Consider the following 57,098-nt stretch of genomic DNA (forward strand, 5'->3'; position numbering starts at 1 on the left):
ACGCGTCCTGCTGTGTTGCGTGGCTTGTGTTTTTTCTCAGGCAGAAGACGGCATACGATAGCCTCCGGAGTCTCGTGGGCTCGTAGATGGGTATAGGGGCCAGGGTGAGGCCTCCGGCGACCGCGACCGCCTGGATGCCGTCCGGCCCGGTCGAGGCGGACGCGCAGGCGTCGGCCGCCGCCGTGTTCACCGGTACGCCCACGGCCAGCCATGTCAGTGTCAAGAGCAACAACACCCGTATGGTCGGGGCGTATTGAGTCGATTCGGGTCGCTGCACGACGGAGATCATGAACCCAGAACGCGCTCTCCCGCTCCCGGGTACCGATGGATTGCCCCGAACGAGTGAGCGGCCCGTGTCACAGGCTCCCAAAAGAAAAATGTGCCCCTGTTGAACACAACAGCCACTTCCGTCCGTACCCATGGCCGTGCGGCGACGCAATACGGCGTTGCAACACCGGTACGAATTTGGGGAGTTGACGATGAAGACCTCCTGGCGGAGTGCATCGCTCGTGGCGAGCGCTGCGGCGGTGCTGGCGCTGACGACGGCGTGCGGCCAGGAAGCAGCCCCATCCGCGAGCAGCCAGAACGTGGGCGCGACGGCCGCGGCCGGTGGCTACGGCAGTGCGGGCACCGGTATCGGCTCCGGCCTGGGCAACGGGGCCGCGAGCCCCTCGGCTTCCGCTTCCGCAGGGGCCCAGGCCGCTTCCGCGGGCAAGCTGGCCGTCGTCACCAACCCCGAGCTCGGCAAGGTGCTGACGGACAGCGGCGGGCTGACCCTCTACCGCTTCGACACGGACACCGCCGAACCGCCGAAGTCCAGCTGCGACGGCGACTGCGCGACGACCTGGCCGCCCGTGCCCGCGGACGACGCCACGGCCGGCGAGGGCATCGACAAGTCGCTGCTCGGCGAGGTCACCCGCTCCGACGGCAGCAAGCAGCTGACGGTCGCCGGCTGGCCCGCGTACCGCTATGTGAAGGACGTCAACGCCGGGGACGTCAACGGCCAGGGTGTGGGCGGCAAGTGGTACGCGCTGGCCGCCGACGGCAAGAAGGCCGGTGGCGGCGGCGGAGGCGGCACCGAGGCGGCCGACCTGCCCGGGCTGTCCACGCGCAACGACCCGGAGTTCGGCGAGATCGTCGTCGACAAGAACGGTATGACGGTCTACCGCTTCATCAAGGACGTGGCCTGGCCCGACCCGATCTCGAAGTGCACCGGAGCCTGCCTGGAGAAGTGGCCGGCCGTGGCGCCCGTGGAGGCGAACGACACCAAGGGCATCGAGAAGAAGGGCCTGATGAGCTTCACCCGGCCCGACGGGGTCAAGCAGCAGACCATCGACTGCTGGCCCATCTACACCTTCGCCCAGGACAAGGAGCCCGGCGACACCAACGGCCAGGGCGTCGGCGGCACGTGGTACGTCGTGGCCCCCGACGGCAAGCCGATCAAGAAGTAGGTCATCTCCCCGGGCCGACCGAGCCACCCGTCAGAACCGAACCGCGGAAGGGAGGTCCGAGGCGACAGCGGAGTCCTGGACCGCACGCACCGCGTGCGGTCCACCGGCCCGCCCCCCGCGCACCGCACGCGGGGGGCGGGCCGTTTTGCCTTGTTTCAGCGGGACTTGGGCATGGTCAACCAGGCACGTGCCGCAGGCAGTGACCGGGAACGGACGGTCAATTTCCGGTTCGGCTCGCTCCTTTGGCAGGCGATCAGTAGCCTCAGCTCGAACACCGGATCGCCTACGCCTTGGAGAGATAGATGGAGCGTCCCGCCTGGGCCCCACGGAGCATCGACATCTCGGTGCCTAGCGTCTCGCGGATCTACGACTTCTACCTGGGCGGTTCGCACAACTTCGAGGTCGACCGCGAGGCGGCCCGCAAGGCGATGGAGTTCATGCCGGGACTCCCCAAGATCATGCAGGCGAACCGGGCGTTCATGCGCCGCGCCGTGCGCTTCGCGGCGGACCGGGGCATCACCCAGTTCCTGGACGTCGGTTCGGGCATCCCCACCTTCGGCAACGTCCACGAGGTGGCCCAGTCCGCCAGCCCCGGCGCCCGGGTCGTCTACGTCGACCACGACCCGGTGGCGGTCGCCCACAGCGAGGCCGTCCTGCGGGACAACGCGGACGCGGGCGTCGTCGCCGCGGACCTCCGCAAGCCCCAGGAGATCCTCGCGAGCCCCGAAGTACGGCAACTGATCGACCTGAACCGGCCGGTGGCCCTGCTTCTCGTTGCCATACTGCACTTCGTGGAAGACGAGGACGACCCGTACGGTGCGGTGGCCGAGCTGCGTGACGCGCTCGCGCCCGGCAGTCTGCTGGTGCTCACGCATGCCTCCTACGAGGGAATCCCGCTGCCACCCGAGCGGGCCGCCGGCACGGTCGACGTGTACAAGGACATCCGCAACCCGCTGATCATGCGCTCGCGCGACGACATCGCGCGGTTCTTCGAGGGGTACGACATGGTGGAACCGGGACTGGTGCCGATGCCGAGCTGGCGGCCGGAGTCGGAGACCTGGGACCCGGAGGACGAGGATCCCTGGGCGTTCTCCGGTTTCGCCGGCGTGGGGCGTACCGCGTGATCGCCGAGCCGGACGGGCCGGAGGGCAGACTGCGCCGGTTCGCGACGATCTGGAGCCGGGCCGTCTTCCCGGTGACCACGACGTCCTCGACCCGGCCCGAGTTCGAGGAACAACTCCTGCCGCTGGCACGTCGGTTGAGCGAGGCGCTGCGGGCGAGGACCTTCGACGCGGACGAGGGCCGGGCGCTCGGCGCCGCGCTCGTCACCGTGCACTGCACCGACCCGGAGGCGCTCAGCCGGACCCTGGACTGCGTCGACGCCTACCTCGTGCTCTACTGCGGCGGCGACGGCGACCAGGAGGACCTGCGGGTGCGCGCCTCCCGGTTGCAGCACGCCATGGCCGCCGGGTTCGCCGGGGCGCTGCGCGAGCGGACCCTGGCCGAGCAGGAGGCCATCTCGGCCGCCGCGCTGAAGGCGCAGGGCGTGGTGGCGCAGGCGCTGCACGCGAGCGAGGCCCGCTTCCGCGCGGTCTTCGAGGGCGCCGCCATAGGGATCGGCATGGCCGACCTCGACGGCAACATCCTCCAGGTCAACGAGGCGCTGCTGCGGATGTTCGGCATCTCCGAGCACATGATGCGCGGCCGCAACGTCATGGAGTGGACCCACCCCGAGGACGCCCCGCAGACATGGACCCTCTACGACGAACTCGTCCGCGGCGAGCGTGAGCACTACCACCTGGAGAAGGCGTTCTCCCGCCCTGACGGAACGGTCCTGTGGACCAATCTGACGGTCTCCCTGCTCCGTGACGCGGACGGCAACCCGCAGTACCAGCTCGCGCTGATGGAGGACACCACCGAGCGCCGGCTCCTCAACCTGCGGCTGCGCTACGAGGCCACGCACGACGCCCTCACCGGCCTGCCGAACCGCACGTTCTTCTTCGAACGGCTGGAGAAGGCGCTGGGCGCCGGCGCGGGCCAGCGCTTCGGTCTGTGCTACCTCGACCTCGACGGCTTCAAGACCATCAACGACAGCCTCGGCCACGCGGCCGGCGACCGGCTGCTCGTCGAGGTCGCCGACCGGCTCCAGTCCTGCACGACCGCGCCCGGCGAGATGGTCGCCCGTCTGGGCGGTGACGAGTTCGTCGCGCTGACGACGGGGACCGACACCGAGCGCGAGGTCGACGAGCTCGCCTCGCGGATCATGCACGCGCTGCTCGCCCCGATCAGCGTCGACGGCCGTGAGCTGACCGTGCGCGGCAGCATCGGCATCGTCGAGGGCCCGGCGGGGGAGCGCAGCGCGGCGGAGGTGCTGCGCAGCGCGGACATCACGATGTACCGGGCCAAGGCCTCGGGCGGCAACCGCTTCGAGCTCGCCGACGCGGAGGCGGACGCCCGCGCGATCACCCGCCACGGTCTGACCACCGCTCTGCCGGCGGCCCTGGAGCGCGGCGAGTTCTTCATCGAGTACCAGCCGCTGGTGCACCTCGGCGACGGCAGCGTGCGGGGCGCGGAGGCGTTGGTCCGCTGGCTGCATCCCCAGCACGGCGTCCTGGGCCCGGACCGCTTCATCCCGCTCGCCGAACACACGGGCCTGATCGTCCCGTTGGGCCGCTGGGTCCTGGAGCAGTCGGTCCGCCAGGCCCGCGAATGGAGGGAACGTCACGAGGAAGCGGGCCCGCTCCGCATCAACGTCAATCTCTCGCCGTGCCAGCTCACCCACCCCGGTCTGGTGCAGGACACGGTGGACATCCTGGAGCGCGCGGGCGTGGAGCCGGACGCGCTGTGCCTGGAGGTCACCGAGTCGGCGCTGATCGGTGCGGACGACGATCTGCTGAAACCGCTGCGCCGGCTCGCCGAGATGGGCGTCGACATCGCCCTGGACGACTTCGGCACCGGCTACTCCAACCTCGCCAACCTGCGCCGTCTCCCGGTGAGCATCCTCAAACTGGACCGCTCCTTCACCCAGAGCATGCAGCAGTTCCCGGCGGACCCCGTCGACCTCAAGATCGTCGAGGGGATCGTCTCCCTCGCCCACAGTCTGGACCTCGCGGTCACGGTCGAGGGCGTGGAGACCGGGGCCCAGGCCGAACAGCTGCGGATACTGGGCTGCGACACGGCCCAGGGCTGGTACTACGCCCGCCCGGGCCCGCCGGACCGGCTGCACGAACTGGCGCTGGTGGACGCGACGGGCTGACACACGGCACGGACACGGCTGCTGGACGGGCACCGCCCCGGCCGTCCAGCAGCCGTCCCGGGCTCGGCGTCGGCCGCACGACGGTGCGCATCGGCCGGAACCCGTGACCTACCGCTCCAGCAGCATCCGCTGCAACTCCCGTGCCGCCCGGGGCGGGGCCACGTCGCTGCGGTGGGCCAGCGCGATGGTCCGGTGCAGCCCCGGCCGGGCCAGCGGGGTGACCCGTAGCCCCCGCCCCGACCGGGCCGCCACCATGCGCGGTACGACGGCCACACCCAGCCCCGCCCGCACGAAGCCCAGGACCGCGTCCATCTCGCCGCCCTCCACCGCGAAGTCCGGCTCGAAGCCCTCGGCGCGGCACGCGGCGACCGTCAGTTCGCGCAGGTCGTAGCCGTGCCGGAACATCACCAGACGCTCGCCCTCCAGGTCGGCGACGCGTACCGTGCGCCGGCCGTCGCCCGGCTTGGGCGCCTCAGGGGACGACACCACGACCAGGTCCTCCCGCAGCAGCTCCACCGTCGTCAGGGCCGGTGAGGGGGTCGGCAGCGGGAGGACGATCAGCGCGAGGTCGAGGGCGCCGCGCGCCAGTTCCCTCACGAGGTCGTGCGAGCCGCCCTCCTCGATCATCAGCCGGATGCCGGGATAGCGGTCGTGGAAGGCGCGCAGCACGTCCGGCAGCAGACCCGTGCACAGGCTCGGTGTCGCGCCGAGGCGCACCCGCCCGCTGCGCAGCTGCACCAGCTCCTGCACCTCGTGCCGGGCCGTGTCCGCGTCGGCGAGGATCCGCCGGGCCAGCGGCAGCAGGGCCTCGCCCGCGTCGGTGAGCGTGATGTTGCCCCGGGCCCGCAGGAACAGGTCCGCCCCGAGCTCCCGCTCCAGCGCCTTGATCTGCTGGGACAGGGACGGCTGCGCGACATGGACGAGGTCGGCGGCCCGGGTGAAGTGCCGGGTCTCGGCGACCGCCACGAAGTACTGGAGCTGCTGGAACTGCATCCTCGTACGATAGCCCTTGACTATCGAATCAAGCCGGACCATGTCTTGGACCGATCGGGCCCCGGGGCCCTAGCGTCTTGAGTCATGGCTCTGGCAACGCGGACGAACCGACGACCGTCCATGGCACGCACGGTGTGGGACAGCTCCGTCGGCAAGAAGACCGTCATGGCGGTCAGCGGGCTGATCATGCTGATGTACCTGGTCGTCCATATGATCGGCAACCTGAAGATCTTCTTCGGGGCGGGCGAGTTCAACCACTACGCCCACTGGCTGCGCACGGTCGGCGAGCCCTTCATGCACTACGAGTGGACGCTGTGGCTGATCCGCGTGGTGCTGGTCGTCGCGGTCGTCGCCCACGCGGTCTCCGCGTACCAGCTCAGCCGCCGCGACATCAGGGCGCGCCCGACGAAGTACGTCCACAAGAAGCGCCGCGCCAGCTACGCGACCCGGACCATGCGCTGGGGCGGGATCATTCTCGGCCTGTTCATCGTCTGGCACCTGCTGGACCTGACGACCGGCACCGTCCACTCGGGCGGCTTCCAGGAGGGCCACCCCTACCAGAACGTCGTGGACACCTTCTCCACCTGGTACGGCAACGTCATCTACATCGTCGCGATGCTCGCCCTTGGTCTGCATATCCGGCACGGCTTCTGGAGCGCCGCCCAGACCCTGGGCGCGAGCAGCCGCACCCGCGACCGCGCCCTGAAGACCACGGCGAACGTCCTCGCACTGCTGCTCACGGCCGGCTTCCTCGCCGTACCCGTGGGCGTCATGACCGGAGTGGTGAGCTGACCATGACCTACACCGAATACGTCACCGGCGAACCCGTCGTCGACACCAAGGCGCCTTCCGGGCCCGTCGCCGAACGCTGGGACACCCGCCGCTTCGAGGCCAAGCTCGTCAACCCGGCCAACCGGCGCAAGCACACCGTCATCGTCGTCGGCACCGGTCTCGCGGGCGGCTCCGCCGGGGCCACGCTTGCCGAACAGGGTTACCACGTCGTGCAGTTCTGTTATCAGGATTCCCCGAGGCGGGCGCATTCGATTGCGGCGCAGGGTGGGATCAATGCGGCGAAGAATTACCGCAATGACGGTGACTCGGTGCATCGGTTGTTCTACGACACGGTCAAGGGCGGTGACTTCCGGGCCCGTGAGTCGAATGTGCATCGCCTGGCGCAGATCTCGGTGGAGATCATCGACCAGTGTGTGGCGCAGGGTGTGCCGTTCGCGCGGGAGTACGGCGGGCTGCTCGACACCCGGTCGTTCGGTGGTGTGCAGGTGTCGCGGACGTTCTACGCCCGTGGTCAGACGGGCCAGCAGTTGCTGTTGGGTGCCTATCAGGCGCTGAGTCGGCAGATCGCCGCCGGGAACGTCGAGATGCACCCCCGCACCGAGATGCTGGATCTGATCGTGATCGACGGGAAGGCGCGCGGGATCGTCGCGCGGGATCTGGTCACGGGGAAGATCGACACCTACTTCGCGGACGCTGTCGTATTGGCTTCCGGTGGTTACGGCAATGTCTTCTATCTGTCGACGAATGCGATGAATTCCAATGCCACGGCGGTGTGGCGGGCGCACCGGCGTGGCGCGTATTTCGCCAATCCGTGTTTCACGCAGATCCATCCGACGTGCATTCCGCGCACGGGTGATCATCAGTCGAAGCTGACGCTGATGAGTGAGTCGTTGCGCAATGACGGCCGGATCTGGGTCCCGAAAGCGCAGGGCGACGACCGTCCGGCGAACAAGATTCCCGAGGGTGAGCGGGACTACTACTTGGAGCGGATCTACCCGTCGTTCGGCAATCTCGTGCCGCGTGACATCGCTTCCCGGGCCGCGAAGAACGTCTGTGACGAGGGGCGGGGGGTCGGCCCCGGCGGGCAGGGCGTCTATCTCGACTTCGCGGACGCCATCGCACGGATGGGACGCAAGGCGGTGGAGGCGAAGTACGGCAACCTCTTCGACATGTACCAGCGGATCACCGACGAGGATCCTTACGAGGTCCCGATGCGGATCTATCCGGCTGTGCATTACACGATGGGCGGTTTGTGGGTGGACTACGACCTCCAGACCACTGTGCCCGGCCTGTTCGCGGTCGGTGAGGCCAACTTCTCCGACCACGGGGCGAACCGGCTGGGCGCCTCGGCGCTGATGCAGGGCCTGGCGGACGGCTATTTCGTCCTGCCGGCCACGATCAACGACTACCTGGCCCGCAACCCCCACCAGGACACTGTCGGCGACGAACACCCGGTCGTGCAGGAGGTGCTGGCCGAGACCGAGGACCGTCTCAACCTGCTCCTGTCCGTCGACGGCGACCGCACCCCCGACTCTTTCCACCGTGAGGTCGGGGAGCTGATGTGGGAGTTCTGCGGGATGGCCCGTACGGATGCGGGTCTGCGCAAGGCGTTGGAGCGGATCCCGCAGATCCGTGAGGAGTTCTGGCGGCGTATCAAGGTGCCGGGTACGGGTGAGGAGTTCAACCAGTCGCTGGAGAAGGCCAACCGGGTCGTGGACTATCTGGAGCTGGCCGAGCTGATGTGCCTGGACGCGCTGCACCGCGCGGAGTCCTGCGGCGGCCACTTCCGTGAGGAGTCCCAGACCCCGGAGGGTGAGGCGGCCCGCCGGGACGGGGAGTTCGCCTACGCGGCCGCCTGGGAGTTCACCGCCACGGGCGAGGCCCCCACCTTGCACAGGGAAGACCTGGTCTTCGAGTACGTCCATCCCACTCAGCGGAGCTATGCATGAAGCTCACCCTGCGCGTCTGGCGGCAGAAGAACGCCGGCGCCGACGGCGCCATGTCCACCTACGAGGTGGACGGCATTTCCGCGGACATGTCGTTCCTGGAGATGCTCGACACCCTCAACGAGGACCTCATCCTGCGCGGCGAGGACCCGGTCGCCTTCGACCACGACTGCCGCGAAGGCATCTGCGGCGCCTGCTCACTCGTCATCAACGGCGACGCGCACGGCCCGGAGCGGACCACGACGTGTCAGTTGCACATGCGGTCCTTCCGGGACGGCGACACGATCGACATCGAACCCTGGCGGGCCTCGGCCTTCCCGGTGATCAAAGACCTGGTGGTGGACCGGACCGCCTTCGACCGGATCATCCAGGCCGGCGGCTACATCACCGCCCCCACCGGCGCCGCCCCCGAGGCCCATGCCACGCCGGTCCCCAAGCCGGACGCCGACTTCGCCTTCGAGCACGCCGAATGCATCGGCTGCGGCGCCTGTGTCGCAGCGTGCCCCAACGGAGCCGCGATGCTCTTCACCTCCGCCAAGGTCAACCACCTCAACGTCCTGCCGCAGGGTGCGCCCGAGCGCGAGACGCGGGTGCTGGACATGGTGGCGCAGATGGACGAAGAGGGCTTCGGAGGCTGCACGTTGACCGGCGAGTGCGCGACCGCCTGCCCCAAGGGCATCCCGCTGGTCTCCATCACCGGCATGAACAAGGAGTGGCTGCGGGCCACGCGCAAGGTGGCGAAGCGCTAGCGCCCCTCACCGACCGTTCGCCGTCCAGCGCGGACGGGCGGGACCGGGCGTGGTGCTCACCTCCGGTCCCGCCAAGTTCACACGGCCAGCGCCTCGTCGATCAGCTCGCGGAACTCCTCGTCCTGGAGGATCGCGCGGTAGTCGCCGTACGCCGAGATACGGCGGTCCTCGTCACGGAGGGCCTGAAGGGCGTCCCGTACCGTCGGGCCGATCGCACGGAAGCGGATCAGCGTCCGCAACGCCGTACGGAACAGCCCGAGGTACTCGTCCCCCGCGACGAACGCGAGAACCTGCTCCTCCAGGATCGGCCGGGCCGACCGGGGCTCCCCTGTCACCGTCCAGAGGGCGGCCGCCACCTCCACCCGGGTCAGGTCCTCGGCCTCCGTCAGAACGCGCCGCAGCTCGTCGGCGTACGGCGCGGCCCGGAGGCCGAAGTCGGCGAGCTGACCGAACGGGAAGTACGGCGGCTCGCCCGGCTTCGGCAGGGTCTGCGCGAGCGCCCGGAGCACCTCGGCCGGGTCCGCGCCGCCGATGCGCCACAGGACCCACTGCAACCACCGTTGGTTCTCCGGTGGTTCGAGGGTCATCCGCTCGCGTACGGCGGGCGCGGCGGAGACGGCGGCGGAGCCCATCGCCGTCAGCGCGTCGGCGGCGTCGTGCCAGCGGAACTCGTCCGCCACACAGGCCGTGACCTCCGGCAGGGCGGGCAGCGCGGCCGTTCCCCAGACCTTGAGCGTCATCAGAAGGTCGGCCCGCACCGAGCCGGGCAGGGCGGGGTCGGTCAGTTCCCGTCGCAGCTCCTCCCGCACCGCCGGCAGGAGGGTGCCCGCGTGGGCCCGGAGCGGGCCCAGGACGTCCACGATGTCGGGGCTGCGCGGGTCGCTGATGACATAGCTCCGGCCGCGCCGCGAGCGCCACACCGTACAGAGTCCCTGGACCAGGCCAGGCAGCGCCCGGGGGTCGTCCATCCGGGCCAGCGCCCAGCGGGCGTGCTCGCCGACCGTGCCCTCCAGGAACTCGTCCTCGCCCGGGTCGTCGAGGAGCGCGGCGAGCCGGTCGGCGTGGGCGGCGGCGCGCGGACCGAGGGCGGCGAGGAGGTGCACGGCCCGGTAGCGCAGGGCGGGGTCCGGATGGTCCAGGAGAGCGCCGGCGAGCGTGGTCACCGAGGAGGCGACCGACCGGCGACGGGCCAGCAGCCGCCAGGCGTGGTCCAGAACGGTTCGCAGGAGGTCGAGGTCGGCGGCCGGGTCCGCCGCCGCGGCCAGCCGGGTGAGGAACGCGGTCGCCTCGGCGGGCGCGTCCTCGAACAGAGCCGCCGTCCAGAAGGCGACGTCCTCGCGGGAGTAGGGGACTTCGACGTCCGGCAGATACCAGACGGCCTCCCAGCGTGACCGTACGGCGGGGTTCACGAGCGCCGCGAGCAGCTGGTCACGTTCCCGCAGCGCGATCCCGGGGTCCGTCTCCGCGGCGGCGTGCACGGCCGCCACCCGCACGACGGGATCGTCCTCCCGCAGCCCCTCGGCCAGGGCCGCACGGACCTCCGGTTCGCCGGCGAGCCGACCCAACGTGAACAGCACGGGCAGCCGTACCGACAGATCCCGTTCGGCCCGCCATCGTCTCAGCAGCTCGGCGGAACCGTTCGCGAGCGGCACCGCCGCCCTGCGTACCGCCGGGTCCTGGTCGGTGAGCAGGGCCTCGATCGCCGCGCGCTCCCGCGCCCAGGCGTCTGTCCAGCCCGGGTCCACCAGGTGCGGCGCGCAGTGCTCCGCACTCCAGGCCAGGCTGCCCAGCAGCTCCACGAGCGAGGGCCGCGCGCCCGTGCCCGGGTCGGCCGCGAGCGCGACGACGAACGGCAGCGTGGCCGTCGCCGCCGAGCCGACACCGTACGCCTCCAGCGCGAGGGCGGAGAACAGGGGCCAGCAGTCGTCCTCCGTCGAGGCGGGCCCCTTGCGCAGGAGCCGGCGCAGCACCCGGCGCACCTCCTTGACCGGTACGCCGGGATCCACCGACGTCAGCCGTTCCCACGGCAACGCGTCCAGCGCCTCTTCCGACAGGTCCTCCACGCGCGTGCGCCTCCGTTCCCCGTTGATCGGCTCCGGAGGTGAGACGGTCCTGGCAGGCCGCCGGTTGCCCCGTCGGCCATCTGTCCGACACCGGCCCGTCGACGGAGTCCGGCACTCCCGACACCCGGCCCGAGCCGTTCAACCTCCGCACATCAGCACTCCCGGAACCGGTCACGTACACGCCAATCGACGTAGGCACAACAGTGGTGCGGGCCGGATCCACCGGCCCACCGGGTGCCGTCCCCGAACCGGCCCGTGACCTGGAGTGAGCCATGACCGCCGTATCCGCTCTGGACTCCCCGCCCCTCTCCGCCGCTCCCACCCGCTACACCGTCACCCTCGCCCGCGACGAGTCCGATGTACGCGCCGCCCAGCGGCTGCGCCACGACGTGTTCGCCGGGGAGATGGGCGCCCTGCTGTCGTCCCCGCAGCCGGGCCACGACATCGACCCCTTCGACGCCTACTGCGACCACCTGCTCGTCACCGACACCCTCACCGGCCAGGTCGTCGGCACCTATCGGCTGCTGCCGCCGGAGCGGGCCGCGGTGGCCGGACGGCTGTACTCGGAGAGCGAGTTCGACCTGTCCCGCATCGACGCCCTGCGTCCCGGTCTCGTCGAGGTGGGCCGTTCCTGTGTGCACCCCGCCCACCGGGACGGCGCCGTCATCGGGCTCATCTGGGCCGGCATCGCCCGCTACATGGTCGAGCGCGGCCACGAATGGCTGGCCGGCTGCTGCTCGATCCCGCTCGCGGACGGCGGCGCGCTCGCGTCGGCGACCTGGGAGCGGGTGCGGGACAAGCACCTGGCGCCGCAGGAGTACCGCGTACGACCGTTGCTGCCCTGGGTCCCGGGACAGCCCGCGGCCGGCCGCGGTGAGCTGCCCGCCCTGCTGCGCGGCTACCTGCGCCTCGGCGCCTGGGTCTGCGGGGAGCCCGCCCACGACCCGGACTTCGGGGTCGCCGACCTGTATGTGCTGCTGTCCATGCGCCGGGTCAACCCGCGCTATCTGCGGCACTTCCTCTCCCTCGTACCGGCCTGATGAGCGTCTGGCTGCCCAGCGCGCCCTGCACCCCCGGGGCGTGCGTGGAGCCGGCGGGGTCCGGCACGGCGCTGCCGCGCGCCGTGCTGCGGCTGGCGGCGGTCATGGTCCTGGTGCTCGCCGGGGTCGTACTGTCGCCGCTCGGCGGGCTGATCCCCGCCGGTCCGGTGAGGCGGTGGTGCCGGTGGATCGTACGGGCCGCAGGGGTCCGGGTCCGTATCACCGGCGCCGCCGCGCCCACCGGCGGAGTGCTCCTGGTCGCCAACCACATCTCCTGGCTGGACATCCCGCTGCTCGCCGCCGTGCGCCCGGCCCGGATGGTCGCCAAGACCGAGATCCGGCAGTGGCCGGTGGCCGGCCCGCTGGTCGGGCAGGCGGCCGTCTTCATCGACCGGGACCGGCTGCGCGCCCTCCCGGACACGGTCGCCCGTATCGCGCGGGCCCTGCGTGCCGGGCAGGCGGTCGCGGTCTTCCCCGAGGGCAGCACCTGGTGCGGCCGCGCCCAGGGCACCTTCCGCCGGGCCGTCTTCCAGGCCGCCCTGGACGCCGGGGTCCCCGTCCAGCCGGTACGTCTGCGGTACCGGCTCGACGGCGGTACGGCCAGCACGGCGCCCGCCTTCGTCGGGGAGGACACCCTGCTCGCCTCGGTGTGGCGGGTGGTGTCGGCGCGCGGGCTGGTGGCCGAGGTGGAGGTACGGGACGCCATCGCGCCCGGCAGCCACGCCGACCGCCGCTCGCTCGCGCTGGCCGCGCAGCCCGCGGCCGCACCCCAACCCGGCTGGATCCACTCGACGCCGGCCGCCCGGATGATGTGATGGCGGAGTGAGCCGCGCCGCCGAAGAGAGCAACCGCCGTATGCTGCGGGCCCGGGACGCCATGGACCGCGCCTACGCGCAGCCGCTGGACGTCCCGGCCCTGGCCCGGATCGCCCATGTGTCCCCGGCGCACTTCACCCGCACCTTCCGCGCCACGTTCGGCGAGACCCCGCACCGCTATCTCCAGCGGCGTCGCGTCGAGCGGGCGATGTTCCTGCTGCGGGAGACCGATCGCAGCGTGACCGACATCTGCTTCGCGGTCGGCTTCGGCAGCCCGGGGACCTTCAGCCGCACCTTCAGTGGCATCGTCGGCCGCTCCCCGAGGACGTACCGCGGACAGGCCTCGGCGATCGCCGTACCGACGTGCTTCACGAAGGCGTGGACCCGGCCCAGGGACCCGGCCGACTGAGCAGTTCTGGATAAGTTTTCGCCCGGTCCGCTCGGTAGCGTGAGGCACATGTTCACCGCCATCACACACTCACAGATCTACGTCCTCGACCAGGACGAGGCCCTCGACTTCTACGTCGGCAAGCTCGGCCTGGAGGTCCACACCGACGCCGACCTCGGCTTCATGCGCTGGCTCACCGTCAACGTCCCCGGCCACCCGGACCGGCAGCTCCTGCTGGAGCGGCCGGGGCAGCCGGCGCTGTCCGAGGAGACGGCGGCGCAGGTCCGTGACCTGCTCACCAAGGGCGCCATGGGCGGCCACCTCATCTTCAGCACCGACGACTGCCGCAAGACGTGCGAGACCCTGCGCGGCCGCGGCGTCGAGATCACCGACGAACCCACCGAGCGTCCGTACGGCATCGACTGCGGTGTGCGCGACCCCTTCGGCAACAGCATCCGCTTCACCCAGCCGAAGGAGTAGCCGCTGCCGCCCGGCCGGATCGCCGCGGCCAGATGCGGCGCCGTGGCGCTGCCCGCCGCCCGGGCCACCTCCGTCGGCGGGCCCGCCGCCACGATCCGGCCGCCCTCGTCGCCGCCGCCCGGGCCCAGATCGATCACCCAGTCGGCGCCCGCGACGACGGACATGTCGTGCTCGACGACGATGACGGTGTGCCCGGCGTCGACGAGTTCGTGGAGCCGGCACATCAGGACCTCGACGTCGGCCGGGTGCAGGCCGGTGGTCGGCTCGTCCAGGAGGTAGAGGGTGTGGCCGCGGCGCCCGCGCTGCAACTCACCTGCCAGCTTGATGCGTTGGGCCTCGCCGCCGGAGAGCTCGGTGGCGGGCCGGCCCAGCCGCAGACAGCCGAGGCCGACGTCGAGGAGGGTGGCGAGGCTGCGGGTGACGGGCGGGGTGTCGGCGAAGAACTCCGCCGCGGACGCCACCGTCAGGTCCAGCACCTGGGCGATGTTCCGGCCCCGGTACGTCACTTCGAGCGTCCCGGGGTTGTAGCGGGCCCCGCCGCAGTCCGGGCAGGGCGCGTAGGTGCTCGGCAGGAACAGCAGCTCGACGCTGACGAACCCCTCGCCCTGTCAGGTCTCGCAGCGCCCGCCGGCCACGTTGAAGGAGAACCGGCCGACGCCGAAGCCGCGCGCGCGTGCCTGGTCCGTGGCCGCGAACTCCTTGCGTACGACGTCGAAGAGGCCGGTGCAGGTGGCCAGGTTGGAGCGCGGGGTGCGTCCGATCGGCCGCTGGTCGACCGAGACGAGCCGTCCCACGCCCGCCGACTCCTCGGTGATCTCCCCGACGAGCGTGGACTTCCCGGACCCGGAGACCCCCGTCACCGCCGTGAAGGCACCCAGCGGGAACTCCGCCGTCACCCCGCGCAGGTTGTGCGGCAGCCCCGTGATCTCACCGACCTTGGGCGCACCCACCTGATGGATCAGCCGGCGTGCGTAGGGCGCGACGGACTCGAAGTACCGGCGCTGGGCCTCGGCGTAGGTCGTCCCGAACGCCAGCGATGACTTCCCGGACCCCGACACCCCTGTGAACACGGCCAGCACATCCCGTGGGATGTCGACGTCCACGCCCTTGAGGTTGTGCTCGCGAGCGCCGCGGACGCGGACACAAGGGTCATGGGGGTGCATGGACAAGAGCTCTAACCGGAGGTGATCGAGGCCAGCCTCCGGTAGGAGTCCAGCAGGCCCTCGCGGTCGTACGTGCTGGTCGTGACCAGGAGTTCCTGCGCTCCCGTCTCCTTCAGGACCGTCTCCAGCTCGTGGGCGACCTGGTCCTCGGTCCCCGCGATGTGGCCGGTGAGGCCGGACTCGTAGAAGCCGCGTTCCTTGTCGGTCATCCGGAGGGACTCCACGCGCTCGGCGGGCGGCAGGGGCGGGAAGGTGCCGTGGGTGCGGGAGTGGGCCATGGACCAGGCCTCCGGGATCAGGAGGCGGCGGGCGTCCTCGGGGGTGGCGGCGACCGCGATCGTGCCGGAGATCACGACGTAGGGTTCCGGCGCCCAGGGAGAGGGGCGGAAGTGGGTGCGGTAGTGGTCGATGCCGCGCCGCATCCGGTCGCGGCCGCGGAGGTCGCCGATGACCATGGGCAGGCCGGCGCGGGCGGCGATCGCGGCGCCCTCGCCCATCGCGAGGACGAACGGTGGCACCGTCAGCCCCTCCGCGGGGCGGGCGTGCACCCCGGTCGGGGAGGTGCCGCGGAACCAGCCGAGCAGTTCGTCGAGCTGGCCTTCGAAGTCGTCGGCGTCGTCCTTGCCGCGGCCCAGCGCCTTGCGTACGCCGTCGGTGAAGCCGACCGAGCGGCCCAGCCCCATGTCGATGCGGCCGGGGAAGAGGGACTCCAGGACGCCGAACTGCTCGGCCACGACCAGTGGCCGGTGGTTGGGCAGCATCACGCCGCCCGTCCCGACCCGGATCGTCCGCGTCGCCCCGGCCACGGCGGCGGCGAGCACGGTCGGTGCGGAACCGGCGACGCCGGGTACCCCGTGGTGCTCCGAGACCCAGAACCGGTGGTAGCCGAGCCCCTCCAGCTCCTGCGCGAACCGCACGGTGTCACGCAGCGCCTCGGCGTCCGAGCGGCCCTCACGGGTGCGGGAACGGTCGAGGACGGAGAAGCGGGTGGCGGCGATCAGGGAGGTCACAGGGTGTTCAACGCCGAGGGCGCCGTGACATTCCCGGCGCCGACCGGTGTCGCCCGGTGTCAGGGGGCGGACACGGCGTGCTCGTGCTCGCAGGTGTCGTCGATGCCGTAGGTGTCCCACGCCGGGAAGGGGTCGGCGTCGGTGTCGGGGACGCTCTCTCCCGGGGCCATGAGGCAGGCGGCCAGGGAGGTGTGCAGCCGCGCGGTCTCCAGCCGCGTGCCGATGAGGACCAGCTCCTGTGCGTACGGCGCCTCGTCGTCGTGGGCCGCCGATGGCTCGAAGCGGGCCACCGAGCCGGCCTGGGACCACAGACCGGTGACGTGCGGGCGGGTGGACAGGGTGAAGAAGCCTTTGGAGCGGAGGACGCGGCCGTACGCCCCGCTGTCCAAATCCTGTGTCACGAACGTCCACAACCGGGCGGGGTGGAAGGGGAGTTCGGAGCGGAAGACCATGGAGGAGACGCCGTACTCCTCGGTCTCGGGGATGTGCTCGCCGTTGAGTTCCCGGACCCAGCCCGGCGCCTGTTGGGCGCGCTCCAGGTCGAACAGGCCGGTGCCCAGGACCTGTCGGAGCGCCACGCGCGCGTGGCGTGCGTCGACGATCCGGGCGACGGGGTTGAGGCGGCGCAGTGCCGCCCGCAGCCGGGCCGCGGCGTCCGTGTCCACCAGGTCGAGCTTGTTGAGGACGATGACGTCCGCGAACTCGATCTGGTCGACCAGCAGATCGCTGACCGTGCGCTCGTCGTCCTCGAAGGGGGCCAGTCCCCGCTCGGCCAGTTCGTCGCCGCTGTCCAGCTCGGGCAGGAAGTTGGCCGCGTCCACGACCGTGACCATGGTGTCCAGACGGGCGACGTCCCCGAGCGTGGCCCCGTCGTCGCGGGCGAACGCGAAGGTGGCCGCCACCGGCATCGGCTCGGAGATGCCGGACGACTCGATGAGGAGGTGGTCGAAGCGGCCCTCCCGGGCGAGGCGGTCCACCTCCTCCAGCAGGTCGTCGCGGAGGGTGCAGCAGATACAGCCGTTGGTCATCTCGACCAGGCGTTCCTCGGTCCGCGACAGCGCGGCCTCGCCGCCCCGCACCAGCGCGGCGTCGATGTTGACCTCGCTCATGTCATTGACGATCACGGCGACCCGCAGGCCCTCGCGGTTGGCCAGCACATGGTTGAGCAGTGTGGTCTTGCCCGCCCCGAGGAACCCGGACAGGACGGTGACCGGCAGACGGTCGTACGGCATCGGGGCTCAGCCCTCGGGGCGCAGCAGGCCGCGCTCGTAGGCCTTCACGAGGTTCTGCGGTACGAGGTGCCGCACCCCGTCGATCGTGACGGGCACCAGCGACGGCGTGGCCGCCTTCCACTGCGCGCGGCGGTGGCGGGTGTTGCTGCGGGACATCTTCCGCTTGGGGACAGCCATGACAGGGACCTCCTCGGTGGGGCAGCGAGCACCGAGGACGCTACATGAAAATGGATCCCATTAACAATTGGGGTCGCTTCGTCAAAACCGGGCCCCCACACCCGCCCCGTTGCGCGGCACCAGGAACGACGGCGCCGCCGGCAGCGAGCCGTCCGTGGCGCGCGCCCCCGTGAGCGGTGCCGGGTCCGTGCTCAGGACCGACGACGCGTTCCAAGTTCCGCCCAGATTCCATGAGTTGCCGCCGGACACCGTCCCCGGACCGACGGCCGCCGCGCGGGTGTCCGCGACCGAGAGGTTCGCGGTGAGCGTGGCCTTCCCGCCCGTGACGTCCGCGTCGAAGCCGGTGCCGGCGTTGGCCCACGTCGAGTCGCGGGTCAGGGTGAGCGTGCCCGGGTTGCCGTTGTCCGTGAAGCCGTGGGCCGCGTTCTTGAAGGCGGCGCTGTTGCGCACGGAGTGGCCCACCGCGGGTGCCGGGCTGCCGCCGCCGAGCTTGAAGCCGTTGCCGTCACCCGCGAAGTCGGGGAAGTTCCAGCGGTTGAAGCCGTTGCCGTACGCGACCGTGTTCTCGATCGTGATCGGCGAGGTGAACTTCCAGGCGTCGAAGCCGTCGTCGACGTTGTTCCACAACCGCGCCCCACGCACCACGTTGCCCGTGCCGCTGCCCTCCTTGATCGCCAGCCCGTCGGCGCTCTCGCCGTTCTTGCGGGGGTCGCGGTTGGCGTAACTGTCGAGGTTCAGGATCTGGTTGTCGCTGGAGGCGCCCTGGAGCTGGAAACCCGACTCGTAGTTGTCGTGGGTCCTCAGCCGGGCGAAGACGTTGCTGTTGCAGCCGTCGCAGTAGACCCCGTAGGGGCCGTTGACGATCTCCAGATCCGAGATCCGCCAGTACGAGGCCTCCTGGTGGATCGCCCCGCGCTCGGCCCGCGCGATGCTGCCGCCGACCGGTGTGTGGCTCGCGGGCAGCCGCTCCCCGTCGACGACGACCCGCTCGCCCTGGTAGGCGCCCAGGGAGATGGGCCGGTCCGCCGTGCCCGAGGTGGTGATCGTGAGGTTGTCGGTGAGGGCGTACGTGCCCCCGCGCACGGCGATCGAGTCGCCGGGCACCGCCAGATCCACCGCCTTCTGAAGGGTCCGCAGCGGCTGCGCGAGCGTGCCGGCGGCCGCATCGCTCCCGTCCGTGGCCACCACCAGCGTCCTCGGCGCCCCCGACGCCTCACCCGCCAGGACCAGTACCGATGCCGCCGCCGCGCCCGCTACCACCGCCGACCAGATCGCCGTGTTCCTCATGGGGTCTCCCGCCTCCGCCCGCCTGCCATGTCGCGGGGGAGTCGGTGCCGGGCGCGAGAAGGTTGCCGGGTTCCAGGTCGTGTCCGCGAAGTCCCTGTGGACACGACCTAGGGTGGAGCGCGTGACCGACAGCAGCAGAGCGCCCCTCGCCGTGTTCGACCTGGACAACACCCTCGCGGACACGGCCCACCGCCAGCGCTTCCTGGAGGACAAGCCCCGCGACTGGGACGGGTTCTTCGCCGCCGCGCCCCAGGACCCGCCGATCCCGCAGGGCGTCGCCCTGGTCCTGGAGAGCGCCGAGGAGTGCGAGGTCGTCTATCTCACCGGCCGGCCCGAGCGCTGCCGGCAGGACACGCTGGACTGGCTCGCCGCGCAGGGACTGCCCGAGGGGCGCGTCCACATGCGGCGTGACAACGACCGCAGGCCCGCCCGGCGCACCAAGCTGGAGACCCTCCGCCGGCTCGCCCGCACCCGCGAGATCCGGGTGCTGGTGGACGACGACGAACTGGTCTGCGAGGACGCCGAACGGGCCGGGTTCACCGTCGTACGGGCGCGCTGGACCGCCCCCTCCGCCGCGCTGAGGACCGCGCAGGAGCGGGAGGGGCGGACCTGAGCCGCTGTCGCTAGTCCGACTCGTCCAGGCGGAAGCCCACCTTCAGGCCCACCTGCCAGTGCGCGACCTGTCCGTCCTCGATCTGGCCCCGCACCTGGGTCACCTCGAACCAGTCGAGGTTGCGCAGGGTCTGCGAGGCACGGCCGATGCCGTTGCGGATGGCCTGGTCTACGCCGTCGGGCGAGGTGCCGACGATCTCGGTCACCCGATAGGTGTGATTCGTCATGGCTCCACCGTGCCCCAGGTGGCGGCGGAGCGCGAGCCGTCCGTCACCGCACCGTGCTCAGCGACAGCGCGAACCGGCCTTCGGCGTCCGTCCACCAGTGGGCCAGATCCAGCCCCGCGGCGGACAGTTCGGCACGCACGCCCTCCTTGCGGAACTTCGCCGAGATCTCGGTGTGCAGCTCCTCGCCGGCCGCGAAGTCGATGGCGAGGTCCAGCGCGGGGATCTTCACGGTCTGTGCGGTACGGGAGCGCAGCCGCATCTCGATCCACTCGTTCTCGGCGTCCCAGAGCGCCACATGGTCGAAGGTGCCGGGATCGAAGTCGGCGTCCAGTTCGCGGTCGACGACCGTCAGGACGTTCTTGTTGAAGGCGGCCGTCACCCCGGCCGCGTCGTCGTACGCCCTGACCAGCACGTTCTCGTCCTTGACGAGGTCGGTGCCGAGCAGCAGGGCGTCGCCGGGGGAGAGCAGGGCACGGACCGACGCGAAGAACTCCGCCCGCTCGGCCGGCAGGAGATTGCCGATCGTGCCGCCGAGGAACGCCAGCAGCCGGGGGCCCGGTGTCTCGGGCAGGGTGAGCTCGGCCGTGAAGTCGGCGATCAGGGCGTGCACGTTCAGCCCCGGCCGCTCCGCGATCAGCGCGTGCCCGGCCTGCGTGAGGGCGCTCTCGCTGACGTCGACGGGCACGTACGTGTGCAGGCCGGTCAGCGCGTCGATGACGTACCGCGTCTTCTCCGAGGAGCCCGAGCCCAGCTCGACGAGGGTGCGGGCACCGGAGGCCGCCGCGATCTCGGCGGCGCGCGCGACGAGGATCTCCCGCTCGGCGCGGGTGGGGTAGTACTCGGGCAACTCCGTGATCTGATCGAAGAGTTCGCTGCCGTGGGCGTCGTAGAACCACTTCGGCGGCAGGGTCTTGGGGGTGCTGGTCAGCCCGTTCAGGACGTCGGCGCGCAGTGCGGCCTCGGTGGCGTCCTCGGGCAGGGTGCGGGTGAGAAGGAACGGGCTCACGTGCGGGGCTCCTTCAGTGGTTCCACGGACGGTTCCTTGAGCGGCGTGAGCAGCACGTCCGTGCGGCTGGCCGCGAGCAGTGTGCGGTCGGGGACCTCCTGCCAGTGCGGATCGTCGTCGTAGGGCTCGGAGGCGACGACCGTGCCGCGCGGGCACGTCAGATACCAGAGGGTGTCGCCCCAGGTGGTCGCGGTGATGCTCTCGCCGTTGCTGAGGAGGAGGTTGAGGCGGGAGCCGGGGGCCGCCTCGGCGACCTCCAGGACCGTGGCGGCCAGCGCCTGGCCCTCGTCGTCGCCGGCGCGCAGCCGGGCCAGGACTAGTGCCCAGACGAACGCCGAGTCGTTGCGGGCCTCCATGTCCAGCAGGTCCGCGGCGGGAAGGGTCTCCGTCAGGGGAGACAGGGAGCGTGGCCAGCCCTTGACGGCGCCGTTGTGGCTGAACAGCCACGGCCCGCTCGCGAACGGCGCCGCCGCGGCCTCGGCGTCCGCGCCCGCCAGGGTGGCGTCCCGGACCGCCGCGAGCAGCGCCGAGGCGCGTACGACCCGGGCCAGGTCCGCGAAGGACCGGTCCGCCCAGATGGGCCCGGCCCGGCGGTAGCGGGCCGGCACCGGGTCGCCCTCGGCATACCAGCCGACCCCGAAACCATCGGCGTTGACGGTGCCGTGGCGCTGGTGCCGGGGCGCCCAGGACTGGCGGTACAGGCTGTGCGAGGGCTCCGTGAGGAGCCGCCCGAGCGGCTCCGCACGGCCCAGATATGCCAGGTGACGGCACATCAGACGCCCTCCGCGGAACGGGCGGTGCGGAATCCGGAGAAGATCTGCCGCCGGATCGGATAGTCCCAGTTGCGGAACGTGCCCCGGCAGGCCACCGCGTCGACGGCGAACGAACCGCCGCGCAGCACCTTGTACTCGGGGCCGAAGAACACCTCCGAGTACTCCTTGTACGGGAACGCCTCGAAGCCCGGGTACGGCTGGAAGTCGCTCGCCGTCCACTCCCACACATCGCCGATCAACTGCCGTACTCCGAGCGGGGATTCACCGTCGGGGTAGCTGCCCGCCGGGGCCGGGCGCAGATGCCGCTGGCCGAGGTTGGCGTGCTCGGGCGCCGGGTCGGCGTCACCCCACGGGTAGCGCGTCGAGCGGTCCGTGGTGGGGTCGTGGCGGGCGGCCTTCTCCCACTCGGCCTCCGTGGGCAGCCGCCGCCCCGCCCAGCGGGCGTACGCGTCGGCCTCGTACCAACTCACGTGCACCACGGGCTCGTCGGGCGGCACGAGCTCCGTGACGCCGAAGCGGCGGCGCAGCCACTGGTCGCCGTCGCGCCGCCAGAACAGCGGGGCGTCGATACCGTGCCGGCGGATGTGGTCCCAGCCGGCCGGCGTCCACCATCGGTCGAGCCAGTAGCCGCCGTCCTCGATGAACTCCTGGTACGCCTCGTTGGTGACCGGAGCCGTGTCGATCCAGAACGGCGCCACCTCCCGCCGGTGCGCCGGGCGTTCGTTGTCCAGCGCCCACGGCTCGTCGGAGGTGCCCATCATGAACGGGCCGCCGGGGACCAGGACTTCGGCCGGACCCGTGAACAGGGGCGCGGGCTCCGGGTCGGGGGCGGTCAGGGCCTGCGGGCCCGTACGGAGCTGATGGGTGATCAGCATCGTCTCGTCGTGCTGCTGTTCGTGCTGCGCGATCATCCCGAAGGCGAAGCCCGCCTCCGTGAGCCGCGTCCCGTGGAAGGCGGTGGACTCCAGCAGGTCCAGGACCCGGCCGCGCACCTCCGCCGCGTACCGCCGGGCCTCGCCGGGCGGGAGCAGCGGCAGCTTCGGCCGTTCCGCGCGCGAGTGCTCGAAGGCGTCGTAGAGGCCGTCGATCTCGGGGCGCATCGCCTCGCGCCCGGCGACACCCCGCAGCAGCCAGAGCTCCTCCTGGTTGCCGATGTGCGCGAGGTCCCACACCAACGGGGACATCAGCGGCGAGTGCTGGGCGGTGAGGTCGGGGTCCTCGACACAGCTCGTCAGCAGCGTGGTGCGGTCGCGCGCCGTGGTGAGGGTGAGCAGCGCCCGGACGCGGAGCGTCTCGGCGTCGTCGGTCATGAGCGGAGGTCCTTCCCGTGCAACCGGTCCAGCAGATCGTCGGCGGGGCAGCGGCCCCGCAGGACGTACCGCTCCAGGTACGCCGTGACGGCGCCCGTGACCCCGGCGGTGGCGCCGAGCCGGGGCAGGGCGTCGAGGGCGGCCCTGAAGCACTGGACGGCGACTTCGTGGAGTTCCGGGTCGGCGAGGCCGGTGCGGGCGGCGTCGAGCCACAGCGGGTTGTGCGGGGCGGGCAGCCCCAGTGCCCGCTCGGCCAGCGGCTTCACCGCGCGGTAGGCGGTCTCGGCGGCCTCGGGGTCGTCGAAGAGCGCCGTCGTCACGGCGAGCGGCACGATCCAGCCGTCGTCGCCGGGCTGGGCGTCGATCATGCGCAGCTCGATGTGGCCGCGCGGTCTGATCGGCGGGAACAGCGTGGTGAGGTGGTAGTCGAGGTCCTCGCGGGTCGGCGGCCTCGGCGTCGCGGAGCGGGTCCAGTCGCGGAAGGTCATGTCGTCCGGGACGTCCCAGGCGCGGCCGTCCTGGCGGATGCACATCACCGGGGCGTCGAGCACGTGCCGCGCCCATGCCTCGCGCGGGTCACCGTCCAGCGGGGGAGCGCCCGCGCGGCCCGCGCCGATCTCCATCCACAGCAGCTGCCGGGTGGAGACCCAGCCGGTGGGTTCACGGCCGACGAGCGGGGAGTTGGCGAACGCGGCGACCAGGACCGCGCCCAGCTGATGGGCCAGCCACCAGCGGCGCCCGTGCCCGAGCGGGCCGGGCTCCTCGTAGCCGGCGTCCAGGCACACCTGCACGGAGGCGGAGGTGCACATCATGGCGCGGCCGGCCGGGCCGGTGCGGTCGAGGCACGCCTCCATGGCGTCGTAGCGGGGTTCGTGCAGATACCGGCGGGGTGAGTGCCAGGGATCGTGGCCGACGCCGACGAGGCCGAGATCGTGTCCGGCGAGCGCCGCGCGTACGGCGTCGAGGTCGGCGGAGACGGTGCCGATGCACTCCATCAGGGAGGCGGCGGGCGGCGAGCTCAGCTCCAGCTGGCCGCCGGGCTCGACGGTGAGCGCCGAGCCGAGGGGCACGGTCCGCAGTGCGGCGTAGGCCGCTTCGAGCCGTTCGGGTGTGACGGGGAGCTGCGGTGCGCGCAGCTCGTGGACGAGCCATTCCACCTCGACCCCGACGGTGCGGGGCGGTCCGGTCTTGAAGCAGATACCCCGGACCAGGGCCTCCACCTCGGCGGCGGACAGAGCGGTGCGGGGCTCCGTACAGTCGCTACAGTCGGTAACCGAATCGGACATGTCGGGATCCTCCTGAGATTCCACCATGTCGCCGGCCCGGATGATGTTGGCCGGACCGGCATAACTCGTCCCACCCAAAACCCTCGCGGCGTTTCGCACAAGAGTGCATATCGTCGTAATCGGGGCCGACGATCTCCGTTTTCCGGGCGTTCGCTGGGTGTTCCGGAGGCCGGGAAACTCTGTTGCACCGTATGACCAGCATCGCCCACGATGCCTGCATGAGCACGACGGGGGAGCGCGCACGGCGCGCGTTCGCGGCGCCCACGGGGGTGGCGCCATGAGCGCGCGCCTGCGTGGCATCGCACAGCAGACGGAGCAGATCGTCGAGGCGGGGTTCTACCGCGCCCCCGACGGACGCGAGGTGTCCATCACGGCGCAGGCCGAGGCCGCACGGGCCGGTACGCGGATGTACGGGCCGGAGCCCGTACCGGTACCGGAGATGCCGCCAGCCGACACGTTCGTCGAGGTCACCGGCGAGAGCAGCCTGGAGGCCGCGCGCCGTCTCGGCGGGGTCCCGGCCGTCCTGAACTTCGCCTCGGCCCGCAACCCCGGCGGCGGCTACCTCAACGGCGCCCAGGCCCAGGAAGAGGCCCTGTGCCGAGCCTCCGCGCTGTACGTGTGCGTGCGGGAGGCCAGGGACTTCTACGACCATCACCGCGCCCACCGTGACGCGTTCTACACGGACCGTGTCATCCACTCACCGGCCGTGCCCGTGTTCCGGGACGACCGCGGCCGGCTGCTGGACGAGCCGTACCTCGCGGGCTTCCTGACCGCGGCCGCGCCGAACGCGGGCGTCGTACGGCGTACGGTGCCGCAGCGCACGGCCGAGCTGCCGCACGCCCTGGCGGTGCGCGCCGAGCGGGTGCTGGAGGTGGCGGCGGCCGAGGGGTACCGGCGGCTGGTGCTGGGCGCGTGGGGCTGCGGGGTGTTCCAGAACGATCCCGTGCAGGTGGCGGGGGCGTTCCGCACGCTGCTCGGGCCGGGCGGGCGGTTCGCGGGTGCCTTCGAGCACGTGGTGTTCGGGGTCCTGGACCGCACGCCGGGCCTCGTCGTGCTGCGCGCCTTCGAGAAGGTGTTTCAGGTCCAGCCGTAGCGCTCGTGGAGCCGCTGCCTGACCAGGTTGAACCGCATCCGGTCCAGCGCACAGGCCTCCCGGCGCATGCCGTCCTCGTGCAGCCGCAGGATGCGGTCGACGTCCACCCAGGAGTCCCGTCCGGTGCGGTCCCAGGGGCCGCTGCCGATCGCCACCCACTCCCGGTCCCCGTCATGGCGCTTGCTGGACAGCTGTACGGCGAGCAGGGTCCCGGCGGCCTCCCGCGCGACCACCAGCACCGGCCGGTCCTTGCCGCGTCCGTCGTTCTCCTCATAGGGCACCCAGGTCCACACGATCTCGCCCGGGTCGGGGTCGCCGTCGTGCGCGGGCGAGTACTCGGTGCGCACCCGGCCCACCTCGCGGGGTGCGGCCTCGGTGGTGGCGGTGGGGCCGGAGCGGCCGGGGACGTTCTCATCGGTAAACGCAGTCACGGGGGCACCCTAAGGGGTGCCCCCGTGCGCGGTGTCGGCTACTTCTCCTCCACGGGCACTTTCTGCGACGGCGGCGTCGCGATTCCGTTGAGTGGTGAAGTGCCCGACGGTGCCTGGCCGTTCTGGTTCATGGACGCCAGGAGCTGGCGTGCCAGACCCAGTCCGGTGCCGCCCATGGTGAGGGCCTTGGCGAACATGTCCGCCATGCCGTCGGCGCCGTTGAGGACCACCATGTTGTCGACGTTGCCGAACGCGGACGCGCCCGCCTTGACGATCTCCGGCCAGTTCTCGGCGAGTTGCTGGGCGACGACCGCCTCCTGGTTCTCGGCGAGGGCGGCGGCCCGGGCCTTGATGGCCTCCGCCTCGGCGAGCCCCTTCGCCTTGCACGCCGCCGCCTCCGCGAGACCCTTGGCCTGGGCCGCCGCGGCCTCCGCCTCACCGGTGGCCCGGGTCGACGCCGCCGTGGCCGTACCCCGGGCCTTGGTCGCCTCGGCCTCGGCACCCGCGGCCGTCTTGACCCGGGTCGCCTCGGCCGCCGCGGCGAGCTCCGTCTCCTTCGCCTTGGCCTCGGCCGCGGAGATCCGCGCGTCCCGCTCGGCCTCGGCGAGCGTGCGCTTCTCGTAGGCCTGGGCGTCCGCCGGCTTGCGGACGTCCGCCTGGAGCTGCTGTTCGCGCCGGTTCGCCTCCAGTTCGGCGATCCGGGTCTCCTGGACGACGACCTCCTGCCGGGCCGCGGCGTCCGCGAGCGGGCCGGCCTGGCGCGCCTTCGCACCTGCCTTGTCCCGCTCGGCCTGGTAGCCGGCCTGGAGGATCTCGCTGTCCCGGGTGGCCTCCGCCATCCGTGCGAACGACTTCTGCTCGGCCTCGGTGGCCAGCCGGTTCGCCTCCGCCTGCGCGATCCGCGCGTCCCGCTGGACGGCCGCCGCGTGCGGCATCGCCAGGTTCTGGATGTACCCGGTCGGATCCTCGATCTCGTGGATCTGGAGGGAGTCGACGATGAGTCCCAGCTTCTCCATCTCCGTACCGCAGGCGGCCCGGGTCTGCCCGGTCAGCTTCTCCCGGTCCCGGATCATCTCCTCGACCGTCAACCCGCCCACGATCGACCGCAGATGACCGGCGAAGACGTTGTGCACCCGCTCGGACATCAGCTTCTGCTGGTCGAGGAAACGGCGCCCGGCGTTGGCGATCGACACGAAGTCGTCGCCCACCTTGAAGATGACCACCCCCCGCACCTTGAGCGGAATGCCCTGGTGGGTCACGCAATCCACGTGCAGCTCGGTCTCGTTGAGGTCCAGCGAGAGCTTGCGCACCGCCTGCACACCGGGCAGCACCAGCGTGCCGCGCCCCGTGACGATGCGGAATCCCATGCCTTCCTCAAGGCCCTCGGTCCTGTGCTTGGAACCGGAGATGATGAGCGCCTCATTGGGCTCGGCCACCCGCCACATCATCTTGAACACACCGATCAGCGCGAGGAGAGCACCCAGCGCGATCCCCGCAACGACGCCGATGACCATCGGCATTCGCCCCCTTTGGATGGTGCCCTTTCGGCACCGAACGAAGGGAGTGTGCGCCTCGGTGAAGCCCGGGTACAGACCCTTGCGGATCCTTGTCACAACCTTGACGCATACGGCTCTCACCTGCGGTGGAGCACGCTCAACTGTCGTATGCCGCCTGGACGTACACGGTCCTGGGCGCCTGGTACTCCACCACCATCACCACGGTGCCCCGCTCGATACGGTCCGTACCGGTGGCCGCGTAGGCGAGGAAGTGCTCGGCGCCGCCCCGCACCCGGACGATCACCTCGCCGACGAGCCCGGGCCCCACCGTTCCGGTGACCCGACCCATGAGCCCGACCATCGACGCATCATCCATGGTCACAGGGTACGGGCCGACGGCTTCACCCAGCCGGGGAATCCGTCACCGCGCGCACCGGCGGCCACGCCTCGTGCCAGCGCAGCTCCGCCTCCAGCTGCGCGGCCAGCGAGATGAGCAGCGGCTCGCTGTTCGCCGGCCCGAGCAACTGCGCGCCCACGGGCAGCCCTTCGCCGACGAAACCGGCGGGGACGTTGACGCCGGGCCAGCCCAGCACGTTCCACGGCCACGCGAAGGGGCAGGCGGCGATCATGGCGCGGTCTGTGGCCAGCCCGCCCAGCTTCAGCATCGAGCCGACGCGCGGCGGGGGAGCGGCCGTGGTCGGCGCCAGGACGACGTCGTACGACGTGAAGAAGCCGCCGATACGGCGGTGCAGGACCGCCTCGGCCCGGCGTGCCGCCCTGAGCGGCGCTCCGCCGAGCAGCCGCCCCAGCCGGGCGGCGTCCCGGGTGCGCCGGTCGAGGAGTTCGGGGAAGGGGGCCTCGCCGACCCGCTCGGCGAGACCGACCGTGGCGCGCGGGATGAAGGTGAGCCCGATCTGCCCGTACGGGGGGTCGGCCTCCTCGACGGTGTGCCCCAACGCGGCCAGTTTCTCGGCGAGTTCGACGACCTTGGCCCGTACCCCGGGCTGGAGCCGTGCGGGCAGCGCGGTGAACGGGGGCTTGAGGGCGAGTGCGATGCGCAGCCGGCCGGGGTCCCGTCCGACCGCTCCGGAGGCGTCGACGGCGGGCGGCCGGTGCGGGTCGAGGTCGTGGTTGCCGCTCGCCGCGTCCAGCAGGAGTGCGGCGTCGGCGACCGTGCGGGCCAGGGTGCCGTTGACGGTGATGCCCTGGAAGGACTCGCCGCGCGGCCAGGTGGAGATCCGGCCGCGCTGCGGCTTGATGCCGATGAGATGGGTCCAGGAGGCCGGGATGCGCACCGATCCGGCGCCGTCCGAACCGAGCGCGGCCGGTACCAGGCCGGCGGCGACGGCGGCGGCCGAACCGCCCGAGGAGCCGCCCGGGGTGTGCTCCGCGTTCCACGGGTTGCGGGTCGCGCCGAAGGCGGGTCCCTCGGTGAAGGGCCACTGCCCGAACTCGCAGGTGTTGGTCTTGCCGACGACGACGGCTCCGGCCGCCCGCAACCGCCGTACGGCTTCCCCGTCCTGGGCCACGGCCGGGAACTCGCCCCGGCAGCCGAACGCGGTCGGCTCGCCCGCCACGTCCATGTCGTCCTTGACGGCGACGGGTACGCCGAGCAGCGGCCCGCGCACTCCGGCGGCGAGTTCCTTGTCCGCAGCGTCCGCCTCGGCGAGCGCCGCTTCGGCCCTCAGGACCCGGAAGGCGTTGAGGGTGGGCTGCGTCGCGTCGATCCGCTTGAGGGCCTGCTCCACGAGCGTCCGCGACGTCACCTCCCCCTCGGCCAGCGCACGGGCGGACTCCGCCAGGCCTGCGGCGCGGTCGAGCGTCATGCGGGACACCTCCGGGAGGGCATTGTCTACCGAACGGTAACCTGTGGAAGCGCTGTCCCGGAACGCCCTTGCCGCGGGCGGGAGTTCCGTGCGCGGCACAGCATTCCCACAGTGCTCGCCAGGTGATGCGCAAACCATTGACGCGATTCAGCCTCGCCCCTACCTTCTGATCGACTTTCCGAACCTTGTTCGGAATGTCGGACATCAGAGCCGCGTTGTTCGCCCGAGGGAGAGCCGCCCGTGACCACACGACCCCCCGCACCGTCCCGTCGTACCCTGCTGCGTGCGATGGCGGCCCTGCCCGCCTCGGCCGTGCTGATGGGCGGCCTGCCCGGCGCGGCCCTCGCCGCCGCCCCGGCGAGCGGCTCCGCGACCCGCTACACCATCGTGCCGTTCCTCAACAGCAACGACGGCACGGTGAACGTCTACCAGTCGGACGACGCCCTCGACTTCCGGCTGCTCCAGTCCTCGGCCTACACCCCGCCGAGCAACAGGATCCGCGACGCCAGCATCTTCAAGCACACCAACGGCTACTACTACATCACCTACACCACCCACACCTGGCAGGACACCAGCACCACCATCGGCTTCGCCCGCAGCTCCGACCGGGTCAACTGGACCTTCCTGTACGACTACACGGTCCCGATCACCAACCTGTCCCGGGCCTGGGCGCCCGAGTGGTTCGTCGACAGCGACGGCAGCGTGAACGTCATCGTGTCCTGCTCGGTCACCAGCGACGAGTGGATCTTCACCCCGTATCTGCTGAAGGCGACGAACACCGCGCTCACGGCGTGGAGTTCACCGGTCGCGCTGTCCGGGATCGGCTCGAACCACATCGACACGTACCTCGTGAAGATCGGCTCGACCTATCACGCGTTCACCAAGAACGAGACGACCAAGTACATCGAGTACGCGACGGCCACCTCGCTGACCGGCCCCTACACGATCTCGAAGACCGGCGACTGGGCCGGCTGGGGCAGCTACCGCGAGGGCCCGGCGCTCGTCCAGCTCGACAACGGCGCCTGGCGGCTCTTCTTCGACGGCTACGGCGACGGCAACTACTACTACAGCGACAGCTACGACACCTTCGCGACCTGGTCCGCCCCGGTGGCCCTGCCCGTGGTCTCCGGAACGGCCCGGCACTTCACGGTGATCAAGGAGACGGTGACGGGCGGACCGACCCTGGCGAAGAACGTCACACGGTCCTTCCAGTCGGCCAACTACTCCACCCGCTACTGGCAGACCCAGTCCTCGCTGCTCAACCTCCCGGTGGTGACCAGCTCCAGCACCACCGCCGAGAAGACGGCGTCGACCTTCACCGTCGTCGCGGGCCTCGCCGACGCCAACGGCTACTCCTTCCGCGACTCCTCCGGCAACTACCTGCGCCACTGGGACTTCAGGGCCCGCTTCGACGCGAACGACGGCACGACGACGTTCGCCAAGGACGCGACGTTCATCGCCCGCACGGGGAGCACGAGCGGCTCGATCCGCTTCGAGTCGTACAACTACCCCGGGTACTACCTGCGCCACTACAACTACCAGCTGCGGGTGGAGCGTTCGAACGGCACCGATCTCTTCCGGACCGACAGCTCCTTCACCCCGGTGACCGCCTGGGCCTGAGCCCCCGGGGCTAGAGCGGCGCCGGGGACGAGGCACCGGCGATCAGCAGACGGGGCGTGCCCGTGCCGTTCGCGGGCACGCTCCACAGGTCGCTGGTGTCGACCTCGCCCTCGGCGGGGAGGGCGTAGGCGACGGTTTTGTCGTCCAGCCAGGTGGCCTGGTCGTCGACGCTGTGGCGTTCGGCCAGGGGTGTCTCCTTGAGGGTGCGCAGGTCGAGGACGTACTCGCGCCAGAGGTCGGTACGGGACAGCACCCGCTTCTTGAAGGCGACGCGGGTGCCGTCGGGGGAGAGGGACGGGCACTCCACGTTCTCGATCAGGGTGGTCACCGACTGCCGCGAGATCGAACCCCGCACCAGGTAGGTCTTGTTGTCCGTGTTCAGGGTCGCGTAGAACGTGTCGTCGTCCGTGGCGAAGGTGACACCCCAGAAGTTGACGTCCGCCGCCTTGTAGGACTTGCCGTCCAGATCGATGGCGAACGTCTCCAGGCTGGGGATCAGCTTCATGGTGCGGGTGTCCAGGATCGAGGTCCTGGTGGAGAAGAACGCGGACGCGTAGGACTCGCCCGAGACGAAGACGGTCCAGGCCACGAAGCGGCCGCTGGGCGAGACCCGGGCGCGGCTCGGGGTGCCCGCGAGCGAGTACGTGTGCCGGGTGCGCAGGTCGGCGTCCAGGAGCAGGGCCCGGTTGTTCTGCTTGAGGACGCCGGTGTCGGACTGGAGGCAGACGCCGGTGTCGGCGGCCGCGTAGAAGCGCGCGCACTTCAGGTCGGAGGCGGTCCGCCCGCTGTCGGGCTCGGTGGACGGGACCGAGGCGACGGCGGTGCGGTGCGGACCGGAGGCCGCGTTGACGAACATCAGCCGGTCCTTCTGGCCGAGCGTCACCTTGCCCCCGCTGACGGCGGGGCCGCCCGCCTGCGGCCGGTTCGCCCGGTCCGCGCGGTCGGCGGCGCGCAGGACCAGGCCGGTCCCCACGCCCGCGAGCAGCAGCACCGCCGTGACGAGGACGATCAGGCGGCGGCGGAGCGATGTCATCTGGTTCCTCTGGTTCTTCTTCGCTGGAGTCGTCATCGGGTCCCGCTTCGCCGTGGTGGTCATCGCTCCCGCCTCGCCATGGTGGTCATCGGGCGCCGCCGGTAGGCCTCAGCACCAGGCCCGCGACGGCCGCGCAGCACAGCAGCCCGACCGCCGAGCCGGCCAGAGCCGGTCCGTAGCCCCATATCGTCCAGGCGGCGCCGAACCCCAGCGAGCAGCAGAACCGGGCCAGTGCCTGACTGGTGCCGACGATGGCGAGACCGCTGGCGCGCAGATGCTCGGGCACGGTGGCGGCCAGGGCGGCGGGGAGCACCCCGTCGGTGGCGGCGTAGAACACGCCGTGCAGGGCGAGGACGAGGAAGGGCAGGGCCGGTGTGGCCGGGGCCCACAGCAGCAGCGCGTAGGCGGTGAGCAGGGCCAGGTGCCCGGCGAGGAACACGGTGTGCCGTCCGACGCGGTCGGCCAGCGCGCCGAGGGGCACGGCCAGCAGCAGGAACACGACGGCGGTGCCCAGTGGCAGCAGCGGGAACCACTCCTCGGCGAGGCCCGCGCGCCGTTGCAGGAGCAGGTAGACGAAGGCGTCGCTGACGGTGGTCAGACCGAGCAGCGCGGCACAGCCGGCGAGGGCCCGGAGGCGGGGCAGACGCAGCAGGTCGAGGGCCTCGCGGAAGCGGACGGGCGGCCTTGTCGTATCGAGCGGCGCGTCCTGCGGCACGTCTGCCCCGTCGGGCGCGGTGTCCCGTGGCCCGCCCGCGCCGGCAGGCCGGGAGTCCTGCCCTCTGCCCGGTACGAACAGCACCAGGACGACCACGCCGAGGACGGCCACGCACGCGCTCACCCCGAACACGGCGTCGTAGCCGTCGGCCGCCGCGTTGAGGATGAGGAACGCGGCCAGGGGGCCGAGCATCGCGCCGGTGGTGTCCATCGCCCGGTGGATGCCGAAGGCCCGGCCCTGGCGTTCGGACGGTGTGGACAGGGAGATCATCGCGTCGCGCGGGGCGGTGCGCAGGCCCTTGCCGGTGCGGTCCAGGGCGAGGACCGTACCGAGGGCGCCGATGCTGCTCGTGAGCAGGAGCAGCGGTTTGCACAGCGCGGACAGGCCGTATCCGAGCCCGGCGATCAGCTTGTGGTTGCGTACTCGGTCGGCGAGATGACCGCCGGTGAGCTGGACCAGCGCGCTGACGCCGTTGTAGACACCGTCGAGGGCGCCGAATCCGAGGGGACTGAAGCCGAGCGTGGTGACGAGGTAGAGCGGCAGGACGGCGGTGACCATCTCCGAGGAGATGTCGGTGATCAGGCTGACCGTGCCCAGCACGAGCACGACCGGGGCGACCTTGGGCCGCAGGCCGCGTCTTCGGCCCCGCTCGGTGTCCGCCCCTGCGGGTGCGGAGCGGTCGGTGAGGTACATGTCCAGGACTCCAGTCGTGCCGCGTTCAGTTCTGCCGGCTGCTCTCGTCCCGCAGCCAGGTGCCGAAGTCCTGGGCCCTGATGGCCTTCCGCGCCCTGCGCCGGGCGACGACCGCCGCGGTGACGAAGACCAGGACCGCCGGGAGGAGCTTCGGCTGCCCGCGGAGCAGGGTTGTGAGATCCGCCGTGCTGGTGCGGGCCGTGGCCTCCTCGGGTCCCCGCCGCTGCTCGACCTGGGCGGTGGACACCGCGGCCCGGATCCGCCGATTGATCAGATCCGGCCAGGTACGCGGCGGATGGACCACGACACCCGCCGCACCGACCACGCGCCGCTCCGCGGGGGCGAACGCCAGGGACGCCGCCAGGTCGTCAGCCATCAGCGGCGGCAGCGCGGCGATCCGGGCGTGCCCTGCCTTGGAGACCGCGATGACGCCCCGGCCGAACAAGCCCTCGCGTACGACCGGGAGTTGTTGCCACACCCGGTAGTAAGCGCGTACTCGCCAGGCGCAGCCGTCCAGTGGGATCCGCCGTTCCGGAGCGGTGGCGAGGATGTCCGAGGTGCCGTCGTCGAGGGGTTCGGTGAGTGTTCGGACGTCCGCTCCCGTGATCACGACGTCGGCGTCCACGTACACACGAGGGAAGCCCCGCGCGTGCTCGTCACCGGTCCGCAGGGCGGCGTGTTTGGACGGGGTGGGGATCTCCACCACCCGCACACCCGGGCCGCGGGCGGCCGCGATCCGTGCGGTGTCGTCCGTGCAGCCATTGCATACGACCACGATGTCGTTTTCGTCCTCGCGGGATTCGGAATCGGCCAGAAGTGAATCGAGTAGCCGGCCGATGACTTGCGCTTCGTTGTGGGCCGGGATCACGATGCTCGTCACCTGGGCAGTATGCAGTCGATGTCACTAATGCGATGTGTGTTTCGTCCAACTGTTCCCGTGACTGTGCTCGGTGGTCTAGATTGAGGCCCGCCGAGCCGGTTTGGGTGGGGAACGTGAGGCCGCGAGGCACAGGCCGACATGCAGGGGACATGGGGCGGTTGGGGAACCGCTGAGGCTTCTTTCTTTCATCTGCCGTTGTGTCGGGGGCGCATCGGTGTTCGGTCAGGGGTAACCGCGCACGTGGTGGGGGGCGCATGACCATTGAGGTCACGCATGAGCAACTGGATGTGGAACAAAGGACTCCACGAGGTCGCCGAAGACCTTGGGAAAAGAAGTACCGGATAGTCCTGCTGGTCGCGGACGGCCTCGCGGCTGTCGTCGCGGCCCTGGTGATCCACGCGGTGTACGGCCGCTGGGCGGTGGCCCTGGTGCTGCCCCCGGTGTGGCTCGCGGCCATGGTGGCCCACCGTTCCTACGACCGCAGGGCGTTGGGGCTGGGGACCGAGGAGTACCGGCGGGTGCTCCGGGGCGCTGTCGCACTGCCGGCGCTGGCCGCCGTCGCGCACTGGACCTTCACCCACGACCCGGGCCTTTTCCATGACATGACCATGGCCGCAGTGCCGGCCGCCGCCCTCGCCCTGCTGGTCCGCTACACGCTGCGCCGCAGACTGCACCGGCGATGGGCCCGGGAACGGGGCGGCAGCGCGACGCTCCTGGTCGGTCCGTCACGCGGCGTCGTGGAGCTGGTCGCCGTGCTGCGGCGCGGCGGAGCCCAGGAGCTGCAGGCGGCCGGGGTGTGTCTGAGCGATCCGCAGAACGCGGCGGAGATCCGCAGGCTGGGGCTCCCGGTGCTCGGCGGTGTCGACACCATGGACGACGTCATCCGCGCCCTGGGGATCGGCACCGTGGTGGTGCTGCCCGCCCCCGAGTACGACGCCTCCGTCCTGCGCCGCATCTCCTGGACGGCGGCCGTGCAGGGCGTCGACTTCCTGCTGGCCCCCGTGCTGGCCGACGTGTCCGACGCCCGGCTGACCGTGCGGCCCACCAACGGGGTGCCGCTGATGCGGATCCAGGCGCCCAACTTCTCCCGGGTCTCCCGCCTGCCCAAGGAACTCCTGGACCGCTCGCTCGCGGCGCTGCTCCTGTGCCTCCTCGCCCTGCCCATGCTGGCGATCGCCCTGATCGTCCGCCTCGACAGCTCCGGCCCCGCACTCTTCAGACAACAGCGGGTGGGCCGGTTCGGCGATCACTTCACCATGTTCAAGTTCCGCACGATGCGCCCCGACTCGGAGGCGCTGCGGGCCGAGCTGGAGCACCTCAACGAGAACAGCGACGGCCTGCTGTTCAAGGTGAAGGAGGACCCGCGGATCACCCGGGTCGGCTCCTTCCTGCGCCGCACCTCGCTCGACGAACTGCCGCAGCTGCTCAATGTGATCGGCGGCCACATGTCGCTCGTCGGCCCCCGCCCCTCCCTGCCCGAGGAGGTGGAGGAGTACCCGTCGGAGGTCAAGCGGCGGTTGCTCGTGAAGCCCGGCCTCACCGGGCTGTGGCAGGTGAGCGGCCGCTCCGACCTGCCCTGGGAAGAGGCGGTCCGGCTCGATCTCGGATACGTGGACAACTGGTCGATGGGCCTTGACCTGTCGATCCTGGCGCGCACCGGATCCGCGGTGGTGCGCGGAACGGGGGCCTACTGATGGACCGGAAGAAGAGGGACCAAGTGACCGAGACCGCGGAGCCGTTGGGAGTCGCAGTCGTCGGGGCCGGCTACTGGGGCCCCAACCTCGTCCGCAACTTCCAGGCCAGCGAACGCTTCAGGCTGCGCTGGCTGTGCGACCTCGACGTGGCGCGCGCCCAGCGCGTGCTCGGCGGTTACTCGACGGTCCAGCCGACCGCGGACTACGCGGCCGTCCTCGCCGACCCCTCCGTCGACGCCGTCGCCGTGGCCACGCCCGCCGGCACCCACCTCGACATCGCCCTGGCCGCCCTGCGGGCCGGAAAGCACGTCCTCGTGGAGAAGCCCCTCGCGGCGACCTACGCCGACGGGCTGCGTCTGGTGACCGAGGCGGAGGAGCGCGGCCTCACCCTCATGTGCGACCACACCTACTGCTACACACCCGCGGTGGGCCGCATCAGGGAACTGGTCCGCTCCGGCGAACTCGGCGAGATCCACTTCGTCGACTCGGTCCGGATCAACCTGGGGCTGGTCCAGAAGGACATCGACGTCCTGTGGGACCTGGCACCGCACGACCTGTCGATCCTGGACTTCATCCTCCCCGACACCGTCGAGCCGGTCGCCGTCGCCGCCCACGGGGCCGACCCGATCGGCGCCGGACAGGCCTGTGTCGCCTATCTGACGCTCACGCTCAGCACGGGCGCCATCGCCCACGTGCACGTCAACTGGCTGTCGCCGACCAAGGTGCGGACCACCATGGTGGGCGGCTCCAAGCGCACCCTCGTCTGGGACGACCTCAACCCCGCCCAGCGCGTGGCGATCTTCGACCGGGGCGTGGACCTGGCCTCGCCCCAGGAGATCGGCGCGGACGAACGCCGGGACATGCTCATCTCGTACCGCTCCGGCGACATGGTCGCGCCCGCCATCGGCGAGAAGGAGGCGCTGCGCAGCATGGTCGACGAGTTCGGTGACGCCATCCGGCAGCGCCGGGCGCCGCTGACCGACGGCCGGGCGGGCCTCAGGGTGCTGGACATCCTCGAAGCGGCCTCCCGGAGCCTGGAGTTCAGGGGCGCGGTCGTCGGCCTGCGCACCGGCCACTGACCGTTCGCACCGAGACGTCCACCGCGACGTCCACCGAGACGTTCACTGAGAAGTCCGCTGAGAAGGAAGTGCAGTTGAGCAGCGTACGAGGCAAGAAGATCCTGGTCACCGGGGGAGCGGGCACCATCGGCTCCAACCTCGTCGACCTCCTGGCCGAAGGCGGCGCCCGCGAGATCGTGGTGCTGGACAACTTCGTGCGCGGACGGCGGGCCAACCTCGCCCGGGCCCTGCCCAGCGGTGTCGTGGACGTCGTCGAGGGCGACGTCCGGGACATCGACACCGTGAAGAAGGTCACCGAGGGCGCCGACCTGGTGTTCCACCTCGCCGCGATCCGCATCACCCAGTGCGCCGAGGAGCCGCGGCTCGCCAACGAGGTGCTGGTCGACGGCACGTTCAACGTCCTGGAGGCGGCGGCCGCGGCCGGCGTGACCAAGGTCGTCGCCTCGTCCTCGGCGTCCGTCTACGGCATGGCCGAGGCCTTCCCGACGACCGAGCGCCACCACGCGTACAACAACGACACGTTCTACGGCGCGGCCAAGGCCTTCAACGAGGGAATGCTGCGCAGCTTCCACGCCATGTACGGCCTCGACTACGTGGCGCTGCGCTACTTCAACGTCTACGGCCCCCGGATGGACATCCACGGCCTCTACACCGAGGTGCTCATCCGCTGGATGGAGCGCATCGAGGCGGGCGAGCCGCCGCTGATCCTCGGCGACGGCACCCAGACCATGGACTTCGTCGACGTCCGCGACATCGCCAGGGCCAATGTGCTGGCCGCCGAGTCGGACCTCACCGACGAGGTGTTCAACGTCGCGTCCGGCACCGAGACTTCGCTGCGCGAACTCGCCGACGGCCTCCTGGAGGCGATGGGCGCGTCCGGTCTGGAGCCGGTCCACGGGCCCGCCCGCGCGGTCAACGGGGTCAGCCGCCGGCTCGCGGACACCTCGCGGGCCGCCGAGCGGCTCGGGTTCACGGCGCGGATCGATCTGCGTACCGGGCTCAAGGACCTGGTGGAGTGGTGGCGTTCGGAGCGGGAGGCGGCCAAGTGAGCACCGACCGCATCCCGGTGATGATCCCCTGGCTCGGCGAGGAGGAGGCCAGGGCCGCCTCCGACGCGGTGCTGTCCGGATGGGTCGCCCAGGGACCCAGGGTCGCCGAGTTCGAGCGGGCCTTCGCGGAGCGGGTGGGCGCCGAGCACGCCGTCGCGGTCAGCTCCTGCACCACCGCCCTGCACCTGTCGCTCGTCGCGCTCGGCCTCGGCCCCGGCGACGAGGTCGTGGTGCCCTCGCTGTCGTTCATCGCCACCGCCAACGCCGTACGGTACGTCGGCGCCGAGCCGGTGTTCGCGGACGTCGACCTGGCCACCGGCAACCTCACCCCGGCCACCGTCGAAGCGGTCCGCACCCCTCGTACGAAGGCCGTCCTCGCCGTCCACCAGGGCGGCGTACCCGCCGATGTGCACTCCCTGCGCGCCGCCTGCGCCGAGTGGGACCTGCCTTTGGTCGAGGACGCGGCCTGCGCCATCGGCTCCACCGTCGGCGGCAAGCCCGTCGGACACGGCGCGCTGATCGCCGCGTGGTCCTTCCACCCCCGCAAGCTCGTCACCACCGGCGAGGGCGGCATGGTCACCACGGACGACGCCGAGTGGGCGGCACGGCTGCGCCGGCTGCGCGAGCACGGCATGAACGCCTCCGCGGCGGACCGCCACGCGAGCGACAAGCCGGTCCTGGAAAGCTACCTGGAAGTCGGCTTCAACTACCGGATGACCGACGTCCAGGCCGCGATCGGCCTGGTCCAGCTCGGCAAACTCGACGCGATGATCGCGCGCCGCCGCGAACTGGCGGCCCGCTACGACGCGTTGCTGCGGGACGTCCCCGGCCTCACCCCGGTACGCGATCCCGCGCACGGGCAGAGCAACTTCCAGTCCTACTGGGTGCTGCTGGACGGCGACTTCCCTCTCGGCCGGGACGATCTGCTCGCCGCGCTCGCCGCGGCCGGTGTCTCCGCCCGGCGCGGGATCATGGCCTCGCATCTCGAACCCGCCTACGCGGACCACCCCGGCGCGCCGCTGCCGGTCACCGAGCGGATCACCCGGGACTCGCTGATCCTGCCGCTGTTCCACACCATGACCGAGGACCAGCAGGACCGCGTCGTGGCCGCCCTGCGCGAACAGGCCCAGCACGATCAGGCCCCGCGCGAACAGGCCCGAGGATGAACGGACTCGTCATCATCGGCGCGGGCGGCTTCGCCCGGGAGACCGCACAGGCCGTACACGACGCGGGCGACCTCAAGCTGCTCGGACACCTCGACGACAACCCCGCCCTGTACGGCACGGAAGTCGACGGGGTCCCGGTCCTCGGCGGCTGCGACCTGGTTCACGACCTGCCCGAGGCCCGCGTGGTGATCTGTGTGGGCAACCCCCGGGACTACGCGGCCCGCGCCCGGCTGGTCCGCCGGCTAGGCCTGCCCACGGACCGCTACGCCACCGTGATGCATCCGACGGCGGTGGTGTCGGCGACCTCCGAGGTCGGCCCCGGCTCGGTCCTGCTCGCGCACTGCGTCCTCACCGCCGCCGTCAGGGTGGGCGCGCAGGTCGCGGTGATGCCGCACGTGGTCCTCACCCATGACGACGTGGTCGAGGACTACGCCACCATCACCTCCGGAGTCCGTCTCGGCGGGGGCGTACGGCTGGAACAGGGCGCCTACGTCGGCTCCGGGGCCCTGGTCAGGGAGGGCACGACGGTCGGTGCCTGGTCCCAGATCGGGATGGGGAGCGGTGTGCTCGGCGACGTTCCGCCGGGCGAGGTCTGGGTGGGGAACCCGGCCCGACGACTGCGCGCGGCGGGCGCGCCCGCGCTCGACGAACTCGCGAAGCGAACAGAACAGTGGGGGGACCGCTGACATGAACCACATTCCGCTGGTGGACCTCAAAGCGGCCCACGAGGAGGTCGCCGACGAGGTACGGGCCGGATTCGAACGGGTCCTGGCGAACACCGCGTTCGTCGGCGGCGACGAGGTCCGCCACTTCGAGCGCGAATACGCCGAGTTCGGCTCGGTCGCCCACTGCGTGGGCGTCGCCAACGGCACCGACGCCCTCGAACTCGCCCTGCGCGCAAGCGGAGTCGGGCCCGGCGACGAGGTCGTCGTACCCGCCAACACCTTCATCGCCACCGCCGGCGCGGTGGCCAGGACCGGTGCGACACCCGTCCTCGCGGACTGCCGGCCCGACACCTATCTGCTCGACCCCCAGGCGGCGCTGGACGCGGTCGGCCCGGCCACCCGCGCGGTGGTACCCGTGCACCTCTACGGGCAGATGGCCGACGTGACGGCCCTGTCCGGCCGGCTCCCCGACCGCGTACGGATCGTCGAGGACGCCGCCCAGTGCCAGGGCGCCACCCGCGACGGCCGCGCGCCGGGCAGCGGGGGGATCGCCTCCACCAGCTTCTACCCGGGCAAGAACCTGGGCGCCTACGGCGACGCGGGCGCCGTGCTGACCGACGACGCGGAACAGGCCGACCTGATGCGCGCGATCGCCAACCACGGCGGCGTCGCCAAGTACCGCCACGACGTGCCCGGGTTCAACAGCCGGCTCGACGGGCTCCAGGCCGTCGTCCTGCGCGCGAAGCTGGCCCGCCTCGCGGACGGCAACGCGGCCCGCCGGGCGGCCGCCGCCCGCTACGGCACGCTGCTGGCCGACCTCGCGGCCGGCGGCCAGGTCGTGCTCCCGACGACGGACACCGGCAACGTCCACGTCTGGCACCTGTACGTCGTCCAGATCGCCGGCGCCGACCGCGACGACATCGTCGGCAAGCTCAACGCCGAGGGCATCGGTGCCGGAGTGCACTATCCCGCCCCGGTCCACCTCACACCGGCGTACCGCCATCTCGGCCACGCCCGGGGCGACTTCCCGCACGCCGAGCACACGGCGGACCGGATCCTGTCGCTTCCGCTCCACCCGCACCTCACCCCCGACCAGCAGCAACGAGTCGTGGACACCCTCGCCCACGCACTGCGCGGCTGACCGGTCCCCGAAACACGCTCCACCCCCACGACACGGGGCGCTCCTGCACAGCACCGCTGAGAGGTACACATGAACAGATGGGGCAGACGGCTCCGGGGCGGGCGCCTCGCCGTCGCAGCAGCATTGATATGGGCGGTGCTCCCACAGGCCGTACCCGCCCAGGCGGCGTCCGATCCCTGCGGAACGGGCTCCAACGCGATCGTCTGCGAGAACTCCAAGACGGGCAGCCCGATGTCCGACTGGTACTCGCCCAACTCCTACGGTGACATCAAGGGGTTCACCACCAAGGAGAGCGTTCAGGCCGGTGACACCGTCCAGTTCAAGATCCAGTCGCCGGTCACCTACCGCGTGGAGATCTACCGACTGGGCTGGTACGGCGGCGACGGCGCGCGCCTGATGTCGACCGCGACGCAGGCGGCCACCACCTACCCGGCCAACTTCACGACGAATCCCGCCAGTTGCACCACCAAGGCCAGCACCGGCCTGGTCGACTGCGGCAACTGGCCCGTGACCGTGAACTGGACCGTGCCCAGCGACGCCGTGTCCGGTCTGTACATCGCGAACCTGACGCAGACGGACGGCGACGGCCTGATGCCGTACCCGTTCGTCGTCCGCAAGGACTCCAGCACCTCCGACATCGTCGTGCAGACCAGCGACCAGACCTGGCAGGCCTACAACGACTACGGCGGCCAGGACCTCTACGGAGGCACCGGGCCCGCGCCGGACGGCCGCGCCTACGAGGTCAGTTACAACCGGCCGCTGGACATCGGCGGCGACAACGGCATCTACGGCTCCGAGTTCATGATGCTGTCCTGGCTGGAACGCAACGGCTACGACGTCAGCTATCTGTCCGGCGTGGACGTGTCGACCCATGGCGACACCCTGCTGGAGAACCACGACGTCTACCTGTCCTCGGGACATGACGAGTACTGGACGCAGAGCCAGTACGACAACGTCCTGGCGGCCCGCAAAGCCGGAGTGCGGCAGGCCTACTTCAGCGGCAACGAGGTCTTCTGGAAGACCCGGCTCACCCCGAGCATCGACGGCACCAGCACCTCGAACCGCACCCTGACCTGCTACAAGATGACCAAGATGGTGCAGGGCAACGGCATCGCCGACCCCAGCGGCCAGTGGACCGGCACCTGGATGGACCCGACCAGCACCCAGTACGGCATGGACTACCAGCCGCCGAACATCCTCACCGGCTCCATGTTCACGGTGAACGGCTACCGCGCCGACGCGATCACGGTCCCCGGCTCGTACGGCAAGAACCGGCTGTGGCGCAACACCTCCATCGCGAACCTCACGTCGAGCCAGACCGCCACGTTCCCGACGGGCACCCTCGGCTACGAGTGGGACAGCGACATCGTCAACAGCACCAGGCCCGCCGGCGCGATCCACCTGTCGTCCACGACGGTGGACATCGACGACGGCAAGTACCGCCTGGACTGGGGCAACATGTACGGCAACGGGACGGCGACGCACAACCTCGTCGAGTTCCGCGACCAGGACTCCGGCGCCCTCGTGTTCGGGGCGGGCACCGTGCAGTGGTCGTGGGGTCTGACCAACCTGCCGACGTACGACCCCGACGACGTGGTGGTCACCGAGGACGCCCGCATGCAGCAGGCGACGGTGAACGTCCTCGCCGACATGGGCGTCCAGCCGCAGACCCTCCAGAGCAACCTCAGCTCGGCCACGGCCTCCACCGACACCACCGGGCCGACCATCACCGTGTCCAGCCCGGCCTCCGGAGTCACCGTGCCGGCCCTGAAGCCGGTCACCATCTCCGGCACCGCCAGTGACTCAGGCGGCGGAGTCGTGGCCCGCACCGAGGTCTCCACCGACGGCGGAACCACCTGGAACGCCGCCACCGGACTGACGTCCTGGACCTACAGCTGGACACCGACCACACCGGGCAGCGCGTCGATCAAGGTGCGCGCGGTGGACGACAGCGTCAACATCGGCGCCGTCACCACCATCCCGCTGACCGTCGGCCCGCAGGCCTGCCCCTGCACCATCTGGCCGGCCACGGCGGTACCCGGCACTCTCAACGCGGGTGACGCCGGTCCGCTGGAGCTCGGCGTCAAGGTCCGTACCACGGTGGCCGGTTCGATCACCGGTATCCGTTTCTACAAGTCGCCCGCCAACACCGGCACCCACACCGGCAGCCTGTGGAGCGCCTCCGGCACCCGCCTGGCCACCGGCACCTTCACCAACGAGACGGCCTCCGGCTGGCAGCAGCTGAACTTCGCCACCCCGGTGACCGTCAAGGCCAACACCACCTACGTCGCCTCGTACTTCGCCCCCAACGGCGGCTACTCCTACGACGGCGGCTACTTCTCCGGCGACTCCGCGGGCCTGGCCCCGCTCACCGCCCTGAAGTCCGGCACCGACGGCGGCAACGGCGTCTACAAGTACAGCTCCACCAGCGCGTTCCCGTCCTCGGCGTCCTCGGGCAGCAACTACTGGGTGGACGTGGTGCTGGACACCGCGACGGCCAGTACGACCCCGCCCGTCGTCACCTCGACGTCCCCGACCTCGGGGGCCACCGGCGCGGCGATCACGACACCGGTGTCGGCCGTCTTCGACCACGCCATCGACGGCGACACGCTGACGTTCACCGTGAAGGACCCCGGCGGCAACACCGTGCCGGGCGCCAAGACGCTGCCCGCGTCGAACAAGGCGACCTTCACCCCGTCGACGGAACTGGAGCTGAACACCACGTACACCGCCTCGGTCCAGGCCGAGGACCTGTGGGGCAACGCCATGACGGCCCCGGTGACGTGGAACTTCACCACCAGTTCCACACCGCCCGCGGTCACCTGCCCCTGCTCGCTGTGGAACACCTCCACCGTGCCGGCCAGGACCGCGGTGACCGACGACCCCAACTCCCTCGAACTGGGCACCCGCTTCCAGTCCTCGGCGAGCGGCTGGGTCACCGGCGTCACCTTCTACAAGGGCGCGACCAACACCGGCACCCACACGGGCAGCCTCTGGTCGGCCGGCGGGACGCTCCTGGCCTCCGGCACCTTCACCAGCGAGTCCGCCTCCGGCTGGCAGACGATGACCTTCGCCACCCCGGTGGCGATCAGCGCGGACACCGCGTACGTCGTCTCCTACCACGCGCCGAACGGCAACTACGCGGTGGACGGCGGCTACTTCGCCTCGGCCCACAAGTCGTATCCGCTGACCGCCCCCGCCGACATCAGCACGGCCCGCAACGGTCTCTACCGGTACGGCAGTGACGTGGCCTTCCCCAACAGTTCCTACGGATCCGCGAACTACTGGGTCGGGCCGCTCTTCACCGCCGAGGACCCGTCCGCGGCGCTGACGTCGGGCACCACGTCGGAGGAGACCGCGTCCCAGCTGGCGCGCACCGCCGACGCGTCGCACCCTCTGATCACGACACTGCCCAGCTCCACGAAGGTGGGGTCGGTGAAGGCGAAGCTGACCATCCTGCCGGGCGCCAAGGCCGCGGTCGCCAGGAAGCTTCACGTCAAGGCCGTCCTCAACTACGACCGGGCCACCCACAAGGTGTCCGTCCATCTGTCCGCCCCGCTGCCCGACGGCACACGGTTCAAGATCACGGTCACGGCCCGGGACAAGAAGCACCACACGGTCAAGTCCCATGACTGGACCCTGACCAGCAAGACCGTCCGCAAGAAGCACTAGTGCGCACCGGTGCCGGCCTCCTCGGGGGCCGGCACCGGGGATTGGCCTCATCACCGATGTCCACCGTCAGTGTCGTGATCCCCTGCTACAAGTACGGCGACTTCCTCGCCGACTGCGTCGGCAGCGTCCTGGACGAGCAGGACGGCGTCGACGTCCGGGTCCTCATCATCGACGACGCCTCGCCCGACGACTCGGCGGAGACCGCACGCAAGCTGGCGGCCTCCGACCCGCGGATCGAGGTCCGCGTCCACGAGACCAACAAGGGCCACATCGCCACCTACAACGAGGGCCTCCTCGAATGGGCCGACGGTGACTACGTAGCACTCCTGTCCGCCGACGACCGCCTGGTCCCCGGCGCCCTGGTACGCGCCGCCGCGCTCCTCGACGCCCATCCGGAGGCGGGGTTCGCCTACGGACGTCCCCTGCGCTTCCAGCACGGCGGTCCGCTGCCCGAGGCCCGTACCAGCGGCACCGGTTCGGTCGTCTACCCCGGGCACTGGTGGCTGGAGCGCCGCTTCCGGGAGGGCACCGGCTGCATCACCTCACCCGAGGTGGTCGTCCGCACCAGTCTCCAGCGCGAGGTGGGGGGCTACGACCCCGCGCTCCCGCACGCCGGCGACATCGAGATGTGGATGCGGCTCGCCGCCCGCGCCGACGTCGGCTACGTACGCGGCGCCGACCAGGCCTTCTACCGCGTCCACGGCAACAACATGTCCACCACCGACTTCGGCGGCCAGCTCGACGACCTCCGCCAGCGCCTGGTGGCCTACGACTCCGTGCTCGACAAATGCTCCGACCTGCTGCCACAGGCCGACCGGCTCGCCGGCGCCGTGCACACCCGCCTCGCCCGCTTCGCGCTGCGCCGTGCCTACCGGGCCTACGACCGGGGGCGCACCGACGTCGTCCCGGTCGACGAACTCGTGGCGTTCGCCGAGGAGTGCCTGCCGGGCTACGCTGCGCTGCCCGAGTACCGCGCACTACGGCTCAGACAGCGGATCGGAGCCAAGGCGATGCCGTATCTGCAACCGCTCGTGTGGTCGGCCGTGGCCGAGCGCGGGCGGGAGTGGCTGTGGTGGGAGTCGTGGAAGCGCCGCGGGATCTGATGACCTCGCCGCACGGCTCAGCCCGCCACCGGAACCCCGCCGGCCCGGGAGAACGGCTCCGGTTCCTGTTCCTGTTCCTGGGCAGTGTCCCGCCTGCTCCCGCGACCCGGCGCGTACCGGTCGAACCACAGCGCGCCGAGGATCGCCGCGAGCCCGCCCAGCAGCGCCGTACCCGCCAGCGCGCGGCTCTTGGTGCCCTGCACCTGGGCGGCGCTCGGCGTGACCAGCACGGACGCGTTGATCCGCGACTCCGGCGCGATCCCCTGCGCCTCCTGGATGTCCGACACATGCCCGGCGTAGACGTCGATGATCCGGCGGACCGCGGTGTCGGCCGCGGCCGGATCGCCCCCGCGAGCCTGCACCTGCACCGAGGGGATCAGATAGCGGGGCGTCGCGCTGGTGCCGCTGTTGCGCGGGATCAGCTGGTAGGTGCCGTGGACACCGGCGGAAGCCAACTCCTCGCGTCCGGCGGGCGATTCGAGCTGCTGGATGACGCCGTACGAGAGCGTGGCGAGCGGCGGCTGGAGATTCGTCAGCTGGTTGGGCTGGTTGCCCGTCACCGGCGGCTTGAGGACGACCACCGCCGAACTCAGGTACACCGGGGTCGGGCGCAGCACCGGATAGGCTGCGGCGGCCGTCAGCAGGAGCACGAGCAGCGACACGTACCAGCGGCGGAGCAGCGCTTCGGCGACGTCACGAGGCGACACAGGGATTCCTTCCGTCGGCCTCGATCCTCGCAGGCGCCGGGGCGGGCCGCTACCGAATCACACCGGGGAGAGTTCTCATGAGCCTGGGCGACATCTGGGCGATCATGTGCAGGCGCTGGTACTTCATGGTGCCCCTCACCCTGCTCAGCCTTCTCGCGGGCGGCTATCTGTACCGGACCGTCCCCGTCTCCTACCAGTCGCAGAGCTCCGTCACGCTCCTGGACTCCACGGCGGTCGCCGAGTTGGCGCCGACCTTCGGCAACCCCATCTCGAACGCGGGCGGTTCACTGGTCGTCACGGCCGACGTGCTGATCAGGACGCTCCAGTCGAGCGAGTCGGCCAAGGAACTGCGCTCCCGAGGCGTCACGGACCGGTACACGGTCGGATTCGCACCGGCCGCCGACAGCCCGCTGCTCACCCTGAGCGTGACCGGCACCGACCGGGCGAAGGTGCTGGAGGAGACCACCACCCTCACCGAGTTCACCGGGGAGCAGCTCAAGGCCCTGCAAGCGGCCTCCAAGGTGCCGACGGGCTACCTCGTGCAGGCCGCGCCGGTCGTGCTGCCGCAGACACCGGTCTCGCAGCCCAAAGCCCGCTACCAGAACATCGCGTCGGTCGTCATCGTCGGAGTCGTCAGCGCGTTCCTGCTGTCCATCCTGGCCGAAGGCGTCGCGGTGGTCCGCCGCAGGGGACGCGCCCGGGACGGATACGTCCCCCGCCGCCATCGCGCCAAGCCCCCCGAGCGGGCCCCCAGGGGCCTGCTGACGCGGAGACTGGACGCCACGACGATCCTCACCGGCTATCTGGCGCTGGCCTTCTTCGTCCCCTCCAACCTCACCCTGCCCGCGCTGGGCGGCGTCGGCACCCCGGCCAACGTCTTCGCCCTGCTGGGACTCCTCTGGTACCTCGCGACCTGGCTCGGCGGCCGCATCCGCCCGGCCGAGGGCACCAGGCTGCCGCGCGTGGCGATGTGCCTGCTCGCCGTGGCGGTGCTCCTGTCCTACGTCGCCGACGCGACCCGCGAGAGCACCCACGAAGAGGTCCTCGGGGCCGACCGCGGGCTCATCGGGCTCGGGGTCTGGGTGGCGCTGGTGGTGCTGGCATCGGCCGGCATCCAGGAACGCGGCCGACTGGAGACCCTGATGCGCCGGCTCGTCGTCCTGGGCACGGTGGTCGCCCTCATCGGCTACTACGACTTCTTCGCCGCGACCAACATCGCCGACTCCATCCACATCCCCGGCCTCCAGTCGAGCACCGCGGGGATCAGCGCCATGGACCGCGGCTCGTTCACCCGGCCGCGTTCCACCACGGCCCATCCGCTGGAGTTCGGCGGAATGCTGGCCATCCTCGTGCCCTTCGCCGTCCACCAGGCGTTCGATCCGGTACGCCGGCACGCCGGCGCGCTGCGCCGCTGGGCCCCGGTGGCGATCATGGCGGGCGCGCTGCCGCTGACGGTCTCCAGGACATCCATCATCGGCGCGCTCATCGTGATCCTGGTGATGGTGCCCCGCTGGAAGCCGCAGCGGCGCTGGGCGGCGATCGCCATCATCATGGGCTCGGTGGCCGGCTTCAAGGTGATCATCCCCGGGCTGATCGGCACCATCACCAACCTGTTCGCGAGCTTCCTGTCCGGCTCCGACAGCAGCACCCAGGCACGCACCGTGAAGTACAGCGCGATCGTCCCCTACCTCGACGAACACCCCTGGTTCGGACGGGGGTTCGGCACCTTCACGCCCGACCTGTACTTCTTCACGGACAACCAGTACATGCTGACCCTGGCCGAGATGGGCATCGTGGGCCTGGTCGCGGTGCTCGCCCTGTTCATCACCGGAATACACACCGGTGGCACCATCCGCCGCCTCGCCCGCACCGACTCGGACCGCGAGCTCGGGCAGGCCTTCCTCGCCTCCGCGCTGGTCGCGCTGGTCATCAGCGCCACCTTCGACGCGCTCAGCTTCCCCATGTACGCCGGGATGTTCTTCCTGACCCTGGGGGCCGGCGGCAGCTACCTCGGTTTCGTCCGCCGCGAGGCCGCTGCGGCGGCGGTCGAGGTCCCCGCCCCCCGTAAGCCGTCCGAAGCCCAGCTCCCTGAACTCGTGGAGTCCCGATGAGCCCCGTCGCCGTCATCGTCGTCACCTGGAACAGCGCCTCGGTGCTCCCCGGGTTCCTCGCCGCACTTCCCGAGGGCATGGCAGGCCTCGACTGGCGGCTGGTCGTCGCCGACAACGACTCCGCCGACGACACCGTGGAGGTGCTGCGCGAGCTGGCGCCGGACACCACGATCGTCCAGACCGGCCGCAACGCCGGGTACGCGGCCGGGATCAACGCCGCGCTGGGCGCGGCCGGCGAGTACAGCGCGGTGCTGATCTGCAATCCCGACATCCGGATGCGCCAGGGCTGCGCCAAGCGCCTCGTCGACAACCTCGGCGACGGGGTCGGGATCGCCGTACCCCTGCTGTACGAGGAGGGCAGCGCCACACCCCATCGCTCGCTACGCCGTGAGTCGACCGTCCTGCGGGCGCTCGGCGAAGCCGTGATCGGCAACACCCGGGCCGGCCGGTTCCCGGCCCTCAGTGAACTCGTCACCGACCCCGCCGCGTACCGGCACCCCACCCGGGCGGACTGGGCGACCGGCGCGCTCATGGCGATATCGGCGGACTGCCTGACCGCGTGCGGCCCGTGGGACGAGTCGTTCTTCCTCTACTCGGAGGAGACCGAGTACTGCCTGCGAGCGAGGGACCGGGGCTACGCCACCCAACTGGACCCGACAGCCGAGGCCGTCCACCTGGGAGGCGACTCCCAGGTGTCCCCCCGCCTGTGGACCCTGCTCACCCTCAACAGGGTCCGCCTGTACCGAAAGCGCCACGGCGCCCTGGCCACGGCGGCGTTCCGGGCGGCGGTGCTGCTCCGCGAAACCTCACGCGCGGCGCTGGGCCGCAAGGCGAGCCGAGCGGCGGCAGCAGCTCTGGCCCGACCGGGCGCTCTGCTGACAACGCCGGGCCCGTAGATGTCCTCAAGGGGCGCGGGGCTGTGTCAATATGCGGCTCCGCCGCGTGAGCGCGACCAGCCCCCACGCACCCGCAGTCGCACTACGACCGAACCCGGCACACCATCGCGACGAAATCGTGCCCCACATCAGAAAGCGCCGCGTCCTCCGCGGCGAAGCACCGCTCCAGCAACGCCAGCGTCTCCGGCTCCTGATCACGGAAGTTGTGCGCGATCCCCGAGAACGCGATGTGCAGCACCGTCCCCCCGTACGGCCGCTCCTCGACGACGTCGAACTCGCGCCGCAACCCCGGCAGCAGCGCCGCCGCGTCGACCGCCTCGGAGGGATCGTCCAGCACCATCGACAGCCTGCTGGGCCGCACCACCCGCCGCTTGATCCGACCGTCGGCCAGCCGCCGCCGCTCCTCGGGGAGCTGGGCCAACAGGGCGTTCGCCGCCTCCAGTTGGCCGTCGCTCCACTGGAACCGGGTCGGGCCGACGAACTCGTCGACCACGAATGTCCCATCGGGTTCGAGCAGCCGGGACAGCCGCGGCAGCGTCTCGTCGAGGTGGTCGAAGTGGTGCAGTGACTGAAGCCCCAGCAGGACGTCGAAGCGTTCCCCGTCGGCGGCCATCCGGTTGACGTCGGTGACCCGGAAGCGCAGGACGTCGGAGAGGCCCTCCTCGGCGGCGGTCCGGGTGGCGAAGTCGATCCGCTGCTGCGCCACGTCCACGCCCTCCAGGAGGGAGAACGCGCCGGTCCTCGCCCAGAGCAGCTCGTTGCCGCCGGTGCCGCAGCCCAGCGAGAGGCCGCGCAGATCGGTGCGCGGCGCGAAGTGCTTGGCGGCCACGTACTGGGGAAAGGACGTGTCCGCGTCGCCGGTCATCAGCAGGTTCCACCGTTTGATGACCGACGGTATCGCCCACCACTCGGTCAGCGACGGGTCGACCTGGGACCAGTGCTGGACCACGCGCGCGCCGCCGCGCACCCGGAGTTTGGCCAGCACCGGGTTCAGGTCCAGCTTGCGGACCTTGCGCAACAGCCGGTCGGCGTCATGTCTGTTGACGAGGTTGTTGAGCATCAGCGCTCCGTCCGTACGGCGATGAGCGACTTCGGGGCCCCGAGCACCCGCTCGCTGAGGAGCACCGAGTCGGGGAACAGGTAGCGCATCTCGGTGCGGGTCAGCAGCTCGATGTTGATCACCGCGTTCATCGCCGACTCCGGGCTGTCGGGGCGGCTGTGGACCAGCGGCCAGCGCCGTACCAGACGGGCCCTGGCGGCCAGCGGCAGGAACTGGAAGCCGGGCGCCACGAAGTGCGGTTCGACGGGGAAGTAGCGGTAGGGGGTCTGGATCCAGTGCCGCGGGGCCAGTTGCCCGACGGCGGCGACGAACCGCTGCCGCTGGCTGTGGCCGCCCACGTGCTCGATGGTCGAGTTGGAGAACACCAGGTCGTAGCCGCCCTTGGCGCTCAGCTCGGCGGCGACCTGCGGGTCGGTGACGTCGGCGACCTCGGTGGTGATCCAGTCGGGCACGTCGGAGGGGTGTTCCTCCAGGTTGATCAGGTGGACGTGCTTGGCGCGCACCGGTGCGCGCAGCCACATCTCGGCCGTGCCGCCCAGGTCCACCACGCTCATGTTCTCGATACCGGGGAAGCAGCGCCGGAACCGCTCCCAGCGGGCGACGCGCATGCGTTCGCCCAGGGAGCCGGGCGCGTCGACGAACTTGTTTCTGAGGGCCCGGGATCGGGGCATCGGATCAACCACCTGTGGTCGGAGCGGACTGTGGCAGCGTCAGCTGGGCTGACGCCATTGCGTGTAGAAGCTGGCCGGGTTCATCAGGTACCGGACGGTCGGGTGCGGCACATGGCGCACCCGGTACCGGCGGCCGTAGCGGCGGATCAGCTCCCAGTCCTCGCGGGGCAGCACCTGAGGTGTGCGGCGCAGCCGGCTGAAGCGCAGGGAGCGATTGCGGCGGGCGACGAAGGCGTTGGTGTCCAGGAAGGCCTCGCGGGCGGCGCGGCGGCGGTCGTAGGGCACCGACAGGATGTCGTTCTCGGTGCCGTCGGGCCGGACGCGGCGCAGTGCCGTGTAGACGCCGTCGGGTCCGCCGGGGGAGTCCAGGACCGCCAGCGCCCGTTCCAGATGGTCGGGTTCCCACAGGTTGTCGTCGTCCAGGAACGCCACGTACCGCGAGCGGGTGAGACGGATGCCCACGTTGCGCACGACGCCCGCCACCGCGGTGTTGTGGGCCAGTGAGACGGCGAACAGCCGTGGGTCGGTGGGGAGTTCGGGCAGTCCGGCGCCGTCGTCGACCACGATCACGACCTGGTCGCGCACGGTCTGGTCCAGGGCCGAGCGCACCGCGGCACGCAGCGCCTCGGGGCGTCGGTGGGTGGCGATGACCGTGGCGACCAGCGCCGCGGGCGGTGCGGACAGGGCGGCGGCCAGCCGTCGGATCTCGGCGTCCTCGATCCGGCGCAGCCGCACCGCGGAGGGGGCCAGCAGGACCTTGTTCCTGGCCTCGAAGAGCACCAGCCAGCCGAACACCGCCTTCAGCAGCGTCCAGGGCGCCCGCGCGAGACGGCGCGCGACGCCGTTCACGAGGCAGGCTCCGGCTGGACCGGACGGCCGTCGGACAGCCGGTTGTTGCGCCACACGTTCCCGGTGCCGCCGTGGTTCCAGTGCGCGACCACTCCGTATCCACCGGAGGCGGGGTGGTACTCGGTGGAGAAGATGTTGTCGGTGACCTTGATCCCGGTGGCGCCCGTGGAGCCGCCGTACAGGGCGTACGCGCCGCCGGCGATCCAGTTGTCGTCCACGGTGACGTTGCGGACCACCCCGGTGTCCGCGAACAGGCCGATGCTCCCCGAGGCGCCCTGTTTGAGACTGGTCGCGTTGAGCAGGGTGTTGTGGCGGATGATCAGATGGCCGGTGTTGCCGCCGCCGCTGATCACCGCGTTGGTGTGCTGCCACTCGCCGCCGAGGTTGATGAACGGCTCGATGTCGTGCACGTAGTTGTCGTGCAGATTGCCCTGCCCCATGGAGAGGGCGTCGCCGAACACCGAGACGTCGCACCAGCCGACCTCGATGGAGCTGCCGCCCATGTTCGACACCGCGTAGTCGACGCCGCCGTTGTCCGGCCCCTTGCCGGGGACGGCCGTGATCTCCGTGTGCAGGACCTTCAGGCCGCTGAACCCGGGACGCAGGTTGATGCCCCACCAGCTGTCCGAGGTGATCCTGCTGTCGATGACGGTGACGTTGTTCGCGTAGATGTCGAGGGCGCCGGTGATGTCCTGGCCCCGGATGACGAGCCCGTCGGTACGGATCGCCCAGTAGCCGGTCTTCTTGGGTTTGAGGGCGATCCTCGGTCCGGTGGTGTCGGCGTCGGGGAACCCGCAGGCGCCGGGAGAGGCGCAGTCGACCCTGGACGCCGGGGCGCCGGACGCGCCGCCGGCGCTCGCGGTCGCGGTGGGCTGCTTCGTCGGGGAGGACGAGGGGGAGGGCGAGGCGGCGGGGCGGTCCGTCGCCTCGCCGACCGCGGTCGACGCCGCGGCGCTCGGCGAGGGTGCCGGGGACCCGCTCGTACGGCAGGTCGGCCCGTCCCCCGGGCACTTCGACGAGGACGTCCGCTCCGATCCCGAGCAGGCCGCGCACAACACGGCCACCAAGGCCGCGAACAGCAGTCCCGTGAGCGAGGTACGGCTGATGCGCCGTGACATCGGGTTCACCTCAAGTCCTGTTGGGTGGGCCGACCGGTGCGGTGGACCGGTGGCGGCCGCGCTGGGGCCGGTCGCCGCCGCCACCGCCGCGCAGGAAGTCGCGGCTGGGCAGGATGCACAGCGTGTAGCCGGCCAGGGCGAGCGTGCTGAGGGCGAGCAGCGCGAACGGACCGTCGCCGAACGGGTGCTCCAGGCCGAGGATGATCGCGGTCATCACGGCCCCGCCGAGGAAGGGCCACGCGCAGGCCCTGGCGATCAGACCGACACCGACGCCACCACGGCTGAGGGCGTACAGGAACACGGGCACCACGATGCCGCCGCCGACCAGGACATGGGCCTGGGCGGCGCCGACGATGCCGTTCAGGTGGGCGCCGACGAGGAGCACCGGGATCAGGGTCACCAGCCACAGGCCCTGCACCATGAAGAGCGAGCGGCGCTGTCCGATCGCGATCAGACAGTCGTAGGCGAGTTCGCTGCCGATACGGATCAGACCGAGGGCCATCAGCCAGGGCAGTGCCGCGGCGGCGGGCGCCCAGTGGCGGCCGTAGATCAGCTCGATGGCCGGTCCCGCGAGGCCGGCCAGCAGGACGCACAGCGGGACGGTGGCGGTGACCACCACGCCCAGGGCACGGCTGAAGCCCTGGGCGAGCGCCTCGGGCGTCTCGGCGAGGCGCGAGAAACCGGCGAAGGAGACCCGGCGGACGGCCTCGGAGATGATCCGCACCGGCCAGCCGGAGATGTTGAAGGCGAGCACGTAGAAACCCAGCGCCACGTTGCCCAGCGTCGCGCCCACCACCATGGTGTCGACGTTGACCACCGCGAGGGCCAGCAGGCTCGCCCCTGCCAGCGGCAGCCCGAACCGCAGGAGTTCCCTGGCCTGCCCGGGGTTCCAGCCGTACTTCAGGGTGCCCGGTGCGGCCAGGCAGCAGCCGACCAGCGTCACGAAGTTCCCCGTCACGGCTCCCCAGGCGAAGCTCATCGCGCCCCAGCCCTGGAAGGCCAGGATCAGGGTGAGCGAGGTGCTGATCACGAAGTTGAGTCCGTCGATGATCATCCGCTTGCCCTGGGCGAAGTCACGGGTGAGGAACTGGGCGGGCACCGCCGCCACCCCGCCGATCACCACGCACAGGCACATCACCCGCAGGACGCCGGCGGCGTCCGGCGAGCCGAGCAGGTCCGCCACCGTCGGTGCCGCCGCGAACAGCGCCACGTACAGCAGGCCGCTGGAGAGGGTGCTGAGGGTCAGCACGGTCGGGGCGAACCGCCGCGGGTCCCCCTCCCAGCGCACGATGGCCAGGCTCACGCCCAGTTCGTTCGCGGAGAGCAGGACCAGCAGCACGGTCTGGGCGATGCCGTACACGCCCCACTCCGCGGGGCCCAGGGCGAAGCGCGCCAGCACGATGCCGGTCGCGAAGTTGCCCAGCCGCATGACAACGGTGTTGATCAGGCTCCAACGGGCCGCCGAACGGACCTTCTTGCCGAGGGAGGCGGGAGCCGCGGGAGCCGGGGTGTCGCCCGGTTCAGCGGTCCCGCTGTCCGGTGTGCGAACGCTGTCCACTGGTCGACTCCTCGTCGAGCGGCTCGGCGGCGGGTGCCATGACGACGGCGGACCGCCCCGCTTTCGTCTCCGCGGCAGGTCTGTTCCCGGCGGACCGTGCCCAGGCGGGCGGTGTACGCAGCGCCATCGTCTGTTCCACGACCGACTCCTCGGAGACCGGGCCGGGGGCGGGGGCGCGGGATCCGGTCGTCGGCTCCGGGGCTTCGGCCGACTCCGTGACCTCCCGGGGGTGCGACCGGCGGCGCGCCTCCACGTAGAAGACGGCGACCAGGCTCAGCACCAGGCCCAGGCCGCCGGCCATGATCATGTATTCGAGCCGGGTCTTGGTCTGCGCGACCGGCGGCTGCGGGGACACGATCGTGGTCAGCCGGATCCTGGCCTTCGTGGCGACCGACTGGTCCTCCTGGAACTGCGCCAGCCGCTCGTCCGCGTACGAGGTCAGGATCTTGTCGGAGGCCAGCACGGCACGCCGGTCGGTGCCCGTGACGGTGAGCCACATCAGCGGCCCCTGGGCGTTGTCGGCGAGCTTGGCCTCGAACGTGCCGGTCGCGCCACGGGACTTGAGCTCGCGCACGGAGTCGTCGGAGTTGAGGTTGCGGGCCAGGCTGTCGGCCATGCCGGTGAGCGAGGTCTGGGTGCTCAGGAACGGGTTGCCGTCGTAGGCCTCGGTGGCCTTCTCCGAGTTGAGCAGGATCACCGTGCTCTGCGACTGGTACGTGACGGGAACCACCAGCGTCACAGCGACCGTCAGGCCCACGGTCAGCAGCAGCCCGGGCAGCAGGATGTACCAACGCCTGCGCATGACCCGGAAGATCTCAGCGAGATCCATGATGGTCCCCCCTAGCGACCAGATGTTCGACGAGCATATGTTTCAGGCGGATCATATGGGGAGCGACGGGTCACCGGGTCTCGGCTGGTCAGTGGGTCTGGGACGGGTGTTCGCGGTGCCTCCTGCCAGCAGCACCTCGGCGATGCGGTCGCTCGCGAGGCCGTCCCACAGCGCGGGCCGGCGCGGTGCGGGAGGCTCGTCCAGCACGCGGTTCACCGTGGCCACGATGCGGGCCGGATCCCGGCCGGCCAGCGCGTTGGTGCCCTGCTCGACGGTGATGGGCCGTTCGGTGTTGTCGCGCAGGGTCACACACGGCACGCCCAGCGCGGTGGTCTCCTCCTGCACCCCGCCCGAGTCGGTGAGCACGACACGTGCGGAGTCCTGGAGGGCGATGAAGTCCAGGTATCCGGCGGGCGGTACGAGTCTGATACCGCCGGGGACGCCGATCTCGGCCAGCCGCTCCGCCGCCCTCGGGTGCACGGGCAGCAGCAGCGGACAGCGGCCGGCGATCTCGCCCAGCGCCTTCAGGAGCCCGGTGAGGACCTCGGGGTCGTCCACGTTGGCGGGGCGGTGCAGGGTCACCAGCCCGAACTCGCCCTTGGCCAGACCGTATCGACCGAGGATGTCCGAGGCCCTGGCCCGCTCCAGGTTGGTCAGCAGTGTGTCGATCATGACGTTGCCGACGAGGTGGATCTGGTCCTCCCGGTACCCCTCCGCGCGCAGGTTCTCGACCGCGTCCGGCGAGGGAGCCAGCAGGTAGTCGCTGACACGGTCGGTGGCGACGCGGTTGACCTCCTCCGGCATGCCCCAGTCGCGGCTGCGCAGACCGGCCTCGACATGGGCGAGCAGCGGCCCGGCCTTGGCGGTGACCAGGGCGCAGGCCAGCGTGGAGTTGATGTCGCCGACCACCACGACGATGTCCGGTTCCACCTCGGCGAGCAGCGGCTCGAAGGCGGTCATCACCCGGCCGGTCTGCTCCGCGTGGCTGCCGGAGCCGACCCCGAGGAAGCGGTCGGGCGGCCGGATGCCGAGGTCGGCGAAGAACACGTCGTTCATGGCCGGGTCGTAGTGCTGGCCGGTGTGGACGAGGACCACCTCGGCGCCCCGGCGTTCCAGGGCGTCCATCACCGGTTTGATCTTCATGTAGTTGGGGCGGGCCCCGGCGACGCAGACGATGCGCGGCATGGTTCAGAGCACCTCGATCGTGGGTCCCGACGGCAGCCGGCGGCGGCAGTCCAGGACGAAGGGGGCGTGTTCGGCGACGAGTTCGTAGTCGAAGCCGTCGTGGTCGGTGAGCAGGACCACCACATCGGCGGCCGACAGCTCCTCGGGGGTGGGCTCGACCCGCACCAGACGGGTGTCCACCGGCAGACTCTCGACCACATGCGGGTCCGCCGCCCTGACCTGCGCCCCCATGTCGAGCAGCAGTTGGGAGATGCGCAGGGCGGGCGACTCCCGGGCGTCACCGGTGTTCTTCTTGTACGCCAGACCGAGCAGCAGGATGCGCGAGCCGTTCACCGAACGGCGTCTGGCGTTGAACAGGTCGCTGATGCGGCGTGCCACGTACTCGGGCATGTGGTTGTTGATGTCGTTGGCCAGCTCCACGAACCGGAAGCTCTGGCCCAGCTCGCGCTGCACCCGCCAGGACAGGTACGAGGGGTCGATCGGCAGGCAGTGACCGCCGACACCCGGTCCGGGCGTGAACTTCATGAAGCCGAACGGCTTGCTGGAGGCGGCCTCGATGGCCTGCCAGACGTCGATGTCCAGGTGGTGCGCGAACATCGCGATCTCGTTGACCAGCGCGATGTTCACATGCCGGAAGGTGTTCTCCAGGAGCTTGGCGAGCTCGGCCTCCTTGGGCGAGCTCACCGGCACGGTGGTGTCGAC

At 71.1% G+C, this 57,098-nt stretch carries 52 protein-coding genes and 1 pseudogene (1 of these 53 running past the window's edge); 25 read left to right on the forward strand and 28 right to left on the reverse strand.

Going from position 1 to position 57,098, the window contains the following annotated elements; genetic code table 11:
• The first annotated feature begins 104 nt into the window (after positions 1–104).
• The 4 genes from HLK59_RS00005 (at position 105) to HLK59_RS00020 (ending at position 4,707) form a co-directional block, all read left to right on the forward strand.
• A complete protein-coding gene (locus HLK59_RS00005; protein ID WP_171139021.1) occupies positions 105–257 on the forward strand; it encodes a hypothetical protein in 153 nt (50 codons plus the stop codon).
• A gap of 222 nt (positions 258–479) precedes the next feature.
• Positions 480–1,451 (forward strand): SCO0930 family lipoprotein, encoded by a 972-nt coding sequence (locus tag HLK59_RS00010; protein ID WP_171139022.1) that lies wholly within the window; start codon positions 480–482, stop codon positions 1,449–1,451.
• Between the two features lie 302 nt (positions 1,452–1,753).
• Positions 1,754–2,575 carry an SAM-dependent methyltransferase gene (locus tag HLK59_RS00015; RefSeq protein WP_171139023.1) on the forward strand — a complete coding sequence of 274 codons (822 nt, stop codon included), beginning with the start codon at positions 1,754–1,756 and terminating at the stop codon, positions 2,573–2,575.
• A complete protein-coding gene (locus HLK59_RS00020) occupies positions 2,572–4,707 on the forward strand; it encodes an EAL domain-containing protein (protein ID WP_171139024.1) in 2,136 nt (711 codons plus the stop codon). The genes HLK59_RS00015 and HLK59_RS00020 overlap by 4 nt, the downstream gene beginning before the upstream one ends.
• Before the next feature lie 108 nt (positions 4,708–4,815).
• Here HLK59_RS00020 and HLK59_RS00025 read toward each other — a convergent pair whose 3' ends face one another.
• Positions 4,816–5,700: a LysR substrate-binding domain-containing protein gene (locus HLK59_RS00025; protein ID WP_171139025.1), complete on the reverse strand. Its 885-nt coding sequence runs from the start codon at positions 5,698–5,700 to the stop codon at positions 4,816–4,818.
• 120 nt (positions 5,701–5,820) lie between these two features.
• Here HLK59_RS00025 and HLK59_RS00030 point away from each other — a divergent pair, with 120 nt between their 5' ends.
• The 3 genes from HLK59_RS00030 to HLK59_RS00040 are packed head-to-tail and all read left to right on the forward strand — an operon-like array spanning position 5,821 to position 9,187.
• Entirely contained in the window at positions 5,821–6,492 is a 672-nt protein-coding gene (locus HLK59_RS00030; RefSeq protein WP_171139026.1) for a succinate dehydrogenase, read from the forward strand.
• Between the two features lie 2 nt (positions 6,493–6,494).
• Positions 6,495–8,441 (forward strand): fumarate reductase/succinate dehydrogenase flavoprotein subunit, encoded by a 1,947-nt coding sequence (locus tag HLK59_RS00035; RefSeq protein ID WP_171139027.1) that lies wholly within the window; start codon positions 6,495–6,497, stop codon positions 8,439–8,441.
• Positions 8,438–9,187, forward strand: a complete 750-nt coding sequence (locus tag HLK59_RS00040; protein WP_171139028.1) for a succinate dehydrogenase/fumarate reductase iron-sulfur subunit — start codon at positions 8,438–8,440, stop codon at positions 9,185–9,187. Before HLK59_RS00035 ends, HLK59_RS00040 begins: the two co-directional genes overlap by 4 nt.
• Positions 9,188–9,264: 77 nt before the next feature.
• Here the strand turns inward: HLK59_RS00040 and HLK59_RS00045 are convergent, their stop codons facing one another.
• Positions 9,265–11,250: a hypothetical protein gene (locus HLK59_RS00045; protein ID WP_171139029.1), complete on the reverse strand. Its 1,986-nt coding sequence runs from the start codon at positions 11,248–11,250 to the stop codon at positions 9,265–9,267.
• Between the two features lie 38 nt (positions 11,251–11,288).
• On the opposite strand from HLK59_RS00045, the gene HLK59_RS00050 reads away from it, so the two are divergent.
• Genes HLK59_RS00050 through HLK59_RS00070 form a run of 5 tightly spaced genes read left to right on the forward strand, consistent with a single transcriptional unit; the run spans position 11,289 to position 13,973 of the window.
• Entirely contained in the window at positions 11,289–11,519 is a 231-nt protein-coding gene (locus HLK59_RS00050) for a hypothetical protein (protein WP_171139030.1), read from the forward strand.
• A gap of 3 nt (positions 11,520–11,522) precedes the next feature.
• A complete protein-coding gene (locus tag HLK59_RS00055; RefSeq protein WP_171139031.1) occupies positions 11,523–12,290 on the forward strand; it encodes a GNAT family N-acyltransferase in 768 nt (255 codons plus the stop codon).
• On the forward strand, positions 12,290–13,105 hold the full coding sequence (locus tag HLK59_RS00060; protein ID WP_171139032.1) for a lysophospholipid acyltransferase family protein: 816 nt from the start codon (positions 12,290–12,292) through the stop codon (positions 13,103–13,105). Before HLK59_RS00055 ends, HLK59_RS00060 begins: the two co-directional genes overlap by 1 nt.
• 7 nt (positions 13,106–13,112) lie before the next feature.
• Positions 13,113–13,514: an AraC family transcriptional regulator gene (locus tag HLK59_RS00065; protein ID WP_346779608.1), complete on the forward strand. Its 402-nt coding sequence runs from the start codon at positions 13,113–13,115 to the stop codon at positions 13,512–13,514.
• Between the two features lie 48 nt (positions 13,515–13,562).
• Positions 13,563–13,973, forward strand: coding sequence for a VOC family protein (locus HLK59_RS00070; protein WP_171139033.1), 411 nt, complete (start codon positions 13,563–13,565; stop codon positions 13,971–13,973).
• Positions 13,974–13,990: 17 nt separating this feature from the next.
• Here the strand turns inward: HLK59_RS00070 and HLK59_RS00075 are convergent.
• The 5 genes and pseudogenes from HLK59_RS00075 to HLK59_RS00095 form a co-directional block, all read right to left on the reverse strand.
• Positions 13,991–15,136 (reverse strand): annotated as a pseudogene (locus HLK59_RS00075) (ABC transporter); the annotation flags it as partial.
• A gap of 11 nt (positions 15,137–15,147) precedes the next feature.
• Entirely contained in the window at positions 15,148–16,146 is a 999-nt protein-coding gene (locus HLK59_RS00080; RefSeq protein WP_171139034.1) for an LLM class flavin-dependent oxidoreductase, read from the reverse strand.
• A 59-nt stretch (positions 16,147–16,205) separates the two neighbouring features.
• On the reverse strand, positions 16,206–17,378 hold the full coding sequence (locus tag HLK59_RS00085) for a GTP-binding protein (RefSeq protein ID WP_171139035.1): 1,173 nt from the start codon (positions 17,376–17,378) through the stop codon (positions 16,206–16,208).
• A gap of 6 nt (positions 17,379–17,384) precedes the next feature.
• Positions 17,385–17,555, reverse strand: coding sequence for a 50S ribosomal protein L32 (rpmF, locus tag HLK59_RS00090; protein WP_097271518.1), 171 nt, complete (start codon positions 17,553–17,555; stop codon positions 17,385–17,387).
• An 81-nt stretch (positions 17,556–17,636) separates the two neighbouring features.
• Positions 17,637–18,842 (reverse strand): right-handed parallel beta-helix repeat-containing protein, encoded by a 1,206-nt coding sequence (locus tag HLK59_RS00095; RefSeq protein ID WP_171139036.1) that lies wholly within the window; start codon positions 18,840–18,842, stop codon positions 17,637–17,639.
• Positions 18,843–18,963: 121 nt separating this feature from the next.
• Between HLK59_RS00095 and HLK59_RS00100 the strand changes: the two genes are divergently transcribed.
• Positions 18,964–19,455 carry a hypothetical protein gene (locus HLK59_RS00100; RefSeq protein WP_171139037.1) on the forward strand — a complete coding sequence of 164 codons (492 nt, stop codon included), beginning with the start codon at positions 18,964–18,966 and terminating at the stop codon, positions 19,453–19,455.
• A 10-nt stretch (positions 19,456–19,465) separates the two neighbouring features.
• Here HLK59_RS00100 and HLK59_RS00105 read toward each other — a convergent pair whose 3' ends face one another.
• From HLK59_RS00105 to egtA, 5 genes are read right to left on the reverse strand one after another with little or no spacing between them, the layout of a single operon-like run.
• Positions 19,466–19,681, reverse strand: coding sequence for a dodecin (locus HLK59_RS00105; RefSeq protein WP_046258351.1), 216 nt, complete (start codon positions 19,679–19,681; stop codon positions 19,466–19,468).
• Positions 19,682–19,724: 43 nt separating this feature from the next.
• Positions 19,725–20,687 (reverse strand): L-histidine N(alpha)-methyltransferase, encoded by a 963-nt coding sequence (gene egtD / locus HLK59_RS00110; RefSeq protein WP_171139038.1) that lies wholly within the window; start codon positions 20,685–20,687, stop codon positions 19,725–19,727.
• The gene (egtC, locus tag HLK59_RS00115) at positions 20,684–21,460 is read right to left on the reverse strand and encodes an ergothioneine biosynthesis protein EgtC (protein WP_171139039.1); all 777 of its coding nucleotides are present in this window, start codon (positions 21,458–21,460) and stop codon (positions 20,684–20,686) included. Before egtC ends, egtD begins: the two co-directional genes overlap by 4 nt.
• Entirely contained in the window at positions 21,460–22,770 is a 1,311-nt protein-coding gene (egtB, locus tag HLK59_RS00120; RefSeq protein ID WP_171139040.1) for an ergothioneine biosynthesis protein EgtB, read from the reverse strand. The genes egtC and egtB overlap by 1 nt, the downstream gene beginning before the upstream one ends.
• Positions 22,767–24,056, reverse strand: a complete 1,290-nt coding sequence (gene egtA / locus HLK59_RS00125; RefSeq protein ID WP_171139041.1) for an ergothioneine biosynthesis glutamate--cysteine ligase EgtA — start codon at positions 24,054–24,056, stop codon at positions 22,767–22,769. Before egtA ends, egtB begins: the two co-directional genes overlap by 4 nt.
• Before the next feature lie 277 nt (positions 24,057–24,333).
• Between egtA and HLK59_RS00130 the strand changes: the two genes are divergently transcribed.
• Positions 24,334–25,149: a TIGR02452 family protein gene (locus HLK59_RS00130; protein WP_171139042.1), complete on the forward strand. Its 816-nt coding sequence runs from the start codon at positions 24,334–24,336 to the stop codon at positions 25,147–25,149.
• On the opposite strand, the gene HLK59_RS00135 is transcribed toward HLK59_RS00130, so the two are convergent.
• The 4 genes from HLK59_RS00135 to HLK59_RS00150 all read right to left on the reverse strand — a co-directional run bounded on the left by HLK59_RS00135 (position 25,134) and on the right by HLK59_RS00150 (position 28,902).
• Positions 25,134–25,580, reverse strand: a complete 447-nt coding sequence (locus tag HLK59_RS00135; protein WP_171139043.1) for a type II toxin-antitoxin system PemK/MazF family toxin — start codon at positions 25,578–25,580, stop codon at positions 25,134–25,136. The genes HLK59_RS00130 and HLK59_RS00135 overlap by 16 nt on opposite strands.
• 38 nt (positions 25,581–25,618) lie before the next feature.
• Positions 25,619–27,100: a flotillin family protein gene (locus tag HLK59_RS00140; protein ID WP_171139044.1), complete on the reverse strand. Its 1,482-nt coding sequence runs from the start codon at positions 27,098–27,100 to the stop codon at positions 25,619–25,621.
• Between the two features lie 133 nt (positions 27,101–27,233).
• Complete coding sequence (locus HLK59_RS00145; RefSeq protein WP_171139045.1) at positions 27,234–27,452, reverse strand: hypothetical protein; 219 nt, start codon at positions 27,450–27,452, stop codon at positions 27,234–27,236.
• Positions 27,453–27,477: 25 nt separating this feature from the next.
• Entirely contained in the window at positions 27,478–28,902 is a 1,425-nt protein-coding gene (locus HLK59_RS00150) for an amidase (RefSeq protein ID WP_171139046.1), read from the reverse strand.
• A 240-nt stretch (positions 28,903–29,142) separates the two neighbouring features.
• Here HLK59_RS00150 and HLK59_RS00155 point away from each other — a divergent pair, with 240 nt between their 5' ends.
• Positions 29,143–30,522 (forward strand): glycoside hydrolase family 43 protein, encoded by a 1,380-nt coding sequence (locus tag HLK59_RS00155; RefSeq protein ID WP_171139047.1) that lies wholly within the window; start codon positions 29,143–29,145, stop codon positions 30,520–30,522.
• Between the two features lie 10 nt (positions 30,523–30,532).
• On the opposite strand, the gene HLK59_RS00160 is transcribed toward HLK59_RS00155, so the two are convergent.
• The 3 genes from HLK59_RS00160 to HLK59_RS00170 all read right to left on the reverse strand — a co-directional run bounded on the left by HLK59_RS00160 (position 30,533) and on the right by HLK59_RS00170 (position 33,843).
• Positions 30,533–31,555, reverse strand: coding sequence for a TolB-like translocation protein (locus HLK59_RS00160; RefSeq protein WP_171139218.1), 1,023 nt, complete (start codon positions 31,553–31,555; stop codon positions 30,533–30,535).
• Positions 31,556–31,640: 85 nt separating this feature from the next.
• Positions 31,641–32,963 carry an MFS transporter gene (locus HLK59_RS00165; RefSeq protein WP_171139048.1) on the reverse strand — a complete coding sequence of 441 codons (1,323 nt, stop codon included), beginning with the start codon at positions 32,961–32,963 and terminating at the stop codon, positions 31,641–31,643.
• A gap of 25 nt (positions 32,964–32,988) precedes the next feature.
• Positions 32,989–33,843 carry a glycosyltransferase gene (locus HLK59_RS00170; protein WP_171139049.1) on the reverse strand — a complete coding sequence of 285 codons (855 nt, stop codon included), beginning with the start codon at positions 33,841–33,843 and terminating at the stop codon, positions 32,989–32,991.
• A gap of 254 nt (positions 33,844–34,097) precedes the next feature.
• Between HLK59_RS00170 and HLK59_RS00175 the strand changes: the two genes are divergently transcribed.
• The 8 genes from HLK59_RS00175 (at position 34,098) to HLK59_RS00210 (ending at position 45,412) form a co-directional block, all read left to right on the forward strand.
• A complete protein-coding gene (locus HLK59_RS00175; protein ID WP_171139050.1) occupies positions 34,098–35,537 on the forward strand; it encodes an exopolysaccharide biosynthesis polyprenyl glycosylphosphotransferase in 1,440 nt (479 codons plus the stop codon).
• 23 nt (positions 35,538–35,560) lie between these two features.
• The gene (locus tag HLK59_RS00180; RefSeq protein ID WP_346779609.1) at positions 35,561–36,616 is read left to right on the forward strand and encodes a Gfo/Idh/MocA family oxidoreductase; all 1,056 of its coding nucleotides are present in this window, start codon (positions 35,561–35,563) and stop codon (positions 36,614–36,616) included.
• Between the two features lie 68 nt (positions 36,617–36,684).
• A complete protein-coding gene (locus HLK59_RS00185; RefSeq protein WP_346779610.1) occupies positions 36,685–37,665 on the forward strand; it encodes an NAD-dependent epimerase/dehydratase family protein in 981 nt (326 codons plus the stop codon).
• Positions 37,662–38,831 (forward strand): DegT/DnrJ/EryC1/StrS family aminotransferase, encoded by a 1,170-nt coding sequence (locus HLK59_RS00190; protein ID WP_346779611.1) that lies wholly within the window; start codon positions 37,662–37,664, stop codon positions 38,829–38,831. Before HLK59_RS00185 ends, HLK59_RS00190 begins: the two co-directional genes overlap by 4 nt.
• Complete coding sequence (locus HLK59_RS00195) at positions 38,828–39,517, forward strand: acetyltransferase (protein WP_171139053.1); 690 nt, start codon at positions 38,828–38,830, stop codon at positions 39,515–39,517. The genes HLK59_RS00190 and HLK59_RS00195 overlap by 4 nt, the downstream gene beginning before the upstream one ends.
• Position 39,518: 1 nt before the next feature.
• Entirely contained in the window at positions 39,519–40,637 is a 1,119-nt protein-coding gene (locus tag HLK59_RS00200; protein WP_171139054.1) for a DegT/DnrJ/EryC1/StrS family aminotransferase, read from the forward strand.
• A gap of 69 nt (positions 40,638–40,706) precedes the next feature.
• Positions 40,707–44,309: a DUF4082 domain-containing protein gene (locus HLK59_RS00205; protein WP_171139055.1), complete on the forward strand. Its 3,603-nt coding sequence runs from the start codon at positions 40,707–40,709 to the stop codon at positions 44,307–44,309.
• Between the two features lie 56 nt (positions 44,310–44,365).
• Complete coding sequence (locus HLK59_RS00210) at positions 44,366–45,412, forward strand: glycosyltransferase (RefSeq protein ID WP_171139056.1); 1,047 nt, start codon at positions 44,366–44,368, stop codon at positions 45,410–45,412.
• A gap of 17 nt (positions 45,413–45,429) precedes the next feature.
• Here the strand turns inward: HLK59_RS00210 and HLK59_RS00215 are convergent, their stop codons facing one another.
• On the reverse strand, positions 45,430–46,119 hold the full coding sequence (locus tag HLK59_RS00215) for a hypothetical protein (protein WP_206326593.1): 690 nt from the start codon (positions 46,117–46,119) through the stop codon (positions 45,430–45,432).
• 77 nt (positions 46,120–46,196) lie between these two features.
• Here HLK59_RS00215 and HLK59_RS00220 point away from each other — a divergent pair, with 77 nt between their 5' ends.
• On the forward strand, positions 46,197–48,230 hold the full coding sequence (locus HLK59_RS00220; protein ID WP_171139057.1) for an O-antigen ligase family protein: 2,034 nt from the start codon (positions 46,197–46,199) through the stop codon (positions 48,228–48,230).
• Complete coding sequence (locus HLK59_RS00225; RefSeq protein WP_171139058.1) at positions 48,227–49,126, forward strand: glycosyltransferase family 2 protein; 900 nt, start codon at positions 48,227–48,229, stop codon at positions 49,124–49,126. The genes HLK59_RS00220 and HLK59_RS00225 overlap by 4 nt, the downstream gene beginning before the upstream one ends.
• An 82-nt stretch (positions 49,127–49,208) precedes the next feature.
• Here HLK59_RS00225 and HLK59_RS00230 read toward each other — a convergent pair whose 3' ends face one another.
• The 8 genes in view from HLK59_RS00230 to HLK59_RS00265 are tightly spaced (at most 51 nt apart) and all read right to left on the reverse strand, a layout consistent with a single transcriptional unit that may run on beyond the window.
• The gene (locus tag HLK59_RS00230) at positions 49,209–50,186 is read right to left on the reverse strand and encodes a class I SAM-dependent methyltransferase (RefSeq protein WP_171139059.1); all 978 of its coding nucleotides are present in this window, start codon (positions 50,184–50,186) and stop codon (positions 49,209–49,211) included.
• Positions 50,186–50,857 carry a class I SAM-dependent methyltransferase gene (locus HLK59_RS00235; protein ID WP_171139060.1) on the reverse strand — a complete coding sequence of 224 codons (672 nt, stop codon included), beginning with the start codon at positions 50,855–50,857 and terminating at the stop codon, positions 50,186–50,188. The genes HLK59_RS00230 and HLK59_RS00235 overlap by 1 nt, the downstream gene beginning before the upstream one ends.
• Positions 50,858–50,896: 39 nt before the next feature.
• Positions 50,897–51,706, reverse strand: coding sequence for a glycosyltransferase family 2 protein (locus HLK59_RS00240; RefSeq protein WP_171139061.1), 810 nt, complete (start codon positions 51,704–51,706; stop codon positions 50,897–50,899).
• On the reverse strand, positions 51,703–52,824 hold the full coding sequence (locus HLK59_RS00245) for a hypothetical protein (protein ID WP_206326594.1): 1,122 nt from the start codon (positions 52,822–52,824) through the stop codon (positions 51,703–51,705). Before HLK59_RS00245 ends, HLK59_RS00240 begins: the two co-directional genes overlap by 4 nt.
• A gap of 10 nt (positions 52,825–52,834) precedes the next feature.
• Positions 52,835–54,382 carry an oligosaccharide flippase family protein gene (locus HLK59_RS00250; RefSeq protein WP_171139063.1) on the reverse strand — a complete coding sequence of 516 codons (1,548 nt, stop codon included), beginning with the start codon at positions 54,380–54,382 and terminating at the stop codon, positions 52,835–52,837.
• Positions 54,345–55,211 carry a Wzz/FepE/Etk N-terminal domain-containing protein gene (locus HLK59_RS00255; RefSeq protein WP_171139064.1) on the reverse strand — a complete coding sequence of 289 codons (867 nt, stop codon included), beginning with the start codon at positions 55,209–55,211 and terminating at the stop codon, positions 54,345–54,347. The genes HLK59_RS00250 and HLK59_RS00255 overlap by 38 nt, the downstream gene beginning before the upstream one ends.
• Before the next feature lie 51 nt (positions 55,212–55,262).
• Complete coding sequence (wecB, locus tag HLK59_RS00260) at positions 55,263–56,396, reverse strand: UDP-N-acetylglucosamine 2-epimerase (non-hydrolyzing) (RefSeq protein WP_171139065.1); 1,134 nt, start codon at positions 56,394–56,396, stop codon at positions 55,263–55,265.
• Between the two features lie 3 nt (positions 56,397–56,399).
• Positions 56,400–57,098, reverse strand: partial view of a nucleotide sugar dehydrogenase gene (locus tag HLK59_RS00265; protein ID WP_171139066.1) — the 3' portion only. It continues 561 nt past the right edge of the window; the window shows 699 of its 1,260 coding nt (coding positions 562–1,260); the start codon falls outside the window, past its right edge; the stop codon is at positions 56,400–56,402.

The organism is Streptomyces sp. S3(2020) (genome assembly GCF_013044505.1).
Classification (GTDB): domain Bacteria; phylum Actinomycetota; class Actinomycetes; order Streptomycetales; family Streptomycetaceae; genus Streptomyces.

Bases quoted from the DNA above. Each gene is read 5' to 3' on its own strand.
- HLK59_RS00055 (WP_171139031.1), top strand. From the start codon at position 11,523: ATGACCGCCGTATCCGCTCTGGACTCCCCGCCCCTCTCCGCCGCTCCC.
- HLK59_RS00060 (WP_171139032.1), top strand. From the start codon at position 12,290: ATGAGCGTCTGGCTGCCCAGCGCGCCCTGCACCCCCGGGGCGTGCGTG.
- HLK59_RS00095 (WP_171139036.1), bottom strand. From the start codon at position 18,842: ATGAGGAACACGGCGATCTGGTCGGCGGTGGTAGCGGGCGCGGCGGCG.
- HLK59_RS00230 (WP_171139059.1), bottom strand. From the start codon at position 50,186: ATGCTCAACAACCTCGTCAACAGACATGACGCCGACCGGCTGTTGCGC.
- HLK59_RS00015 (WP_171139023.1), top strand. From the start codon at position 1,754: ATGGAGCGTCCCGCCTGGGCCCCACGGAGCATCGACATCTCGGTGCCT.
- HLK59_RS00165 (WP_171139048.1), bottom strand. From the start codon at position 32,963: ATGTACCTCACCGACCGCTCCGCACCCGCAGGGGCGGACACCGAGCGG.
- HLK59_RS00210 (WP_171139056.1), top strand. From the start codon at position 44,366: ATGTCCACCGTCAGTGTCGTGATCCCCTGCTACAAGTACGGCGACTTC.
- wecB (WP_171139065.1), bottom strand. From the start codon at position 56,396: ATGCCGCGCATCGTCTGCGTCGCCGGGGCCCGCCCCAACTACATGAAG.
- egtA (WP_171139041.1), bottom strand. From the start codon at position 24,056: ATGTCCGATTCGGTTACCGACTGTAGCGACTGTACGGAGCCCCGCACC.
- HLK59_RS00160 (WP_171139218.1), bottom strand. From the start codon at position 31,555: ATGACATCGCTCCGCCGCCGCCTGATCGTCCTCGTCACGGCGGTGCTG.
- HLK59_RS00220 (WP_171139057.1), top strand. From the start codon at position 46,197: ATGAGCCTGGGCGACATCTGGGCGATCATGTGCAGGCGCTGGTACTTC.
- egtB (WP_171139040.1), bottom strand. From the start codon at position 22,770: ATGACCGACGACGCCGAGACGCTCCGCGTCCGGGCGCTGCTCACCCTC.
- HLK59_RS00235 (WP_171139060.1), bottom strand. From the start codon at position 50,857: ATGCCCCGATCCCGGGCCCTCAGAAACAAGTTCGTCGACGCGCCCGGC.
- HLK59_RS00140 (WP_171139044.1), bottom strand. From the start codon at position 27,100: ATGCCGATGGTCATCGGCGTCGTTGCGGGGATCGCGCTGGGTGCTCTC.
- HLK59_RS00175 (WP_171139050.1), top strand. From the start codon at position 34,098: ATGACCATTGAGGTCACGCATGAGCAACTGGATGTGGAACAAAGGACT.
- HLK59_RS00030 (WP_171139026.1), top strand. From the start codon at position 5,821: ATGGCACGCACGGTGTGGGACAGCTCCGTCGGCAAGAAGACCGTCATG.
- HLK59_RS00035 (WP_171139027.1), top strand. From the start codon at position 6,495: ATGACCTACACCGAATACGTCACCGGCGAACCCGTCGTCGACACCAAG.
- rpmF (WP_097271518.1), bottom strand. From the start codon at position 17,555: ATGGCTGTCCCCAAGCGGAAGATGTCCCGCAGCAACACCCGCCACCGC.
- HLK59_RS00040 (WP_171139028.1), top strand. From the start codon at position 8,438: ATGAAGCTCACCCTGCGCGTCTGGCGGCAGAAGAACGCCGGCGCCGAC.
- HLK59_RS00085 (WP_171139035.1), bottom strand. From the start codon at position 17,378: ATGCCGTACGACCGTCTGCCGGTCACCGTCCTGTCCGGGTTCCTCGGG.
- HLK59_RS00105 (WP_046258351.1), bottom strand. From the start codon at position 19,681: ATGACGAATCACACCTATCGGGTGACCGAGATCGTCGGCACCTCGCCC.
- HLK59_RS00200 (WP_171139054.1), top strand. From the start codon at position 39,519: ATGAACCACATTCCGCTGGTGGACCTCAAAGCGGCCCACGAGGAGGTC.
- HLK59_RS00150 (WP_171139046.1), bottom strand. From the start codon at position 28,902: ATGACGCTCGACCGCGCCGCAGGCCTGGCGGAGTCCGCCCGTGCGCTG.
- HLK59_RS00205 (WP_171139055.1), top strand. From the start codon at position 40,707: ATGAACAGATGGGGCAGACGGCTCCGGGGCGGGCGCCTCGCCGTCGCA.
- HLK59_RS00245 (WP_206326594.1), bottom strand. From the start codon at position 52,824: ATGTCACGGCGCATCAGCCGTACCTCGCTCACGGGACTGCTGTTCGCG.
- HLK59_RS00010 (WP_171139022.1), top strand. From the start codon at position 480: ATGAAGACCTCCTGGCGGAGTGCATCGCTCGTGGCGAGCGCTGCGGCG.
- HLK59_RS00195 (WP_171139053.1), top strand. From the start codon at position 38,828: ATGAACGGACTCGTCATCATCGGCGCGGGCGGCTTCGCCCGGGAGACC.
- HLK59_RS00025 (WP_171139025.1), bottom strand. From the start codon at position 5,700: ATGCAGTTCCAGCAGCTCCAGTACTTCGTGGCGGTCGCCGAGACCCGG.
- egtC (WP_171139039.1), bottom strand. From the start codon at position 21,460: ATGTGCCGTCACCTGGCATATCTGGGCCGTGCGGAGCCGCTCGGGCGG.
- HLK59_RS00070 (WP_171139033.1), top strand. From the start codon at position 13,563: ATGTTCACCGCCATCACACACTCACAGATCTACGTCCTCGACCAGGAC.
- HLK59_RS00145 (WP_171139045.1), bottom strand. From the start codon at position 27,452: ATGGATGATGCGTCGATGGTCGGGCTCATGGGTCGGGTCACCGGAACG.
- HLK59_RS00255 (WP_171139064.1), bottom strand. From the start codon at position 55,211: ATGGATCTCGCTGAGATCTTCCGGGTCATGCGCAGGCGTTGGTACATC.
- HLK59_RS00225 (WP_171139058.1), top strand. From the start codon at position 48,227: ATGAGCCCCGTCGCCGTCATCGTCGTCACCTGGAACAGCGCCTCGGTG.
- HLK59_RS00130 (WP_171139042.1), top strand. From the start codon at position 24,334: ATGAGCGCGCGCCTGCGTGGCATCGCACAGCAGACGGAGCAGATCGTC.